This window comes from Olsenella sp. Marseille-QA0557, assembly GCF_965119725.1.
Classification (GTDB): domain Bacteria; phylum Actinomycetota; class Coriobacteriia; order Coriobacteriales; family Atopobiaceae; genus Coprovicinus; species Coprovicinus avistercoris.
The window spans coordinates 1,613,847-1,671,517 of sequence record NZ_CBCPMI010000001.1; the positions used below are offsets into that span (position 1 = coordinate 1,613,847).

At 49.0% G+C, this 57,671-nt stretch carries 49 protein-coding genes, 1 tRNA gene and 3 rRNA genes (2 of these 53 cut by a window edge); 45 read left to right on the forward strand and 8 right to left on the reverse strand.

All coding sequences use genetic code 11. The features are described 5' to 3' along the window. The 6 genes from ACQY6Y_RS07320 to ACQY6Y_RS07345 all read left to right on the forward strand — a co-directional run. Nucleotides 1-711, forward strand: the 3' portion of a protein-coding gene (locus tag ACQY6Y_RS07320) for a DHH family phosphoesterase (protein WP_428379661.1). The gene continues 321 nt to the left of window position 1, outside the view; only the last 711 of its 1,032 coding nucleotides appear in the window; its start codon lies beyond the left edge, outside the window; the stop codon is at nt 709-711. Further along, nucleotides 708-1,637 (forward strand): tRNA pseudouridine(55) synthase TruB, encoded by a 930-nt coding sequence (gene truB, locus ACQY6Y_RS07325; protein WP_428379662.1) that lies wholly within the window; start codon nt 708-710, stop codon nt 1,635-1,637. Before ACQY6Y_RS07320 ends, truB begins: the two co-directional genes overlap by 4 nt. Further along, nucleotides 1,634-2,758 carry a riboflavin biosynthesis protein RibF gene (ribF, locus tag ACQY6Y_RS07330; RefSeq protein WP_428379663.1) on the forward strand — a complete coding sequence of 375 codons (1,125 nt, stop codon included), beginning with the start codon at nt 1,634-1,636 and terminating at the stop codon, nt 2,756-2,758. The genes truB and ribF overlap by 4 nt, the downstream gene beginning before the upstream one ends. Then, nucleotides 2,748-4,559: a DNA primase gene (gene dnaG / locus ACQY6Y_RS07335; protein WP_428379664.1), complete on the forward strand. Its 1,812-nt coding sequence runs from the start codon at nt 2,748-2,750 to the stop codon at nt 4,557-4,559. Before ribF ends, dnaG begins: the two co-directional genes overlap by 11 nt. A 44-nt stretch (nt 4,560-4,603) precedes the next feature. Beyond that, entirely contained in the window at nt 4,604-5,950 is a 1,347-nt protein-coding gene (gene rpoD / locus ACQY6Y_RS07340) for an RNA polymerase sigma factor RpoD (RefSeq protein ID WP_428379665.1), read from the forward strand. Nucleotides 5,951-6,216: 266 nt separating this feature from the next. Further along, nucleotides 6,217-7,038 carry a hypothetical protein gene (locus ACQY6Y_RS07345; protein ID WP_428379666.1) on the forward strand — a complete coding sequence of 274 codons (822 nt, stop codon included), beginning with the start codon at nt 6,217-6,219 and terminating at the stop codon, nt 7,036-7,038. 85 nt (nt 7,039-7,123) lie between these two features. Here the strand turns inward: ACQY6Y_RS07345 and ACQY6Y_RS07350 are convergent. Together ACQY6Y_RS07350 and ACQY6Y_RS07355 are read right to left on the reverse strand one after the other, a co-directional pair. Next, a tRNA-Asn gene (locus tag ACQY6Y_RS07350) sits at nt 7,124-7,198 on the reverse strand. A gap of 141 nt (nt 7,199-7,339) precedes the next feature. Continuing rightward, nucleotides 7,340-8,263, reverse strand: coding sequence for a zinc dependent phospholipase C family protein (locus ACQY6Y_RS07355; RefSeq protein WP_428379667.1), 924 nt, complete (start codon nt 8,261-8,263; stop codon nt 7,340-7,342). A 202-nt stretch (nt 8,264-8,465) separates the two neighbouring features. Here ACQY6Y_RS07355 and ACQY6Y_RS07360 point away from each other — a divergent pair, with 202 nt between their 5' ends. The 23 genes from ACQY6Y_RS07360 (at nt 8,466) to holA (ending at nt 33,671) form a co-directional block, all read left to right on the forward strand. After that, nucleotides 8,466-9,722: an MFS transporter gene (locus ACQY6Y_RS07360; protein WP_428379668.1), complete on the forward strand. Its 1,257-nt coding sequence runs from the start codon at nt 8,466-8,468 to the stop codon at nt 9,720-9,722. 458 nt (nt 9,723-10,180) lie between these two features. After that, nucleotides 10,181-11,695 (forward strand): 16S ribosomal RNA (locus tag ACQY6Y_RS07365). 215 nt (nt 11,696-11,910) lie between these two features. Further along, nucleotides 11,911-14,846: ribosomal RNA gene (locus ACQY6Y_RS07370) — 23S ribosomal RNA — on the forward strand. Between the two features lie 87 nt (nt 14,847-14,933). Continuing rightward, a 5S ribosomal RNA gene (gene rrf, locus ACQY6Y_RS07375) occupies nt 14,934-15,048 on the forward strand. Together the 16S, 23S and 5S rRNA genes form the textbook arrangement of a ribosomal RNA operon. Before the next feature lie 197 nt (nt 15,049-15,245). Continuing rightward, nucleotides 15,246-16,097, forward strand: a complete 852-nt coding sequence (locus tag ACQY6Y_RS07380) for an ABC transporter permease (RefSeq protein ID WP_428379669.1) — start codon at nt 15,246-15,248, stop codon at nt 16,095-16,097. 9 nt (nt 16,098-16,106) lie between these two features. Further along, complete coding sequence (locus ACQY6Y_RS07385; RefSeq protein WP_428379670.1) at nt 16,107-16,910, forward strand: ABC transporter ATP-binding protein; 804 nt, start codon at nt 16,107-16,109, stop codon at nt 16,908-16,910. A gap of 4 nt (nt 16,911-16,914) precedes the next feature. Continuing rightward, on the forward strand, nt 16,915-18,072 hold the full coding sequence (locus ACQY6Y_RS07390) for a glycosyltransferase (RefSeq protein ID WP_428379671.1): 1,158 nt from the start codon (nt 16,915-16,917) through the stop codon (nt 18,070-18,072). Between the two features lie 2 nt (nt 18,073-18,074). After that, nucleotides 18,075-19,142, forward strand: a complete 1,068-nt coding sequence (locus ACQY6Y_RS07395) for a glycosyltransferase family 2 protein (protein ID WP_428379672.1) — start codon at nt 18,075-18,077, stop codon at nt 19,140-19,142. A 37-nt stretch (nt 19,143-19,179) separates the two neighbouring features. After that, entirely contained in the window at nt 19,180-20,292 is a 1,113-nt protein-coding gene (locus ACQY6Y_RS07400; RefSeq protein WP_428379673.1) for a glycosyltransferase family 2 protein, read from the forward strand. Nucleotides 20,293-20,295: 3 nt separating this feature from the next. Then, a complete protein-coding gene (locus ACQY6Y_RS07405; RefSeq protein ID WP_428379674.1) occupies nt 20,296-21,354 on the forward strand; it encodes a glycosyltransferase family 2 protein in 1,059 nt (352 codons plus the stop codon). 201 nt (nt 21,355-21,555) lie between these two features. Then, nucleotides 21,556-22,125: a bifunctional pyr operon transcriptional regulator/uracil phosphoribosyltransferase PyrR gene (pyrR, locus tag ACQY6Y_RS07410; protein ID WP_428379675.1), complete on the forward strand. Its 570-nt coding sequence runs from the start codon at nt 21,556-21,558 to the stop codon at nt 22,123-22,125. Then, nucleotides 22,125-23,060 (forward strand): aspartate carbamoyltransferase catalytic subunit, encoded by a 936-nt coding sequence (locus ACQY6Y_RS07415; protein WP_428379676.1) that lies wholly within the window; start codon nt 22,125-22,127, stop codon nt 23,058-23,060. Before pyrR ends, ACQY6Y_RS07415 begins: the two co-directional genes overlap by 1 nt. Continuing rightward, nucleotides 23,044-24,351, forward strand: coding sequence for a dihydroorotase (locus ACQY6Y_RS07420; RefSeq protein WP_428379677.1), 1,308 nt, complete (start codon nt 23,044-23,046; stop codon nt 24,349-24,351). Before ACQY6Y_RS07415 ends, ACQY6Y_RS07420 begins: the two co-directional genes overlap by 17 nt. 52 nt (nt 24,352-24,403) lie before the next feature. Then, entirely contained in the window at nt 24,404-25,198 is a 795-nt protein-coding gene (locus tag ACQY6Y_RS07425; protein ID WP_428379678.1) for a dihydroorotate dehydrogenase electron transfer subunit, read from the forward strand. After that, nucleotides 25,192-26,118, forward strand: coding sequence for a dihydroorotate dehydrogenase (locus ACQY6Y_RS07430; protein ID WP_428379679.1), 927 nt, complete (start codon nt 25,192-25,194; stop codon nt 26,116-26,118). Before ACQY6Y_RS07425 ends, ACQY6Y_RS07430 begins: the two co-directional genes overlap by 7 nt. Further along, on the forward strand, nt 26,112-26,819 hold the full coding sequence (gene pyrF / locus ACQY6Y_RS07435) for an orotidine-5'-phosphate decarboxylase (RefSeq protein ID WP_428379680.1): 708 nt from the start codon (nt 26,112-26,114) through the stop codon (nt 26,817-26,819). Before ACQY6Y_RS07430 ends, pyrF begins: the two co-directional genes overlap by 7 nt. A 194-nt stretch (nt 26,820-27,013) precedes the next feature. Next, on the forward strand, nt 27,014-27,322 hold the full coding sequence (gene mihF, locus ACQY6Y_RS07440; protein WP_428379681.1) for an integration host factor, actinobacterial type: 309 nt from the start codon (nt 27,014-27,016) through the stop codon (nt 27,320-27,322). After that, a complete protein-coding gene (gmk, locus tag ACQY6Y_RS07445) occupies nt 27,323-27,895 on the forward strand; it encodes a guanylate kinase (RefSeq protein ID WP_428379682.1) in 573 nt (190 codons plus the stop codon). A gap of 11 nt (nt 27,896-27,906) precedes the next feature. Beyond that, nucleotides 27,907-28,188 carry a DNA-directed RNA polymerase subunit omega gene (locus tag ACQY6Y_RS07450; protein WP_428379683.1) on the forward strand — a complete coding sequence of 94 codons (282 nt, stop codon included), beginning with the start codon at nt 27,907-27,909 and terminating at the stop codon, nt 28,186-28,188. A gap of 3 nt (nt 28,189-28,191) precedes the next feature. Continuing rightward, nucleotides 28,192-29,421, forward strand: a complete 1,230-nt coding sequence (thiI, locus tag ACQY6Y_RS07455) for a tRNA uracil 4-sulfurtransferase ThiI (protein ID WP_428379684.1) — start codon at nt 28,192-28,194, stop codon at nt 29,419-29,421. A gap of 152 nt (nt 29,422-29,573) precedes the next feature. Further along, on the forward strand, nt 29,574-30,290 hold the full coding sequence (locus ACQY6Y_RS07460; protein ID WP_428379685.1) for a helix-hairpin-helix domain-containing protein: 717 nt from the start codon (nt 29,574-29,576) through the stop codon (nt 30,288-30,290). Next, the gene (locus ACQY6Y_RS07465; RefSeq protein ID WP_428379686.1) at nt 30,283-32,661 is read left to right on the forward strand and encodes a DNA internalization-related competence protein ComEC/Rec2; all 2,379 of its coding nucleotides are present in this window, start codon (nt 30,283-30,285) and stop codon (nt 32,659-32,661) included. Before ACQY6Y_RS07460 ends, ACQY6Y_RS07465 begins: the two co-directional genes overlap by 8 nt. Nucleotides 32,662-32,684: 23 nt before the next feature. Further along, nucleotides 32,685-33,671: a DNA polymerase III subunit delta gene (holA, locus tag ACQY6Y_RS07470; protein WP_428379687.1), complete on the forward strand. Its 987-nt coding sequence runs from the start codon at nt 32,685-32,687 to the stop codon at nt 33,669-33,671. A gap of 75 nt (nt 33,672-33,746) precedes the next feature. On the opposite strand, the gene rpsT is transcribed toward holA, so the two are convergent. Further along, nucleotides 33,747-34,010 (reverse strand): 30S ribosomal protein S20, encoded by a 264-nt coding sequence (rpsT, locus tag ACQY6Y_RS07475; RefSeq protein WP_428379688.1) that lies wholly within the window; start codon nt 34,008-34,010, stop codon nt 33,747-33,749. Between the two features lie 109 nt (nt 34,011-34,119). Between rpsT and lepA the strand changes: the two genes are divergently transcribed. From lepA to recO, 11 genes are all read left to right on the forward strand, one after another. Further along, a complete protein-coding gene (gene lepA / locus ACQY6Y_RS07480; RefSeq protein WP_428379689.1) occupies nt 34,120-35,931 on the forward strand; it encodes a translation elongation factor 4 in 1,812 nt (603 codons plus the stop codon). Next, the gene (locus ACQY6Y_RS07485; protein WP_428379690.1) at nt 35,928-37,007 is read left to right on the forward strand and encodes a tRNA dihydrouridine synthase; all 1,080 of its coding nucleotides are present in this window, start codon (nt 35,928-35,930) and stop codon (nt 37,005-37,007) included. Before lepA ends, ACQY6Y_RS07485 begins: the two co-directional genes overlap by 4 nt. After that, a complete protein-coding gene (hemW, locus tag ACQY6Y_RS07490) occupies nt 37,004-38,266 on the forward strand; it encodes a radical SAM family heme chaperone HemW (protein ID WP_428379691.1) in 1,263 nt (420 codons plus the stop codon). The genes ACQY6Y_RS07485 and hemW overlap by 4 nt, the downstream gene beginning before the upstream one ends. Before the next feature lie 28 nt (nt 38,267-38,294). Beyond that, the gene (locus ACQY6Y_RS07495; protein WP_428379692.1) at nt 38,295-39,395 is read left to right on the forward strand and encodes a DnaJ domain-containing protein; all 1,101 of its coding nucleotides are present in this window, start codon (nt 38,295-38,297) and stop codon (nt 39,393-39,395) included. Between the two features lie 68 nt (nt 39,396-39,463). Next, nucleotides 39,464-40,633, forward strand: coding sequence for a molecular chaperone DnaJ (dnaJ, locus tag ACQY6Y_RS07500; protein WP_428379694.1), 1,170 nt, complete (start codon nt 39,464-39,466; stop codon nt 40,631-40,633). After that, a complete protein-coding gene (locus ACQY6Y_RS07505; RefSeq protein ID WP_428379696.1) occupies nt 40,630-41,907 on the forward strand; it encodes a MiaB/RimO family radical SAM methylthiotransferase in 1,278 nt (425 codons plus the stop codon). The genes dnaJ and ACQY6Y_RS07505 overlap by 4 nt, the downstream gene beginning before the upstream one ends. Nucleotides 41,908-41,960: 53 nt before the next feature. Continuing rightward, nucleotides 41,961-42,914 carry a PhoH family protein gene (locus tag ACQY6Y_RS07510; RefSeq protein ID WP_428379963.1) on the forward strand — a complete coding sequence of 318 codons (954 nt, stop codon included), beginning with the start codon at nt 41,961-41,963 and terminating at the stop codon, nt 42,912-42,914. Nucleotide 42,915: 1 nt separating this feature from the next. After that, nucleotides 42,916-43,422 carry an rRNA maturation RNase YbeY gene (gene ybeY / locus ACQY6Y_RS07515; protein ID WP_428379698.1) on the forward strand — a complete coding sequence of 169 codons (507 nt, stop codon included), beginning with the start codon at nt 42,916-42,918 and terminating at the stop codon, nt 43,420-43,422. Continuing rightward, nucleotides 43,419-43,793 carry a diacylglycerol kinase family protein gene (locus ACQY6Y_RS07520; RefSeq protein WP_428379701.1) on the forward strand — a complete coding sequence of 125 codons (375 nt, stop codon included), beginning with the start codon at nt 43,419-43,421 and terminating at the stop codon, nt 43,791-43,793. The genes ybeY and ACQY6Y_RS07520 overlap by 4 nt, the downstream gene beginning before the upstream one ends. Before the next feature lie 13 nt (nt 43,794-43,806). Beyond that, nucleotides 43,807-44,733: a GTPase Era gene (gene era, locus ACQY6Y_RS07525; protein ID WP_428379703.1), complete on the forward strand. Its 927-nt coding sequence runs from the start codon at nt 43,807-43,809 to the stop codon at nt 44,731-44,733. Between the two features lies 1 nt (nt 44,734). Then, nucleotides 44,735-45,484, forward strand: a complete 750-nt coding sequence (gene recO, locus ACQY6Y_RS07530) for a DNA repair protein RecO (RefSeq protein WP_428379705.1) — start codon at nt 44,735-44,737, stop codon at nt 45,482-45,484. Here the strand turns inward: recO and ACQY6Y_RS07535 are convergent. From ACQY6Y_RS07535 to ACQY6Y_RS07555, 5 genes are all read right to left on the reverse strand, one after another. Beyond that, nucleotides 45,481-46,254, reverse strand: a complete 774-nt coding sequence (locus ACQY6Y_RS07535; RefSeq protein ID WP_428379707.1) for a gamma-glutamyl-gamma-aminobutyrate hydrolase family protein — start codon at nt 46,252-46,254, stop codon at nt 45,481-45,483. The two genes, recO and ACQY6Y_RS07535, sit on opposite strands and share 4 nt — an antisense overlap. A 65-nt stretch (nt 46,255-46,319) precedes the next feature. Further along, nucleotides 46,320-47,090 (reverse strand): amino acid ABC transporter ATP-binding protein, encoded by a 771-nt coding sequence (locus ACQY6Y_RS07540; protein ID WP_428379709.1) that lies wholly within the window; start codon nt 47,088-47,090, stop codon nt 46,320-46,322. An 18-nt stretch (nt 47,091-47,108) separates the two neighbouring features. Continuing rightward, nucleotides 47,109-47,942, reverse strand: a complete 834-nt coding sequence (locus ACQY6Y_RS07545) for an amino acid ABC transporter permease (RefSeq protein ID WP_428379711.1) — start codon at nt 47,940-47,942, stop codon at nt 47,109-47,111. Beyond that, on the reverse strand, nt 47,939-48,598 hold the full coding sequence (locus tag ACQY6Y_RS07550) for an amino acid ABC transporter permease (protein WP_428379713.1): 660 nt from the start codon (nt 48,596-48,598) through the stop codon (nt 47,939-47,941). The genes ACQY6Y_RS07545 and ACQY6Y_RS07550 overlap by 4 nt, the downstream gene beginning before the upstream one ends. Before the next feature lie 94 nt (nt 48,599-48,692). Beyond that, entirely contained in the window at nt 48,693-49,658 is a 966-nt protein-coding gene (locus tag ACQY6Y_RS07555) for a glutamate ABC transporter substrate-binding protein (RefSeq protein WP_428379715.1), read from the reverse strand. A gap of 291 nt (nt 49,659-49,949) precedes the next feature. Between ACQY6Y_RS07555 and rpsO the strand changes: the two genes are divergently transcribed. The 5 genes from rpsO to ACQY6Y_RS07580 form a co-directional block, all read left to right on the forward strand. Further along, complete coding sequence (gene rpsO, locus ACQY6Y_RS07560) at nt 49,950-50,228, forward strand: 30S ribosomal protein S15 (protein WP_428379717.1); 279 nt, start codon at nt 49,950-49,952, stop codon at nt 50,226-50,228. Between the two features lie 125 nt (nt 50,229-50,353). Continuing rightward, nucleotides 50,354-52,552 carry a polyribonucleotide nucleotidyltransferase gene (locus ACQY6Y_RS07565; RefSeq protein ID WP_428379719.1) on the forward strand — a complete coding sequence of 733 codons (2,199 nt, stop codon included), beginning with the start codon at nt 50,354-50,356 and terminating at the stop codon, nt 52,550-52,552. Nucleotides 52,553-52,787: 235 nt separating this feature from the next. Then, complete coding sequence (locus ACQY6Y_RS07570; RefSeq protein ID WP_428379721.1) at nt 52,788-54,449, forward strand: ribonuclease J; 1,662 nt, start codon at nt 52,788-52,790, stop codon at nt 54,447-54,449. Nucleotides 54,450-54,453: 4 nt separating this feature from the next. Next, nucleotides 54,454-56,961 carry a DNA translocase FtsK 4TM domain-containing protein gene (locus tag ACQY6Y_RS07575; RefSeq protein WP_428379723.1) on the forward strand — a complete coding sequence of 836 codons (2,508 nt, stop codon included), beginning with the start codon at nt 54,454-54,456 and terminating at the stop codon, nt 56,959-56,961. Nucleotide 56,962: 1 nt separating this feature from the next. Beyond that, nucleotides 56,963-57,671, forward strand: partial view of a helix-turn-helix domain-containing protein gene (locus tag ACQY6Y_RS07580; protein WP_428379725.1) — the 5' end (the start) only. 728 nt of this gene lie beyond the right edge of the window; the window shows 709 of its 1,437 coding nt (coding positions 1-709); its start codon is at nt 56,963-56,965; its stop codon lies beyond the right edge, outside the window.

Consider the following 57,671-nt stretch of genomic DNA (forward strand, 5'->3'; position numbering starts at 1 on the left):
CCATCTCGTCTTAATGAAGCTCGTAGTCTTGCTGAACAGGCACATCATCTTGCTGTAATCGACCATCATCCTCAGGTTGATAAGGTGGCAGAAGTTTCTGTCATTCGTCCAGAGGCTGCTGCTACCGGTGTTATCGTTGCCGAATTTGCACTTCATCTTGGGCTTGAGCTTGATGAAGATCTTTCTCAGTGTTTGATGTGCGCTATTGTTACCGATACCGGTCGTTTCCAATATCAAAATGCCGATGCAGAAGCATTTGAGATTGCAAGTGTGTTGGTAGATGCTGGGGCTGATCCGAGTGAAATATCTCTGCATGTATATCAGAGTTTCCGCTTGGAATACCTTCATCTTCAGTCGATAGTAATGGGCAGGATCATCACGTTTGATGAAGGGCGCGTTGCCTATAGCTATGCTACACACGCCGATCTTGAGCGTACTGGAGCCCATCCTGATGAATGCGATGGTCTTATCGATATAGTTCGTTCTGTTGAGGGCTCTGAGGTTGCTCTCTTTCTCAAAGAAGCGGGGGATGGCACGGTTCGTGGCAATCTCCGTTCAAAGGCGGACTGGGATGTTTCCCGAGTGGCTCGAGCGCTCGGCGGGGGAGGTCATAAGGCTGCTGCTGGTTTTACTGCGCGGGGAAGCATTGATGAGGTTCTTGCTACCGCTTTACCATTGCTGCGCAGTTTGCTCGATGGGAGTTTGTCGTGAGGCGTGGTCCTTCTCCGATCAATGCACTCTTTGCTCTTGATAAACCTACAGGTATGACAAGTCACGATGTAGTGTCGCGTGTTAGGCGCGTGTTGGGCACCTCTCGAGTTGGCCATGCTGGAACTTTGGATCCTGCTGCTTCAGGTGTACTTGTCATTGGTGTTGGACAGGCGACCAAACTTTTGGGTCTGCTGACGCTTGATCGCAAACAGTATAGAGCTACGTTTTCTCTTGGCGTGCAAACAACGACCGATGACGCTGAGGGAGATAGCATACAAACCGCTCCAGTTTCACCTGAACTACTTTCATATCCTAAAGCCTTAGAAGAGGTGAAGGGTCTGATTGGAGAACAAGATCAGGTTCCACCGGCGTATTCAGCTGTTTCGGTTGGTGGGAAACGCGCATATGCTGTGGCGCGGGCGGGACAACAGATAGAACTTCCTTCTCGTCATATTCAGATTTTTGATGCCAAGCTTGTAGATATCGATCCAGAACAAGCTACATGGACACTCGATTTGGATGTTTCCAAGGGAACTTACATTCGAAGCATTGCACGTGATTTAGGTCAAAAGCTTGGTTGCTTTGCTCATGTAACTAACTTGCGTAGGTTGACCTCGGGTTCTATCAGTCTGAAAGATTGCCTCACACTCGCAGAACTTGAGGCCGATGGCCTTGCGGCTATTCGTGCCCATTTACTTGATCCAGTGGAAGCACTTGAGCTTTTCTCGTATGAGCTTGCTGATAATGAGTGCAAACCCGTTATGCATGGGCGTCCATTTGTGCCGCAGTTTCAGCAAAGTTATTCAAATAACACCAAGATTGCCCTAACGTATAAGGGCGGACTAGCTGGCATTTGGCGTTATGACGGTACGTATGTGCGCTGCGATGTAAACTTTCCTCAGGCAATTGAAGGAGTGTGCGTTTGACCACCTTTCTAGAATGTAGCCTTTTACAAATGAGTCCCGAAGCGCCACTTAAACCCGCACAAACTATTTCGCTTCTGAGCGACGCACTTCAGGGGAGAGATTCTTCTCACAACCACGTGCTTGATGTGAATCTTGACGGCTTTTCTGCAAAAGCTTTCATACCTCATGGAAAAAAGATTCCATCTTCAGCAGCGCCTATTGCCTGTGCAATTGGAGCTTTTGATGGCGTACACAGGGGTCATCAAGCACTTATCGATCGTTTACTGACAAGAGCACAAGAGCTCAAAGCAGCTCCTCTTATCGTGACCTTTTCTCCTGATCCAGCTGAAGTTCTGTCTTCTGTAACAGATGGCATCGAGTTACTTTCTGTATCTGAGCGCATTCAGCTCCTGAGTACTTGCGCTTCAGTGCCAATTATTGCCCTTCATTTCACTCCTGAACTCGCGCAGGTTTCCTACGATGTTTTTGTACGTGATGTTTTGCAGCGGTTAGGGACGCTGCGCCTTCTAGTTGTAGGCGAGAATTTCCAAATGGGTGCGAAAGGAGCCGGAACAGTTTCTGCTCTCTCTGAACTGGGAGCTCAAGATGGATTTGAAGTTATTGGTCTCCATCTTGTTGATGATAATGGCTCCGCTGTGAGTGCAACGCGTATCCGCAGCCTTATCCATGTCGGGCGTGTTGAACAGGCAGCAGGCATGCTTGGCCGTTGCTACTGCGTAGAAGGAAAAATAATTCATGGGAGGGGAGAGGGAAAAACCTTTGGATTTCCTACTGCTAATGTTTCTCTGTCCGCTCGTTCATGTTTGCCAAAGCAGGGTGTTTTTGCTGGATTTGTTGTTTGCGGAAGCCACGCATGGCCTGCTGCACTCAACGTAGGTTTGCCACCTACTTTTACTGATACGCCAGCTACATCCCAAGCTTTTCTTGAAGCGAATCTTCTGGGTTTTTCTGGAGATCTTTATAATCGAGATGTAACGGTTGTTTTTGTTCGATGGCTTCGGGATTCTCGTCCTTTTTCTTCAGTAGAAGAGCTAAAAAAAGTGGTTCTCTCAAATATTGACTGGGTACGAATGACCTTAGGTGAACACGAAGTTAATCTAGGGGGCACCAATGATCTCTGATGAAGACAAGGAGCGTGTACGCAAAGAAACAGACTTTGTTGCACTTGTGTCAGAGACCGTGCCGCTCAAGCAGCGTGGTGGTGAGTTTTGGGGATGCTGTCCTTTCCACCATGAGAAAAGCCCGTCATTCAAGATCAATCCCTCAACAGGCTTATGGCATTGTTTTGGCTGCGGTAAAGGCGGAGACGTTTTTGATTATATTTGCGAACGAGAAAATCTTTCCTTTCCCGACGCCATTCGTTATTTAGCCGATAGATCTGGTATAGAACTTACCGAGGAGCATGGCTCTACGCACCATGGTCCAAAGCGCAATCGCCTTATCGATTGCTTAACAGAGGCACAGGCGTTTTATGCTTTATTGCTTCTGCGTGGAAAAGGCAAAGATTGTGCTGCGGGTCGCTCGTATTTGGCGGGTCGTGGATTTGGCTCTTCGGTGTGTCGCCGATGGGGGCTGGGATTTGCTCCAGGCCATGCGCAGCTCGTTTCCCACCTCTCTCAAAAGGGTTTTTCTGCTGCCGAGATGATTGCGGCAGATTTGGCTGTAGAGCGAAATAACCATCTTCAGGATAGATTCTACGATCGGGTAATGTTCCCAATTCGTGATGAAGGTGGTCGTGTTATCGCATTTGGTGGGCGTGTTCTAACCGACGCGAAACCCAAATACCTCAATACTAAAGAGACAGCTGTCTTTCACAAATCAAAGCATATGTTTGCCTTTGATCGTGCAAAAGAGACAATTACTGCGCAAAGAACCGCAATTGTTTCCGAGGGATATACCGATGTTATTGCCATGCATGAGGCTGGTTTTACCAATGCGGTTGCCGCTCTGGGAACATCGTTTTCACTCGATCATGTTCGCACCTTATCTCGGTTTGCGCATACCATTATTTGCCTGTTTGATGGTGATGCAGCGGGACAGCGAGCTGCAGAGCGTGCAGTTCGCTACGTTACCCAGACCGATGCTGATCTGCGCTGTGTTGTCTTACCTAACAATTTAGATCCAGCAGAGTTTCTTGATACCTATGGTCCTGATGCGCTTCGTGAGGAATTGGGAAAATCTCGACCACTTATCGACTTCGTTTTTGAACACCGTCTTGCAGGCTACGACTTAACTGTTCCGGGACAGCGCGTGAAAGCGCTGCATGAATTGGCGTCTATCTTGGCGCCACTTAAAAACTCAGTTTTGTTGGATGGCTATGCGACACGTTTAGCAGATGCGCTAGGCACAAATGTTGCAGAGACGCGCCGTGCAATTCAGCAAGCAAAACCTGCTGAGCTTGAGACTGAAACAACTCCTCGTGATCAACCGGTTCATGCACAACAACCGTCTTCTGAGATGCGTACTTTTTCTCTGGATGAGCGTCGGCAAATTTTAGTTGAACGTGAACTGTTAGCTTCTATGGCAGAAAACCTTGATGCATTTAGAACATATGCCGATCGACTAGGGTCTTTTTCTTGGACAGATCCTGTTCATGAGACGATTGCATGGGCGATGTTGGCGACCCCCGCAGGAACTACGCCACGCGAAATTATTACGACCGTTGAAGCTGTTGTGCCCAAAGCTCGGCAAATCTTGGCGGAAAGCCAGTTCCCGGCTTCTTCTGATGATGTGGAAAAGCGTGCAGCATTTCTCATTGATCAAGTAGATCTATTCTCTACCAAACGACGTATTCGTGGGATAAAAGCGCGTTTGCAGACCTCCGATCAGTCTCAGGATGCAGAAAAACTCTTTCGAGAGGCAACTCAGTTGCAGCGATATGTCAATGAATTAAGTGAAAGGCTCTCTGAGGGTTATGAATAGGCCGGAATAGGGTAGAATTTAGCGGCTATGTCGAAAGGAGCCACGTGGCCAAGAAGAAGAACGATATCAAGCTCCCTAAAGAGCTGAGCATTGTCGTAGACAACATCGTAAAAAGTTCAGATGGAAAAAGCGTCACTGAAGATGATATCCAGATCGCGCTGCGTGAGGTGGATATCAACGATGAGGAGCTTTCCGATATTTACGATGCCTTAAGAGCAAAAGGTGTCGATATCGAAGCTGATGGTGACGGGACGCTTTCACCGGATCTTTTAGCCACAATGGGTGGCGTCGCTGATGATGACGATGATGATCCTTTTGGCGATGATGTCGACGATGACCGCAAGGCAGCTCTCGAGGAAACAAAAGTTGCCGATGAGGAGCTTCGTGCTGCAGCAAAAGTTCGTCAACCTCAACGCCGCTCTGCGCGCAGCAAAGCACGTCGCCGTGTTGATTCAAGTACGGTTATGCTCACGGGCGATCCGGTACGTATGTACTTGAAAGAAATTGGTAAGGTTGACCTTCTTACCGCCGCTGAAGAAGTTAATCTCGCCATGAAGATTGAGGCTGGCACCGATGCTGCTCAGCATCTTGAAGCTGCTGACATGGGAGAAGAGGAACTCACACGTGCGGAGCGTCGTCGTCTTACACGTGTTGAACAGGTGGGTCTTGAGGCAAAGCAGGCGCTTATTTCTGCAAACTTGCGTCTCGTTGTCTCTATCGCTAAACGCTATGTGGGACGCGGTATGCTCTTCCTGGATCTTATCCAGGAAGGTAATTTGGGTCTCATTCGCGCAGTTGAGAAGTTCGACTATACCAAAGGCTTCAAATTCTCGACGTATGCTACCTGGTGGATTCGCCAGGCAATTACGCGTGCTATTGCCGATCAGGCTCGTACTATTCGTATCCCAGTGCACATGGTAGAGACCATTAACAAACTCGTACGTGTGCAGCGCCAGCTCCTTCAGGATTTAGGTCGTGACCCAACTCCCGAAGAGATTGGCGAGGAGATGGGTATGAGTGCCGATCGCGTGCGCGAGATTCAGAAGATCAGTCAGGAGCCTGTGTCCCTTGAGACGCCTATTGGCGAAGAAGAGGATTCACAACTGGGCGACTTCATTGAGGATTCTCAGGCAGTGGCTCCTCCAGATGCTGCAACGGATTCAATGCTTCATGAGCAACTCGATCAAGTGCTTGATGGCCTTGCCGATCGTGAGCGCAAAGTAATTAAGCTTCGCTTTGGATTGGAAGATGGTCACCCCAGAACGCTTGAAGAGGTTGGTCGCGAGTTTGGTGTTACGCGTGAGCGTATTCGTCAGATCGAGAGCAAGACGCTTGCCAAACTGCGCCATCCCAGCCGTTCAGGCCGACTGAAAGACTATATGCAGGAGTAGAGAAGTTTCTTTCTCTTGAATTATTGAATTTGAGTGCCGGCTTCATGCCGGCACTTTTTGTTTATAGCCTCTCTTGCAATCTGTGGCTCAGGTGCAACAATCTCTCTGCTGGATTCAGAAATGCTGTACGGCTATTCCAGCAGATAGTGTTTTGTATAAAACAGGTTACTTCCTGACTAGAGAGCTAGCATTGGGGCAAATTATGTAGGGACAAACAATAGCTAAAGAATAGAGCGTTCCACAATCTCAAAAAGGCTGATATCTCTATGTATGAAGTTGGTAGAGCAAAAATAGAATGCTGGGATACAGACGGTTTTCGTCGAGGTTCAAAAGTTGATTTTGAACAGAATGGATCGCAAATCATAGCCACTTCAAATGGCTATACAATTGGCGAAGTTCCGCTGGAATGTGTCAACATCATTGAGGATCTTGGTATTGAAAATATCCAAGCTGAAATTAAGGTTATTGGCTTCGGTTATGTAGAAATAGCACTCTATGATTCTTCGAGAATTGACGATATTTCGGGAGTTGAATATCCCGAAGCTGTGCTGCGCGGAGTAGATGGAGAGATCCGTCTCTATTCCAATTTTGCAATCTATCTGAAAGATTCTGGCGAGTCAGAACGAAAAGAGTTAAACAGTGTAGTTGCTCGAGTTGAGTCTGGAGAAGAGGCGAGTAGTCGCATTACGGTTACTCGCATGCTTTTGGTTGGAATTTTTTCGTTAGCCATAAAAAAGAACCGAGGTGGAGAGAAGTTTTTAACACTTGAGGGTCCTGATTTCCTGTGGGCTCTTGAATGTAGCAAAACCCAGACCAACGATGCTGTTCGTTTTGCCGTTAAAGTCAATGACAAAGTTAAACAATTAGGCACAATTACTACGCATCATATGGAAGGACTTGCTTCCAAGGACGGCAGGCTACATGCGGCAGTGTTTGAGCGAGATAGTTCTGGAGAATCTGAATCTCTAGCTCTTATGAAATCTAAGACTTCTGAGGTCGAATCATTGTTTGAAAAGATTCAAAGCAGCGGTTATGAGATTGTTGAAGCAAGCTATGATGGCACGCAGCTCTTTGTGACCTATAAATAGTCAAGGCTCTATAACACTTCATAGATATTGTCAGATCTGAGAAATCATAATAAAAAAGCCCTCTGAAAAGAGGGCTTGAAAATTCTGGCTCCCCGGGTAGGGTTCGAACCTACGACACACTGATTAACAGTCAGTTGCGCTACCGCTGCGCCACCGGGGAATATGTCGTGCGCTTTGCACAAGAAGTAAGTATACCGAATACTATTTTAGGTGCAACCATTTTTTTCAAATTCTTATGCGTTTGAGCTTCCATAATTTGGCAAGCTACTTAATAAAGGCACTTTACCTGGCGAAATAGCAATCATTGAGATCTTTGACCAGAATAATTGATGCCAGTTATTTCATTTGCAAGCACGCTTCCACCATGGATAAACGCCTCTGCAAGCTTTTCCCAATCTGCGAGCGCTTCTTTTAGACGATCATTAAAAGAGTCATTCGATTGTTGGCCCGTAAATGGATTTGTCCAAAGGAAATGCTCAATATTTGCTGCAGCGTCTGCAGAAAGATCTTGTGTTGGGTGAGCAAGCGACGAAAGCATTGAATGCCTTCTGAATAAGCGTTCGAGTTTTCCAATTTTTTGATTACGATTCGAGCCAGCTGGTTCAATGAGTTGGTACACCTGCCTCATATTGTTAACTGCATGCGGGTACTCATCGACATCAAGGTCAATCCCGAATGTTGTGAGAGCAACATGACTCATGAGTGCTCCTGCAACGCGACCGATTCTCTCTGTACAAATGAGAATCTCGGCAGGCGGATATTCCTGAACCGTTACTTTTCTTGTTTGCCAAAGAAGCCAACAATCCAGATCGCTTTCGATAATGGCATGTACTTCATTTTCTGCGTCATTTAAATCTACATTCGCGGAAATAAGATCATTTTGCTGAGCATAGACATACGGATGAACTGTTCGATCTAAGGCGTAATGAGAGAGCATGCCCAATGCGAATGCGCGTCCAATACGACTATCAGCAACCGGAAGTCTTTCTACACCCGTGTGCATAGCTTGGAAAGCTTCATAGATATGTTCATTGTGCATACGATGGGCAAGCTCATGTGATGCATGCAGTTTTCTCGGTATTCCTGAGAAGCGGAAGAAGAACGGATCAGGACCTTGGTTTCCCAAAAGAAAAGCTAAGAGTTGTTCCTCACCGTCAATAAGGCCTTCCGGTAATTCTTTCTGAGCTCTCTCACCAAATAGACGGTGTGTAATAATCGCGGGCATTTTGCCTCCCATCGCATAGGTTATGTCTATTCGTACCCCTTAAAGCTGTTATCAATAGCTCAGATTGCGGCTGAAAAGCGAGAATGTTTTACGTCTGGCTTACCTATTTGTGTCATAGACGGAATTAGCATGCATTAAGCAGCGTATGATCTTTTTAATCGATGTAGAACAAAGCTGCGCTCAGAGGAAGGACGTAGCAACCATGAAATTTACGAAGTTAGAGCGAAACTGGGTGCTCTACGATGTGGGTAATTCTGCGCTTGTCTTATTTAATACGTCTGTTGTTCCTATCTATTTTAATGCAATAAACCAGGGGGCTTCGGCAGCAGAGCTTGTTACTGCTTGGGCTAATGCTCAGACGGTTGCTTCGCTTGTTGTGGCGCTTCTCATGCCGATTTTGGGTTCTTTGGCTGATTTCGCCGGCAACAAAATTAAATTCTTTTTAGGTGCCTTTCTTACAGGGTTTGTTTTGTGTCTTGCACAGGCAATCCCTATGAGTGCGTTGCCATTTCTCGTGGTCTATGTGCTTTGTACTATCGGGCTTAACTCGTCGATGACATTCTACGATGCCATGCTCACCGATGTAACAACCGACGATCGTATGGATAGTGTGAGCTCATCGGGTTATGCATGGGGCTACATAGGTTCTTGCATTCCATTTATCGTCTGCATTGGACTCATCTTGGGTGGACCAGCCGTTTTGGGCTTGGATATGCTCTGGTGTGTACGTGTCTCATTTATCATTATTGCTTTATGGTGGCTTGTTTTTACGTTGCCGCTTGTGCGTACGTATCGACAGCGTTTTGGCAAAACACTTGGTGAAGGAGCCACGCTGGGCACCGAGATTGCAAAAACGTTTAAGGGCTTAGGAACAACATTAAAAAGTATTGCAAAAGACCGCCAGCTCTTTATCTACATGATCGCGTTCTTCTTCTACATCGATGGTGTTCATACTGTTATTTCGATGGCAACCACATACGGATCATCACTGGACATTGATTCCACACAACTCATTTTGGCGTTGCTTGTGACTCAATTCGTTGCATTTCCCTCTGCGATTGCTTATGGGCGTCTGGCAGGGAAGTATGGCACCTTGCGCATGATATTGATTGCTGTATTTGCGTACGTGTGTATCGTGCTGTTTGCAGCGTTTTTCCTTCAAAGCGCTTTTGAGTTCTGGATTTTGGCTATCGCAGTGGGGATGTTCCAAGGTGGCATACAAGCTCTTTCAAGAAGCTACTTTGGAAAGCTTGTTCCGAAAGAACGTGCCAACGAGTATTACGGTTTCTTCGATATTTTTGGACGCTATGCAAGTGTGATGGGTACGTTTTTAGTAGCCACAGTGACATCCCTTACAGGATCAGCAAGCTATGGAGTGCTCTCGATCGGGGTTCTTCTCATCATTGGATTTGTATTGCTTCTCAAGCTTCCAGATGCTCGACATGAGATATCAAAATAAGGGTCAGACAAAATTTTTCGAAAAATAGCTTCAAAAGGTCTTGGTCATATGGTGAGAAATACCGTTGACCGAGACCTTTTGACCATCTGCAAGGATTTAAGGGCAAAAGAGCAGATAAATGAGGGATTATGACACCTGCCGAACGCGAGAATCACTATCCCAATTATGTAGGAAATGTGTAGACAAGCGCTAAATCCTCGTTCTCACTTGCAGCCGAGGCTTGGCGTGCGTATAGTCATTTCTCGCGCCGCGGGGCAAGCCCGACGGCCGCGAACCTTGAGAACCGGATACTGCAACTGAGAAGTTGTTAAAGACAGCTAAGAGTTCAAGCAGATAAGAAGGGTTTTTACCCTGTCTTATTTCTTTTGAATCCGAAGAATCGACAGCGTATAAGCTGGAGCCTGACGATTAACTTATTTTAAAACGTTTTTTATTCCGTTCTTGTAAGAACGGTATTTTGAACGGAGAGTTCGATCCTGGCTCAGGATGAACGCTGGCGGCGCGCCTAACACATGCAAGTCGAACGATTAAAGCACTTTCGGGTGTGTATAAAGTGGCGAACGGCTGAGTAACACGTGGGCAACCTGCCCCTCGCTCAGGGATAGCCTCGGGAAACCGGGGGTAATACCTGATAATCCGTACTTCCCGCATGGGTTGTACGGCAAAGCCCAGACGGCGAGGGATGGGCCCGCGGCCTGTTAGCTTGTTGGTGGGGTAACGGCCTACCAAGGCGACGATGGGTAGCCGGGTTGAGAGACCGACCGGCCAGATTGGGACTGAGACACGGCCCAGACTCCTACGGGAGGCAGCAGTGGGGAATCTTGCGCAATGGGCGAAAGCCTGACGCAGCGACGCCGCGTGCGGGATGAAGGCCTTCGGGTCGTAAACCGCTTTCAGCAGGGACGAGGCGAAAGTGACGGTACCTGCAGAAGAAGCCCCGGCTAACTACGTGCCAGCAGCCGCGGTAATACGTAGGGGGCGAGCGTTATCCGGATTCATTGGGCGTAAAGCGCTCGTAGGCGGTCCATTAGGTCGGAGGTCAAATCCCGGGGCTCAACCCCGGTCCGCCCCCGATACCGGTGGACTTGAGTGTGGTAGGGGAAAGCGGAATTCCCGGTGTAGCGGTGGAATGCGCAGATATCGGGAAGAACACCGGTGGCGAAGGCGGCTTTCTGGGCCATCACTGACGCTGAGGAGCGAAAGCTGGGGGAGCGAACAGGATTAGATACCCTGGTAGTCCCAGCCGTAAACGATGGACGCTAGGTATGGGGGGGACGATCCCTCCGTGCCGCAGCTAACGCATTAAGCGTCCCGCCTGGGGAGTACGGCCGCAAGGCTAAAACTCAAAGGAATTGACGGGGGCCCGCACAAGCAGCGGAGCATGTGGCTTAATTCGAAGCAACGCGAAGAACCTTACCAGGGCTTGACATGTGCGTGAAGCCGGGGAGACCCGGTGGCCGAGAGGAGCGCACACAGGTGGTGCATGGCTGTCGTCAGCTCGTGTCGTGAGATGTTGGGTTAAGTCCCGCAACGAGCGCAACCCCTGCCGTATGTTGCCAGCACTTCGGGTGGGCACCCGTACGGGACCGCCGGCGTCAAGCCGGAGGAAGGTGGGGACGACGTCAAGTCATCATGCCCCTTATGCCCTGGGCTGCACACGTGCTACAATGGCCGGCACAACGGGCTGCGAACCAGCGATGGTAAGCGAATCCCTTAAAGCCGGTCCCAGTTCGGACTGGGGGCTGCAACCCGCCCCCACGAAGTCGGAGTTGCTAGTAATCGCGGATCAGCACGCCGCGGTGAATGTGTTCCCGGGCCTTGTACACACCGCCCGTCACACCACCCGAGTCGTCTGCACCCGAAGTCGCCGGCCCAACCCGCAAGGGAGGGAGGCGCCGAAGGTGTGGAGGGTAAGGGGGGTGAAGTCGTAACAAGGTAGCCGTACCGGAAGGTGCGGCTGGATCACCTCCTTTCTAGAGAGCATCTTTAGAAACATCAGATCCAGTATTGTCGATGTCTTTAATCAATTTTTCGGAAGCAGTGTTCGGTCCCGAGGGTTCGCCCTCGCGCACCTTGAGAGCCGCATAGCGTGATAGTTAAGAGAATTATTTCTCTGCGAAGATCGCATCTATTTGTTGATAAATCAACAAAACAATAGTGTGTATACCCAAGATCATCAGATCTTGTAAGAGAAGATGATAAGGGCGCACGGTGGATGCCTTGGCACTGGGAGCCGATGAAGGACGTGACAAGCTGCGATAATCCTCGGGGAGGGGCACATACCTTTTGATCCGAGGGTCTCCGAATGGGTAAACCCCACAGGATTCATTTCCTGTGATTCTCTGGCCGAACACATAAGCCAGAGAAAGGTAACCCGGGGAACTGAAACATCTAAGTACCCGGAGGAAGAGAAATCAACCGAGACTCCCCGAGTAGTGGCGAGCGAAAGGGGATGAGGCCAAACCGGTAGTAGCGTAAGCGCTGCCGGGGTTGTGGGGCCTGCTATCGCGCATTGTTTCACAGGAGCAGAACGGTATGGGAAGGCCGGCGAAACAGGGTTACAGCCCCGTATGCGAACTGTCAAACAATGTCAGCAGGTACCCGAGTACCGCCGGACACGTGAAACCCGGTGGGAATCAGGGGGGACCACCCTCCAAGCCTAAGTACTACCCAGTGACCGATAGCGAACAAGTACCGTGAGGGAAAGGTGAAAAGCACCCCGGGAGGGGAGTGAAATAGTACCTGAAACCGTGCGCCTACAAGCAGTCGGAGCACCTTCTAAGGTGTGACGGCGTGCCTTTTGTAGAATGAGCCAGCGAGTCACGGTCCGTGGCGAGGTTAAGCCACGAAGCGAGCCGTAGCGACAGCGAGTCCTAACTGGGCGTTTTAGTCGCGGGCCGTGGACGCGAAGCCGGGTGAGCTATCCATGGGCAGGCTGAAGCGGGGGTAAGACCCCGTGGAGGGCCGAACCCACCTAGGTTGAAAACTGGGGGGATGACCTGTGGATAGGGGTGAAAGGCCAATCAAACCCGGAGATATCTCGTTCTCCCCGAAATAGCTTTAGGGCTAGCCCCGGGCAACTTACCTGCGGAGGTAGAGCACCGGATGGACGCGGGGGCCTCACCGCCTACCAACTCCAACCGAACTCCGAATGCCGTAGGTCTTTACCCCGGGAGTCAGAACATGTGGGCTAAGCCGTGTGTTCGAAAGGGAAACAGCCCAGACCGCCCGCTAAGGCCCCTAAGTCCATGTTAAGTGGCAAAGGATGTGCGTCTGCTCAGACAACCAGGATGTTGGCTTAGAAGCAGCCACCCATTTAAAGAGTGCGTAATAGCTCACTGGTCGAGTGGACATGCGCCGACAATACACGGGGCTAAACATGGCGCCGAAGCGGCGGAATGGATAGCAATATCCATTGGTAGGGGAGCTTTCCGTCTGGAGTGAAGCGTATGGGGTGACCCTGCGTGGACCGGCCGGAAGTGAGAATGCTGGCATGAGTAACGAGAGAGATGTGAGAAACATCTCCGCCGTAAATCCAAGGTTTCCTGGGCGAGGCTAATCCCCCCAGGGTCAGTCGGGAGCTAAGGCGAGGCCGGAAGGCGTAGTCGATGCACAGCAGGTAGACATTCCTGCACCTCCGACGAGACGCTATGACCGAAGGGATAACGGAGGAGGGTAGCCGAGCGGGGTTCTGGACGTCCCCGTGATGGCGCGTAGGCTGTGGAGTTGTGAAATGCGCTCCACGTGACGGCTGAGGCGCTGGACGAAGCACTTAAGCGAAGTCGGTAAGCCCATGCTCCCAAGAAAAGTCTCTAGGCAGTCTCTAGGAGCCCGTACCGCAAACCGACACAGGTGGATGGGTAGAACATACCAAGGCGATCGGGAAAACCATGGTTAAGGAACTCGGCAAAATTACCCCGTAACTTCGGGAGAAGGGGAGCCGGGCTTGGTGGAGGGGCGTGCCCCCCGAGCTAGGTCTGGCCGCAGTGAAGAGGTCCAAACGACTGTTTATCAAAAACACAGGACTCTGCTAAGCCGTAAGGCGACGCATAGGGTCTGACGCCTGCCCGGTGCCGGAAGGTCACGGGGAGTTGTTATCCTTTGGGAGAAGCAGCGAACCTAAGCCCCGGTAAACGGCGGCCGTAACTATAACGGTCCTAAGGTAGCGAAATTCCTTGTCGGGTAAGTTCCGACCTGCACGAAAGGCGCAACGATTTGGACACTGTCTCAACCATGGACCCGGTGAAATTGCACTAGTCGTGAAGATGCGACTTACCCGCGGAAGGACGGAAAGACCCCGTGAACCTTTACTGCAGCTAGACATTGGCTGCTGGGGCGTCGTGTAGAGGATAGGTGGGAGACTGTGATGCAGGGGCGCCAGCCCCTGCGGAGTCGCCCTTGGAATACCACCCTCGGCGCCTTGGCATCCTAACCCGCGGCCCTAATCGGGCGTGGGGACCGTGTCTGGTGGGTAGTTTGACTGGGGCGGTCGCCTCCTAAAGAGTAACGGAGGCGCGCGTAAGGTCTGCTCAGGACGGTCGGCAACCGTCCCTTTGAGTGCAAGAGCACAAGCAGGCTTGACTGCGAGACGTACAGGTCGAGCAGATGGGAAACCAGGCTCTAGTGATCCGGCGGCCCGGCGTGGAACGGCCGTCGCTCAACGGATAAAAGGTACTCCGGGGATAACAGGCTGATCTTCCCCAAGAGTCCACATCGACGGGAAGGTTTGGCACCTCGATGTCGGCTCATCGCATCCTGGGGCTGGAGCACGTCCCAAGGGTATGGCTGTTCGCCATTTAAAGCGGTACGCGAGCTGGGTTCAGAACGTCGTGAGACAGTTCGGTCCCTATCCTCCGTGGGCGTAGGAGAATTGCGGGAGGCTGCCCCTAGTACGAGAGGACCGGGGTGGACGGACCTCCGGTGTACGGGTTGTTGACCAACAGCATTGCCCGGTAGCTGCGTCCGGTCTGGATAACCGCTGAAGGCATCTAAGCGGGAAGCCAGTCCCAAGATGAGTTCTCCTTTTGGTAAGGCCACTCGTAGACTACGAGTTTGATAGGCTGCAGGTGTAAGGTAGGCAACTGCCTCAGCCGAGCGGTACTAATCGGCCGAGCTCTTCTCTTAAGCTTTCTTCTCAAGAACCTCTTAGCTACGCGCTGTGCGGCCCTCAGGGTGCGGTTTAAAACAGCATATGCCGAATGTCCCTTGCGGGTCGGCGGTTTTGGCGGGTGGGGTACACCCGGTCCCATACCGAACCCGGAAGTTAAGCCACCCCGCGCCGATGGTACTGCGGTTTAGATCGTGGGAGAGCAGGGCGCCGCCGACCCGCAAGCGACATTCGAAAATATGAACACCCTCGACATCGAGGGTGTTTTTGTATAGAGAGAGGGCGTGAGGGAGAGGCAGTTTAAAGCGTATCTCTGTTCATGCTGTGAGACTTCTCCAGTAGCTCGTTTGCTTTGTTAGGATATGTACCGTTCATGCGTTAATTGGTTGCCTTATCCCCGAGTTGCTGGAGGTATTTTGGACTCCAAAGATACGAACCTTTCTCACGCTGTAGATGCTAAAGGTTCTTCAGCTGAATTACGTGAGCGTACGTGGTATCCACCGCATAGGCGCGATCTTTTTATTCTTAAGCAGTTAGTCTCAAAAGACTTTAAGCTTAAATATCGTCGAAGTGCGCTCGGTGTAATTTGGAGTGTTTTAAACCCGCTCCTTATGATGATTGTTATGGCTGCTGTTTTTTCGTCGTTTATGCGTTATAGCGATCCTACGCTTGGCAATTATCCCCTCTATCTCATTTTGGGTAATACTGCCTGGTCGCTTATGAATGATTCGACAACGCAAGGTATGCAGTCGATACTTGGAGCTTCAGCACTGCTTAAAAAGGTAAAAATCAATCGGTTTGTTTTTCCCGTCCAAAAAGTACTTTTTGGTCTTGTTAACTATGCCTTCTCACTTATTGCGGTAGCAGTTGTTATGCTCTTCTTCCAAATTCCACTCACACCTTATGCACTGCTGCTTCCAGTGATTGTTCTTTTGCTTGGTCTTTTCTGTATTGGTATTTCGCTTTTCCTTTCTGCTGCTGCAGTTTTCTTTAGAGATGTTATTCATCTCTGGGGTGTTTTCCTTACTGCTTGGATGTATGCCACTCCTCTGTTCTATCCGTTCTCGATTCTTCCTGGATGGATGCAGACTTTTGAGGCGTTTAATCCCATGTATTGCTATATCACCTGCATTCGAGATGTCCTTCTGTATCAGCAGCTGCCAACAGTCAGTTTGTTAATTCGTTGTGTAGCTTTTGCTGTCTTTGCACTGGTCGTTGGTTGGTGCGTATTTAAACGTCATCAGCATAAGTTCATTCTTTACATCTAAGGGGAGATCGTGGGCGAATCTGTCACTTCTCAACAGGCTATCGAGACCCCTCATACTTCTTGTTCTCACCACTCCGGTGAGACCATCATTGATGTGCATGATGTCTCGATGATTTTTAATATTGCTTCAGAACAATTCAACTCTTTGAAAGAGTATTTTCTCGCTCTTACACGAGGTGAATTGAAATTTAAAGAATTCCGAGCGCTCAATCATATTAACTTTCAAGTTAAACGCGGTGAGTCGTTTGGTTTGGTAGGCACTAACGGTTCTGGCAAATCTACCATGCTAAAGATTATTGCTGGCGTTTTGGAAGCCTCGGAGGGAACCTGCACCGTTACAGGCTCTATCGCTCCGCTTATTGAGCTTGGTGCTGGCTTTGATATGGAGCTTACGGCAAAAGAGAATATCTATCTCAATGGAGCTTTGCTCGGTTATCGCAAAGATTTTATCGACGAACATTTTGATGAAATTGTTGCCTTTGCTGAGCTTCAGGATTTTATGGATATGCCACTTAAGAATTATTCGAGTGGTATGGTTGCTCGTATTGCATTTGCTATCGCAACAATCACAGAACCCGATATTCTTATTGTCGATGAGACGCTTTCTGTTGGCGACTTTTTGTTCCAACAAAAATGCGAGCGACGTATCAATGAGCTTATTGAGGCTGACGGGGTTACTGTTTTGCTGGTAAGCCATAGCATCGACTTGGTCGAGCGCATGTGTGATCGCGTGTGCTGGATTGAGAAGGGCGAACAGCGGATGATTGGTCCAACCGAAGAGGTATGTGCTGCCTATCGTAACTTGGGAGCGTGATCGCATGGCTGAGGATGTGCTCGAGCTGGATACCACACCAGAAGAATCTGAGCCTGCGGTTGAGCTCGATTATGAAGATGTTGACTATATCGAAGCTCCTGCCGTCACCATTCTTGTGCCAATCTATAACGTCGAGCGATTCTTGCACCAATGTCTGTCGTCATTACAGAATCAAAGCTATGTAGACTTTGAAGCACTGCTGCTCAATGATGGCTCCACTGATAGCTCCTCTGAAATTGCTCATGAGTTTGAGGCTAAAGACCCTCGTTTTCGTGTCATAGATAAGCCAAATTCTGGCTATGGTGCCACTCTCAACATTGGTCTCTCTCAGGCAAAGGGAACCTATGTAGGCTTCCTTGAATCCGATGACATTATGTTTCCCGGTGCACTTGAGCGCCTTATGACAGTAGTAGAGGCATATGATGCCGACATAGCTCGTGGCACATATTCCTTGTACTGGTCAAAGGGACCACGCGATATTGTTCAGCATCCTTATGCTGAAGATATCATCAATAGATCGATCGATCCGCGCGATGAACCGCGTGTTTTTCTGTATAAATCTGCTATTTGGTGTGGCGTATTCAAGCGTGAAATGCTGGTCAATAATGCGATTTCGTTCTTGGAAACGCCGGGTGCTTCCTATCAGGACACCTCGTTCGCCTTTAAGACATATGCTTCAGCAAAGAGTGCTGTCTTTTTCGACGAGCCGATCATCCATTATCGTCAGGATAATGAGGCGTCTTCCGTGCGCTCACGTGGAAAAGTGTATGCGGTGCGTAAGGAGTTTGACGAGATAGATCGTTGGCTTGCTCGTCGGGATGACCAAACACACGCTCGCACCCTTCGACGTGCCTCTGTTGTTGCACGTCTCAACGCGTATCTTTGGAATGTTGATCGTATTGCTCCTGAGTATCGAAAGGAATTTATACGTTCAATTTCACTTGAGTTTTCGAAGATGGATGATGCCGGACGCATTGATTGGGATGCGCTTGATTCATGGCGTGCACTCAATATTCGCAAAATAATTGACGATCCAGATCATTACTTGCGTTTGCGTGAAAGTGTCCATGGAGAGTCTGCTCTTTCAAAGGCGGCCTTCTCGCTTGAACTTGGTGGCGTTGGAGCTCTCATGGGTGCTCTGCGTGAACGAAGGGCGCGTTAGCTGTGCCACGCATCTCTATTATTGTTCCTGTCTTTAATGCTGAGCGCTATCTCGATGCGTGTTTGGACTCTCTTTTTGCCCAGACACTCAGAGAAATTGAGGTAATTTGCGTTGATGATGGGTCTTGCGATCGCTCGCTTCACATTCTTAAGCAGCGCGCCTTGTCAGATCGACGCCTGAAGGTTTTATCACAGCAAAATGCTGGTCCAGGTTCGGCCCGTAATGCCGGTATGGAGAGTGCAACGGGCGATATTGTCATGTTCTGCGATGCTGACGACTGTCTTGAGCCTTACGCATGTAGTGTGATCTCAAACACGTTTATGCGCGACGCTTGTGATGTCATGGTATTTGGCATGAAGATATTCCCAGAAGATGAACTGCACCCTTCTTTGGAAGGCCAACAATATCCTTCTGATGCTGTATTAGGAAATTCCGCTGCTGATCATAGGCGTCTTCTTTTTGCGTCCAAAGCACGGCCGTTTGCTTGTCGCGTGGCACTGTCACGCGAGTTTGCAAACAGAGAGCATGTCCGATGGCATCCCGATCTTACGCTTGCTGATGATCAATATTTTTGTTTCTACACCTATCCGCGTTCTTCGAAAACGACACTCTGCTCTCAACAGCTGTATCTGTACCGTATGAACACCTCTTCGCTTACACATGCCTCGCAACAGAGTACAGAGGCTCTTTTGAGCAAGATGGATAAGCATATGGCTTGTGAGACAGCAATCTTAAAAGACTGGGAAGGAAACGGGTTTATGAGTCTCGCGCCTGCCGAACTTCTTAGTTGGTGTCTCGAATTTGTACTCTTTGATGCGAGCAAGCTTCCCATAAAAGATCAACGGGCTTTTTGGATTCGATGGTGGGATTCTGTCGGAAGCCATTTTGATAAGCAGATTCAGGCCCGGCTTGCCTTGCCTACGCGTATGTGCCTTAAAGATGCTGAGCTTTGCGCTCAAGGCACTCGTAAGGGGGTTGCCCCGGTACATTTAGCTTTTCACTTTATTCGTCAACGCGGCATTATTGCTTCGGCCAAGAGGCTTCTTTATGCTTTGAGACGAGGCAGATAAGTGCTCGTAGTATGCATGTTTGCAAAGAAGGTGGCTTGTGAGTAGTGCCGATAGGGTAACAACACCAGACATTTCTGTTCTTATCCCTGTTTACAACGTTGAGCGTTATGTAGGAGCTTGTCTCGACTCACTCCTAGCACAAGACTTCACCAATTTTGAGGCCCTTGTCATTAACGATGGCTCTACTGATGGCTCTCGTGCCATTCTCGAGCAATATGCAGCACGGGATAAGCGGATACGTATTATTGACAAGCCAAATTCTGGTTATGGCATCTCCATGAATCGTGGTCTTGCTGAAGCACGGGGTACTTATATCGCCATTCTTGAATCAGACGATGTAATGGCGCAAGGAGCTTTGCGTTTACTCTACGAAACTGCCTGTGAGCACAATGCAGAGGTGGTTAAAGGTAATTTTTGGCTGTGGTGGTCCGGAAATGAGGATACTGCCGAGAGAACTGAACTCTTTCATGTTGTGCCAGAAAGTCTTGTCGGCAAAGTTGTTACTCCGACAGTGAATGGTTTAGATATTTTTTATCAGAAACCTTCAATTTGGAGTGCGCTTTATCGAGCGGATTTTCTTAGGCAGGAGCGCATACAGTTTCTTGAGACCCCGGGGGCTTCGTACCAAGACGCTGGATTTAACTTTAAAGTTTGGGCTGCAGCTCAGCGAGCGGTCTTTATTGATGAACCACTTTTGAAATATCGTCAGGATAACGAAACTTCTTCTGTACGTTCTCCTGGAAAAGTCTTTTGCGTTATGGATGAGCACGCTGAGATGCGTCGCTGGCTCGAAGCGCGTCCTGGAGATCATCGCATGCTGCTCAAAGTGCTTGGACGCATGAAGTTTAATAACTATCTGTGGAACTACGATAGGCTGTCTGATGAGCTGAGAACAACTTTCCTTGAGCGAGCATGTCCAGACCTTGCTGCCGATAGGGACGAAGGTCTTTTAGATGAGCAGATTATGGGGCCGGTTAAATTCACCGAATTACAATGCTTGCTCACGTCTCCGGAACGCTTTAGGCGCGTGCGTGAGAAGTTGCCACAGGATGCATCCGGAGGCCTTGCTTCAGTGCGCCAAATTCTGGCTTATGGTGGTATAGGAGCACTTTGGCATGTGTTAGCTGAGCGTTTAGGTGGGAGGCGATAAGTAATGCCTCGTCTTTCTGTAGTAGTTCCTGTCTATAACGTTGAACAATATCTGCCGGAGTGCTTAGATTCCCTGCTTATACAAGATTTTGATGATTTTGAAGTTGTGCTGGTCAATGACGGTTCTCCCGATGGTTCCAAGGCAATTTGTGAGCACTACTGCAATCTTGATGCCAGATTCTGTTTGATCTCTAAAGAAAATGGCGGTCTTTCGAGCGCTCGGAATAAAGGTATTGATGCAGCAAGAGGGGATTACATAAGTTTTCTCGATGCTGATGATAGATATACACCTCAAGCCTGTGGACGCATTGTTCAAGCGCTTGATGAGTCTGGTGCTGATGTTCTTACCTTTGGTGGAAGTGCTTGGCCTGCGGAAGAATCCTACCCATGGTTAGAAGAAGTGCTCAGTCCTCGAGATTGCATCTACAGCAAATTTTCTGAAGATCTGCTCATGAAAGAGGCATCAAAGCCTTTTGCATGGCGTTTGGCGCTCCGTCGTTCGTTTGTAGAAGCTTGTAAGATTCGTTTTGACGAATCTGTAAGCTATGGAGAAGACCAAGTATTTGCATTTGCGGTATACCCACGTTCCAGTCGTACCTGTCTTATCCATGACAAGCTTTACGACTATCGCATCGTGCGCGGCGACTCAATGCTTAATCGTATGCTCGCTGATAAACCAGCCATGCTTTCGTGTCACATTGAGCTTGAGCGAAAAATTATGGATGACTGGGCTTCTCTCGGGATTCTTGACGATCATTGCGCCATGCAGCTGACCTGGATCTGTGAATTCATCCTTTTTGATGCTTTGCGCCTCTCCGATGATGCTTGTGCTGAGATATGGCAGAAAACATCGCGCAATATCCTTTCCCAATGGTCAAGAGATCGAATCGCAAAAGAAAGGTTGACGCCCGGAGTTCGTGCGCTTGTTCTTGCGGCAAAAGACAATCGAAGGCCTACGCGCATACGACGAGCTCTTCTCATGTGTGCTTGTTATTACGATTGGCATGGCATTGATGGCGTAATGCGTCGCCTCTTGCATGGACCTCGAAAGACCCACTCATAAATTTTTCGGACAACTGTCCGTTTTCTCTTGTAACTTGTAAAAAAGAGCGTATAGTAAAGCCCGACCTTTAAGCGCGGTACGAGATACCCGCAAGGCCCAAAAGACTTTGAGTGAAATATGCTCAAGGTGCTGTTCTGCGCCTTTCCGGATGCCTCGTGCCGCATGTCGGCAGGGGCGTCTTTTTTTAAGGAAGGGAGATCCATGACAGGTGAGCCGAAGGCTGTCATCATGGATGAAGCCGCAATCTCGCGTGCAATTACCCGTATTGCTCACGAGATTCTTGAGCACAATGAGGGCGCAGACCATATTGCTCTTGTAGGTGTTGTAAGAAGGGGCGTGCCACTTGCACAGCGCATAGCTGAGCAAATTTACAAGATCGAGGGGGTGAAAGTTCCCTTCGGTTCTCTTGATATCAGTTTTTATCGAGACGATGTAACCCGTGCGATTGCGCCGGTCCTTCACGGTACCAATATTCCTTTCTCGGTGGATGCAGAAAACATCGTTCTTGTTGATGACGTGCTTTATACCGGTCGTACCGTTCGTGCAGCTTTAGATACGCTTATGGACTATGGACGTCCGAAGACTGTCCAGCTTGCTGTCATGGTGGATCGCGGGCATCGCGAGCTTCCTATCAGGGCAGATTATGTTGGAAAAAATGTGCCCTCTTCTCGCGAAGAAGACGTGCGGGTGAACGTTTCTTCGCTTGATGGAACTGATTCAGTTGAGATTTGGGACTCCCAGAACAATGCAGAAGGGAAGGGCACGCGATAATGCTCTCTGTTAAACACCTGATCGATACCAACAGTCTTACGGCAGATGATATTACCCAGATTCTTGATACGGCCCGTGCTTTTTCTGAGGTAAACAAACGCGCCATCAAAAAGGTTCCGGCACTTCGTGGCCGTACGATTGTCAACCTCTTTCTTGAACCTTCCACTCGTACACGTAGCTCCTTTGAGCTAGCAGAAAAGCGTCTTTCCGCCGATGCGCTCAATATGGGTGGCTCCACCTCTTCAGTTGTAAAAGGGGAGAGCCTGGCAGACACTATCCAAACAATCGATGCTATGAACGTTGATATGTTCATTGTTCGTGCTCGTCTTGCGGGAACCCCTCAAAAAATTACTGAGAACACCGATGCGGTGGTGATTAATGCGGGCGACGGAAAACATCAGCATCCGACGCAAGCAATGCTCGACCTCTATACTATTCGCGAAAACTTTGGTCATCTCGATGGACTCAAGGTTGCAATCGTGGGTGACCTTGCTCACAGCCGCGTGTGTGGTTCACTTGCTCCAGCGCTGAAGACTATGGGTGCTGAGGTTACCTTAGTTGCTCCTCCTACATTTCAAGTGGATGATCCCTCTTGGTATGGGTGCGAACAGACCGCAGCTCTCGACGATGTTATTGGCGACATGGATGTTGTGTACATGCTTCGCGTTCAGCTTGAACGCATGGAGGGTGCTGCAATTCCTTCTCGTCGTGAATATAACCGCTTGTATGGTCTGGATGAGCGCCGTGAGCGCATGATGAAGCCAGGGGCAATTGTGTGTCACCCAGGGCCTATGAATCGTGGTATGGAAATCAATACTGAGGTAGCCGATTGTGCTCGCTCCAGGATTCTTGATCAGGTAAACGCTGGTGTACTTACTCGTATGGCAGAGATGTATCTGCTGCTGGGAGGAGAGTCTGATGTCATTTCTGCTTAAGGGAGCTCATGTCGTAGATCCTCAGGTATCCCTTGATGGTGTGTGCGATGTTCTTATTGATAAAGATTGCATTGTCCAGGTTGGCGAGCACATTGAGCCTGATGAGGTCACTGAGGTAATAGATGCTCAGGGTAAGTATTTGCTTCCAGGTCTCGTTGATATGCATGTCCATTTCCGCGATCCGGGCTTTGAATACAAAGAAACTATCGAAACGGGTACGCGCGCTGCGGTGCATGGTGGATTCACCGATGTTGCAACCATGCCCAATACCAGCCCGGTTATAGATAATGGTGCCGAGATTCGTTATGAATATGAGCGCGCACGCGACGCTGATATGTGTCATGTACGTCCCATTGGAGCGCTTACACATGGCGAAAAAGGCGAGGCTCTTGCTGAAATCGGCGATATGGTTATGGAAGGTGCGTGCGCCTTCTCAGACGATGGACATGGTGTTCAGAGTGCCGGTATGATGCGTACCTGCATGGAATATGTTTCCCAATTTGACCGTGTAGCAATTGCCCATTGTGAGGATGAATCTCTTACCGCTAACGGTGTTATCAATGAAGGACGCGCCTCTACACGTTTAGGCATGTTTGGTTGGCCGGCACTTGGAGAAGAGCTTGAGATTTATCGTGACATTGAGCTGTGTCGTCTTACGGGCTGCCCGCTCCATATCGCTCACATTTCCACTGCAAAAGGTCTTGAGCTGGTACGTGCTGCTAAAGCTGAGGGTCTTCCTGTTACCTGCGAGGTAACACCTCATCACCTCTTCTTAAACGAAGAAGATATAACCGATGAATACAATACAAACCTCAAGATGAACCCGCCTCTGCGCACGCCGGCCGATGCCTTGGCCTTGCAGGAGGGCCTCTTGGATGGTTCTATTGATTGTCTTGTAACCGATCATGCTCCCCATGCTGCCCATGAAAAAGACTGTGAGTGGGAGATTGCTTATTTTGGCACCGTTGGTCTTGAGACCTCTCTGCCGCTTATGCTCACCAATCTGGTGCTGTCGGGAAAGATGAGCTGGTCGAAGCTGGCTGAGGTAATGTCGATCAATCCACGTCGCATTCTTAGGTTGGAACCTGTAACGATTGCCGCGGGTTCTCAGGCAGACCTTACGCTCATTGATCCTTCAACCACTTTTGAAGTAACAAAAGATTATCTTGTAGGACGTTCCAAGAATTCGGCGTTTTTAGGCTATACGCTTTCAGGCAGTGCAAGTGATGTGTTTGTTTCAGGTGTACAAAAACTTGCTTCTGGAAAATTAGTCACCAAACTTTCCGAATAGATAAACAAGTCAGGCGCACTCTATGTGCGCCTGATGCATGAAAGGAGAAGGCGTGCCAGTTCCTTCTGCTGCACGGCTCCATGAGTTTATTGTCGTGACAAATGAGCCTGTTGCTTGTGATATGTGGCGCCTTGTCATTCGCGCTCCTAAGCTTGCTCAAACAATAAAGCCCGGTCAATTTGAAAGTTTTTATGTTCCAGGCGACCCATCCCAGATTGTGAGAATCCCGCTCTCGTTTAGCGCAGTAGATAAGCGCGAAGGAACACTTGAAACAATCTATGCAGTTGTGGGTGATGGAACACGCCGTCTTTCTCATATGAAACCAGGGGATACATCAAATGTACTCGGTCCCTGTGGTCATGGGTGGCGTGTAGAAAATGGGGCTTCACCCATACTTTTAGTAGCAGGCGGTGTGGGCGTTACACCTATTTTGGGACTTGCACGCGAATTGGGTAGTCAAAATATTGCCTTTGATGTGGTTTTGGGTGCTCGCGATAAAGCGAGATGCTGGGGAGAAGCAGAGTTCATAGCTGCTGGAGCTCGGAATGTAGTAGTTACCACTGACGATGGATCATACGGTATAGCGGGCTATGCTTCCGATGGAGTTAAAAAGCTTTTGGCTGACACTTCATACAGATGTTTGTATGTTTGCGGACCAGAGCCCATGATGGCATCGGTTGCTCAGATTTCTCATGAAAAAGAATTGGATTGTCAGGTCTCTCTCGAACGGATGATGACCTGTGGGTTTGGCGTGTGTGCAACATGCAATGTCGCCTTAGCTCAGGGTGGCTATGCGAGCGCTTGTATGGATGGTCCCGTTTTTTCGGCTGAGGAGGTGCTGTGGTGAGCAGTGTGTCCATGGCCGTAGAGCTGGCAGGTATGAGATGTCAAAATCCCGTAGGAACAGCCTCTGGCACCTTTGGTGCGGGATGGCAGTTTGAAGGCTTTTACGATGTATCTCAATTGGGGTTTATAACTGCAAAGGGTTGTTCGTTTGAACCATGGGAGGGAAATCCAGCACCTCGCATGTGTGAGATTCCTTCTGGCATTATGAACTCTGTCGGACTTGCTAATCCGGGTATTCCCCAGTTTGTGCAGCAGAGCGGAGCCTATCTGAGCGATCTGTCAAACAAAGGTTGTCGTGTCATTTGCCAGGCAGCTGGTCATACGCTTGATGAATATATTCAAGCAGTGGAAGCCTATGAGGAGATGGCACCCTTTGCCGATGCCTTAGAACTCAATATAAGCTGTCCAAATATAGCCTCAGGCGGCGCTGCAATGGGGGCAACACCCGAGGGTGCTGCCAGTGTTGTGAAAGCAGTGCGTGGGCGAACAACACGGCCTCTTATAGTCAAGATGGCTCCTGAACGTGTGGGAGAAGTCGCTGCTGCTCTTGAAGATGCTGGAGCTGACATATTGTCTCTCATCAACACGATTCCCGGTATGGCTATTGATGTGAAGACTCGTAAAAGTAGGCTCTCACGTCCAACAGCAGGTGTGTCTGGACCAGCAATTCATGCCATAGCAGTGAGAATGATATGGGAGGCACATAAAGCCTCATCTTTGCCAATTATTGGAATGGGCGGCATTTTTTCTGGAGAAGATGCTGCAGAGTGTATTTTGGCTGGCGCTACTGCTGTTGCGGTGGGCACTGCAAATTTGGTTGACCCACTTGCTGCCCCACGTATTTTAGATGAACTTACCACGTGGGTAGAGTCTCAGGGTGTTTCGGATATTAACGAATTGATTGGAGCAGTTGCATGTTAGACGGCGCTGATAAAGTCATTGTTGCTCTCGACTGCGATCGAGAAAAAGCATTGCATATTGGCAAACTTCTTGCTGGTCAAGCTCAGTGGGTAAAAGTGGGCATGACCCTTTATTACGCCTATGGTCCGTCTATCGTGAGCGAGATGCATGATATGGGCTTTAAGGTGTTTCTCGACCTCAAACTGCATGATATCCCACATCAGATACGAGGCGCTGCCAAAGCTGCCTCAGAGGCAGGCGCAGACATGCTTACCCTTCATGCTTTAGGTGGCAGCGCTATGATCGAAGCGGCACGTGAAGGCGTTGAGGCGGCTGCCGCCAGCCGTCAGACGAGAACCCAGCTTTTATCAGTAACAGTCCTTACCAGTATGGATTCAGAATCACTGCAACGTGTGGGTATTTCTACGCCTCTGACAGAAGAAGTACGTCTGCTTGCTCAGCTTGCACGTGATGCTGGAAGCGACGGTATTGTATGTTCTCCTCATGAGGTTGGGGCACTGCGCAAGGATTTGGGAAGCGACTCAATTCTGGTAACTCCTGGAATTAGGCCTGCCGGTGCCAATCCTGGTGATCAGAGCCGTATTGCTACACCTGCCCAAGCGCTGGAGGCTGGAGCAAGTCAACTGGTGGTTGGAAGGCCGATTGTTCAGGCAGAGGATCCACTTACTGCATTTCAGGCGGTTGTTTCCGAGGTGAACTAAACGTAGAATTATTCTGTCTGCGCGGATTATGTATCTTCGGGGGATAAAATACGTTTGTTTTGCGTTTCAAATAAACGTGGAATCTGTCGAGGTCTTGCAAAGTCCCTGTTGGATTGGCAGACTATACTTTCATCGACTGGGTTGTAGGTACGGATACCTACCCGAAAAAGAACATATCAATGTTTGGAGGAAACATGGCTCTCCCTGAACTCACAGCTGAGCAGCGCAAGGCGGCTCTCGAGAAGGCAGCTGCCGCACGTCATGCTCGCGCCGAGCTTCGCGAGAAGATCAAGAATGGTGAGATCTCTCTTGAGGAGGTCCTGGACTCCGACGATCCTATCGCTAGCCGTTTGAAGGTCTCTGCTCTTATCGAGTCCCTTCCTGGCTACGGTAAGGCCAAGGCAGCCAAGGTTATGAATGAGCTTGGCATTTCTGCCACTCGTCGTGTTAAGGGTTTGGGCGCTCGTCAGCGCGAGCAGCTCATCGAGGCTCTTTCAAAGTAGGTGGAAGGCAAACCTAGAGCCCGTCTCTTTGTTGTTTCGGGACCGTCAGGTGCAGGAAAAGGAACTGTGCTTTCTAAAGTGAGAGAGCTTCGTCCTGACCTGGGCTTGACGGTTTCAGCGACAACACGTGAACCTCGCGCAGGAGAAGTTGACGGCGTCTCATATCACTTTTTGTCAGAAGCTGAGTTCAGGCAACGCATTGCTCAAGGTGAATTTCTTGAGTGGGCTGATGTGCATGGACACCTTTATGGAACGCTTCGTAAAGATGTTGATACGCTTTTGGCTGCCGGCAGTTCGCTTGTTCTGGAGATTGATGTACAAGGCGCTCTCAATGTTCGTGAGAGCTATCCAGAAGCAGTTCTCGTTTTTATCGCACCGCCTTCGATGGAAGAACTTGAAAGGCGTTTGCGGATGCGGGGTAGTGAGACGAAAGAGTCGATGGCTTTACGTCTCGCTGATGCTGCTCATGAATTTGAGCTCGCTAAGAATTACGATGTTGTTATTACCAACGACGATCTTGATCGTGCAGTTAGTGAGCTTATTAAGACCATTAGATTGTTTGAAATGAAGTGAGGCTTTCTACGATGTCTATCATCAAGCCTGAAATTGATAACTTGCTTGAGAGGACAGAGCACAATCCTTTCCTGCTCTGCTCTATCGCTTCTAAACGCGCGTGTGATATTAACAACATGCTGCGCGGTCAGCATCTTCGTGTTACGGCAATTCAGCCGGTTGATGACATTACAACAATTGTTTCGGGTAAGGATCCCGTTACGATTGCTATGGACGAGATCGAGAACGATACCCTGGGCTTTGTGAAAGAGGACTTTGACGAGGCTATTCGGGGTAACAATAATATCGGCTAGCCCATGGCAAAGCGTGTTTGTTTAATCCATTATCACGAGATAGGTCTCAAGGGTAAGAATCGCTCTACCTTTGAGAACTTTCTTGTGTCGAATCTACGTCGCGCGCTTCGTGATTTACCCGTAAAAGATGTAACACGTACTTCTGGACATCTTCTTATCTCACTTTCTGATGATGAGGCGGCAATTCCCGTTGCTCAGGCGGCATTGCAAGTTCCAGGAGTTGCACGTGTTTCAATTGCATTGCTCTGTCCTCGGGATGAGCAGCAGTTTTGTGATGCTGCAGTAAAGGTATTAGGCGAAGCAGGAGAGTTTAAAACCTTCAAAGTTCATGCTCGTCGCTCTAATACTGACTATCATCTGCATTCACTAGAACTTAATCGTCTGGTTGGCTCAGTTCTTTGTGAAGCATTCCCAGATAAACGTGTGGACGTTCATAATCCCGATGTTACGGTTTACGTGAATGTCGTCCAGGGCGATGTGTATGTTTATGCTGCTTCCCAGCCAGGTGTTGGAGGACTGCCCGTTGGCAGCGCCGGAAAAGTAGTCTCGCTGCTTTCGAGTGGTTTTGATTCTCCGGTTGCAACTTGGATGGTTGGTCGACGCGGCGCAATTTGTCTGCCTATTCATTTTTCTGGAAGACCTATGACAGCAGATACGAGTGAGTATTTGTGTCAGGATCTTATGCAGGCACTACGTCCCTCAGGTATTATCGGCAGGCTTTATGTTGTTCCTTTCGGAGAGGTTCAACGACAAATATCTCTTGTTGTTCCCCAGTCGCTGCGCATTATTATGTACCGTCGTATGATGTTTGCCATAGCTGAACGTGTGGCTCGTCTTGAGGGTGCTAAAGCGCTTGTCACCGGAGAATCTTTGGGTCAGGTTGCTTCACAGACGTTGGAAAATATAGCGGCGGTTGATGAAGTTGTTTCTATGCCGGTGTTTCGCCCGTTAATTGGCTCTGATAAACAAGAGATTATTGAACGTGCAAAGGCGTTGGGAACATATGATATTTGCTGTGAAACTGCTCCGGATTGCTGCACGCTCTTTATGCCACGCCGTCCTGAAACTCATGCACGGATTGATCAGGTTCACGCGGCGTGGGATCTCTTTGACCACGATGCGATGATAGAAGAGCTTCTTGCTTCGATTGAGTATGTCGATGCAGAAGGATGTCCTTCGTATCGTCCGCCAAAAGAATTAAAGACGTTCCATAAGACATTGGGACCGCGGTAGTATTTTCAAAGTCTCACAAGGCTTTTAGCCTTTGTTTGCTGGCTGTCTGATTTGTGACGGTTGAAAATACTATTTCTCTTTTTATCGCTTCTCTCTTCTTTTTGCGATGTGCACTATGAGGTGCATCCGTTAGAAGGGAGGAGTGATTTTTTATGGCACAGACTTCTCGTGTTCACAAACGAAATCATGCTAGCAAGCTGCAATCGATATTCAAACGCTTTGGCGTCTCAAAGCGTTGGGGCGTTGCTTGTGCGTGTATCCTTCTCTTGGTGCTTTTCTGTTGCTTTGGTCTTTTTTGGCAGGGTAGTTCCGGTGTTGTATTGCATCGAAACACCTCTGAAAAGACAACAGACACAAATAATGCCGCTTCTACTCTTTCGGAAGAATCTGCATCAAAATCGGAGGGTGAAACAGAAAGTAATTCACAACAAGCATCAACTTCCAAATTGTTTGTACATGTGGATGGCGCTGTTGTATCACCTGGAGTGTATGAGTTTTCCTCCGGTTCGCGGGTTTGTGATGCATTGGATGCTGCGGGTGGTCTTGCTGAGGATGCTGATACCTCACAGATAAACCTTGCTGCACAGATTACCGATGGCGAGAAAGTATATGTTCCTCACGAAGGGGAGACGGTTACAAACATCACTTCTCCTGAGACAAACGATACTGCTAGTTCTGGTTTGGTAAATATCAATACTGCAACAGTGGAACAGCTGGATACATTGCCAGGTGTTGGTGAGGCAACCGCAACGGCAATAATAGAAGATCGCGAGCAAAACGGGCCCTTTACCTCTCCCGAGGATCTCATGCGCGTCTCTGGGATAGGTGAGAAAAAGTTTGAACGCTTGGAAGGGCTCATCTGTGTTTGAGTGGACCTCCAACACCCCTGCTTTGCCTTCTCGGCCTGTTATACCACCTCTAGCAATATCTTTGGTTGTATGTATTTGCGCTCAGCAATGGATCTTGACTGGTTTGTATGGCAACAGCAGCATTGTGGTACTCGCGGCTCTTTCTTTGGTGATTATCAGCTGTGCACTTTTGCCTGTTGTGCCACTTCCGCCTCTTCCGGCAGCACCAATTGGGATGGCTCTTTTGGTAGGACTCATATCAGCTGGTGCATTTGAGTTGGCCTGTGATCAGAAGGCCTCTCAATTGCTGGATACTCCAGTTTCATCCTTAACATTTGAAATCTCAAGCGATCCTTCCTCATTTGGTGACAGATGGAGAAGCCGAGCACATGCAGTAAAAGATGGCCAAACGCAAGCGGATGTTTGGCTTGTTTCTTCAGATCAATGCTCTTTAGGTGATCGTGTTCAATGCGTGGGGCAAATCTCTCCTTTGAAAGATGATCTCTGGGGAAGACGGGATAAGGCACAAGGCATATGTGGAACCGTGTCTGTCAAACACATTACTCGTATTGATCCGCCAGACGGGATGTTAGGAGAGCTATACCTTCTCAGACAAAATGCACTCGCTGCAATTCAGCCAGAAAAAAGTGACGGCAGAGCGTTACTTGCGGGTTGTGCCTGCGGATACCGTATTGATCTTGTAGCAAATGGGATTGAAGATGTTCTTTCAAAGAGTGGTCTTGTACATCTCGTGGCTGTATCAGGAGGGCATTTAACTACGGTTGCTGCTTTGTTGGACATGATTCTCGAGAAGACACGGTTTTCCGGAAAGATTCGACTTGCTGTTGTGTTGCTTGCAACAGCTATCTTTACGACGTTTTGTGGGGCTCCTACATCTGCTGTGCGTGCCTGGGTGATGACGGGTTCTGCTATGGTGGCGCCTCTGATGGGTAGAAGATCGCACGGATTATCTGCAGCAAGTTTTTCCGGACTAACGCTCTGTTTAATAGACCCTGCTACCTCATCTGATATGGGATTTCAACTTTCAGCACTCTCTGTAGCGGGTCTGTATATTTTTTCTCCGTATGCTGAATATGTCTTAGCGAAGCTCATGCCCTTTCAATTGAACGTTAGCTTTTTACCACAATTCATTCGCTTTCGATTCATGCGCCTAACACAGGGGTTGCTCAAACAAATTGCAGCTTCTGTTGTTGCACAGCTGATAACAATGCCCATTACTGTTTTGGCCTTCGGTACCATCTCGGCAATTGGACCTTTTGCAAATGCGCTGCTCGGCCCTGCATTCTCATGGTTTGTTTCTCTTGGTTGTATTTCGGTAGCTCTCTTATGGATACCGTTTATTGGCGAGCTTCTTCTATCGATTTGTGAGTTTTGTGCCTCGAGCATTCTGCTCTTTTCTTTTATGCTTTCGAGCATTCCTGGCGCCTGTATTGCGGTGGGGAATTATGCACTACCGATAATTGTGTGCACGCTTGTTATGGGGCTTTTATTGCTCGTGTTTTGGCCTGCTGTCTCACCATTTGCTGTTCGTAGTACTTGTGCGCTTCTCATGCTGGCAATGATCGGCTCGCGTCTTGTGACAGGGATTATAGTTGGTGGACGTCTTGTTGTTCTCGATGTGGGACAGGGTGACGCAATACTTATTCAGGACGGAAATCATAGTGTTTTGGTTGATACAGGCCCTGATGATGCCGTAGTTCAAGCACTTGCGAGAAATCATATTTCGGGTCTCGATGCGGTTGTGATTACTCATCTTCATGATGATCATTACGGTGGTTTAGACGAGCTTGTTGGGTTCGTGCAGGTGAGGTGTGTGTATGTAGGACAGGGTGTTTCAGACAATATGCCCGATGAGATGCGGGATGCTTTGCATCAGCTGGGTCTCTCTGAAGTTGCTGAATTATCAGATGGAGATAAGCTATCAATTGGACAGTTTGAACTTGAGGTTATTTCTCCTGACGGCGCAACGGATGGCCTTGAGAACGAAGATTCGCTCGTGATAAAGGTCCAATTTGTAGATAGCACCTCAAGGTTGTCAGCATTGCTCTGTGGAGATGCTGAGGCAGATGTTATAGATCCTCTCATACAGAGCGGGCGTATAGACACTATTGATGTGCTTAAGCTTGGTCACCATGGATCTGAAGCGTCGGTTACCGAACCGATGTTGGCATGTCTTCAGCCTGAATTGTGTGTGGCAAGTGCTGGTGAGGGGAACAGGTATGGCCATCCAGCGCAGGCTACCATGGAGATGGTAGGGGCCTCAGGTGCTTACGGTATGTGTACTATGGATACGGGCGATATTTGTATAGAGCCACTGAGCGATGGTATCTCGGTATCATGTGCTGTGCCCTATGATGGGGCGGCTGCGTAAGAATGCGAGATAAGGATGGATATATGACGAGTAAAAAAGCACAGGCGAAAACAGACGTGCTTTTGCCAGCGTATCTCGCTGTTGGATCAGACGAGCTAAAGCGTCGTAGAATTATCGAGCGACTTAAAACACATCTTGATGAAAACTTGCGCGATTTTAATTTAGACGAGCGTGAGGCTTCAGGTGATATGGAGCCAGAGAGTCTCCTTGCTTCGCTTATGGCATTGCCGTTCGGTCCTGGCCCACGGCTTGTCATTATCACGCGTGCAGAGCATTTGCCTAAGGCTGTATCAGAAATGATCGTTTCATACCTGTCTCAGCCAAATCCATCGACTGTGCTTCTGCTGGTGGCGGAAGCCCTTGCTAAAAATACCCGTCTCTATAAGACGATTGCAAAATGTGGTGCCAAAGCCATAATGGATTGCTCACCAAAGCGTCGTTCGGAACTGCCTGCTATGGTTTCAAAAATGGCTGCTTCACATGGTAAGCGCATGGATCATGCAGCAGCGTCAGAGCTTATCTCACGTGTAGGAGAGTCGACTCTTCTTCTTGATACTCAGGTACATACACTCTGTGAAATAGTGGATCCTCGAGAAGATATTCTTGTAGAAGATGTAAGAGAGCATATAAAGCGCGTGGCGGAAGTGAAGCCTTGGGATTTTCTTGATGCTGTGAGTGCTCAAGATTTGTCACAAGCGCTGTCTCTTTATTCGATGATGGAAAAACCATCGCAGATATTTTTACTTACGCTCATTACTGGACGTATGAGAGAGCTTATGTGTGCGCGCTCTTTGGAGGCTCGAGGTGAGATTGCTAATCTCGCACAGGTGTTAAAACGAGCGCCTTGGCAAGTAAGAAATCTTCCGGGGTGGGCGCGAAAGTTTTCTTATGCGCAACTCTCACAAGCTTTTAGGCTTTGCGCAAATGCGGAGAGAGATCTCAAAAATGGAGCTGATCCAGACGCTACATTTGTGCAACTTGTTAGCAAATTATGTAGGAAAAATGTATAACGACACAATAAAAAGGGCCGCTTAGTAAGCAGCCCTTCGTGCAGCAATTCTGCAGCAAACTTCTAAGGAGTCTTTTTACTTCATTGAGTTAACAAGAAGCTGGACGCCACTCTTGCGCTGTGCAGCCTGGTTCTTGTGAATAATGCCCTTAGCAGCAGCCTTGTCGAGCAAACGGCAAGCCTTATTGCAGGCAAGCTGTGCAGCGTCGGCATCGTTGGACTCGACAGCTGCATGAACACGCTTGACGGCGGTCTTAAGCTCAGAGCGGACCGCCCTGTTGCGCACACGCGCCTTTTCGGCGGTCTTGATGCGCTTCTTCTGGGACTTAATGTTAGCCACGTGCAGATCCTTTCAAACACAAGTTTTGTGAGCCCTCTTTTGCCGAGACACGGTGAGGTCAACTTTGTGAGTGTAGCACACAAGGCAAGGACAAGCTATCATCATATACATGACTGACTTCAACACATCACACATTCGGAACTTCTCCATCGTGGCTCATATCGACCACGGGAAGTCCACCATATCCGATCGTATTCTCGAGCTCACTCATACCGTGGAGGAGCGCGATCTCTCTTCACAGATGCTTGATTCCATGGACATTGAGCGTGAGCGAGGAATCACCATCAAATCAAACGCTGTGCGCGTTATGTATGAAGCCGACGATGGGCAGCTATATCAATTTAATCTTATTGATACGCCTGGCCATGTTGACTTCACGTATGAGGTTTCTCGTTCTTTAGCAGCTTGTGAGGGTGCCGTTCTCGTTGTAGATGCAACGCAGGGTGTAGAGGCACAAACGGTATCTAATGCAAATCTTGCTATGAATGCAAACCTCGACATTGTTCCTGCGATTAACAAAATTGACTTACCAAGCGCTCGACCTGATGAGGTAAAGCTTCAGATTGAAGACGAGCTTGCTATTCCAGCTGATGATGCGGTTTGCGTTTCGGGAAAAACAGGCGAAGGTATTCATGAGCTCTTAGAGGCGATTGTCTATCTCGTCTCTCCTCCAACAGGTGATGCTGAGGCACCGCTCAAAGCACTTATTCTCGATTCATACTTCGATGAGTATCGAGGAGTTGTAGCTACGGTACGCGTCTTTGATGGGCGTGTGCAAAAGGGCGATAACCTTCTCATGATGCAAAATGGCGAGGAGTTTCTTGCTGACGGCGTGGGAGTAAAACGTCCAGCCGAACAGCTTGTAGATGAGCTGAGTGTTGGTGAGGTTGGTTTCGTCGTAACTGGCCTTAAGGATCCGGCGAAAGTGCGTGTGGGCGATACGCTCACCTTGCGCGATAGGCCTTGCAAAGCAGCGCTGCCGGGCTACCGCGAGGCAAAACCTATGGTTTATACAGGTCTTTTCCCGGTTGATAATAAAGAGTATGAAAACCTTCGGGATGCCTTAGAGAAGCTTCGAGTAAATGATCCTTCTCTGGTATGGGATCCTGAGACATCGGTTGCTTTAGGCTTTGGCTTTCGGGTTGGTTTTCTTGGACTGCTCCATATGGAGGTCGTGAAAGAGCGTCTTGAGCGCGAGTTCAATTTAGATCTCATTGCTACCAGCCCAAGCGTGGATTATCACGTCTATAAAACAGACGGCACAATGGTGCAAGTGCGTAGTCCTCAGGATTTACCTGAGGTCACACGAATTGATCGTATTGAAGAGCCCTATCTCAATGCAAAAATAATTGTGCCGCCCGAGTACACCGGTGCGGTTATGCAGCTTGCCATAGATCACCGAGCAGAGATGCGTGACATGATTCACCTCTCTTCAAAGTCGGTGGAAATGCATTTTGAAATGCCGCTTGCCGAGCTCATTTTGGACTTCTTTGATCAACTTAAGAGTCGAACAAAAGGCTATGCAAGTCTTGACTATGACTTCAGCTGCTATCGTGCAAGCGATTTGGTAAAGCTCGACATTTTGCTTTCGGGTGATGAGGTAGATGCCCTGAGCTTCATCGTTCACCGCGATAAAGCATATTCACTTGCGAGAGGTTTGTGTGACAGACTCAAAGAGATCATTCCGCGCCAACAGTTTGAAGTTCCTATTCAAGGAGCAATTGGCAATAAGATTATCTCTCGCAGCACTGTAAAAGCTGTCCGCAAAGACGTGTTAGCAAAGTGCTACGGCGGCGATATTTCTCGTAAGCGTAAATTGCTGGAAAAGCAAAAAGAAGGAAAGAAGCGCATGAAAGCCATTGGAACGGTGGAAGTTCCACAGGAGGCATTCCTTGCCGTTCTGAAAGTAGGAGACGAGTGAGCTTAGAGACAGAGACAAAGGGCCGGGAGCATTCTGTTGCTACGCTGCTTGCAACCTATGGCCAAAAGGCTGGTCTTTCTCAGGAGCTTCAACCTTTTTCAGAGGGCGCTACCTTCGCAGAGCGTCTTGCCAGAAATCCATATCTTATGGCACCAATGGCTGGTGTGTCTGATGCAGCGTGGCGCATTATGGCTCGAGCCGGAGGCGCAGGTCTTGCCTACACCGAAATGGTGTCAGTAGCAGGCATTCATTATGGGGGAGAAAAAACCTGGTCGTTAGTTTTACCTGATGAGGTTGAGCCCGATATTGCTGTCCAATTGTTTGGTAGCAAACCAGAGCAGTTTAGCGAAGCTGCAACTCTTATTAGTGAGCGGCTGGGCGAGCGTCTGGCGCTTATCGATATTAATATGGCCTGTCCCGTTCCTAAGGTGACGCGAAAAGGGGAAGGGTCAGCACTTTTAGATGACCCTGAGCGGGCTTGTGAGATTGTCCGCGCTGTAGCTCATCATACGAACGTGCCGGTAACAGCAAAAATTCGTATAGGTCGCACAAGCCAACGAATGGTGGGACCGGAGTTTGCAAAGCACCTGGAAAATGCAGGAGTGGCAGCCCTTGCGGTTCATGGTCGCTATGCCTCCCAGCTCTATCGTGGCACTTCCGATTTGATACTTGTAGATAAGGTTGCACGAGCAGTAGAGATTCCTGTCATTGGATCGGGAGATGTCTTTACCCCTCAAGACGCGGTTCGTATGGTCAAAGAAACCGCTTGTACAGCTGCTTTTATAGCGCGAGGAACCTACGGAAATCCTTGGATTTTTGCAGACGCACAGAACCTTGCCTGTACAGGGCAGTCAACACTTCATACGCCGGCTCAGCGTGTATATGCACTTGAATTACATCTTCGTTTGCTTGCGGCAACTAACGCACATCTTGTTCGCGGGCGTTCGATCGCTGCGTGGTATCTCAAAGGCATGGAGGGTGCTCGGCATTGGCGAGAAAAAGCTATGGCGTGTGTGAGCCTTGATGATTTTCTCGAACTCCTTGCGAGTATTCGAAAGCAATTGGGGCTTGCATGAGTTGCATCTGTTGGAATGCGCGCTATGAAATGCGGTCGACCCGTGCCCTCTATATTCATATTCCGTTCTGCTCATCAAAGTGCTTCTATTGCGATTTTCCTTCTTGGGCAACAGACAAAGATGACCCACTTATAGCCACCTACATCGCATCGTTAATTCAACAGATCGAAGTAGTGCAGTCATTAGGGCTTCTTGATGAGATGACTACGATATACGTTGGCGGTGGTACTCCAAGCGTGGCAGGACCACTTCTAAAAGATCTTCTCCGTGCTGCAATTGGCTCTTCTGGTGTGTGCGAAGTGAGCTGTGAGGCAAACCCCGAATCTCTTGATGAACAGGTTGTTCAGGCGTTGGTAGACGGCGGAGCAACGCGTGTTTCTCTTGGTATTCAGTCGCTCAATAACCATGAACTTGCCCTTTTAGGACGCAAACATACAGCAGAACAGGCGCAGCAAGCACTCAAAAAGGCGCAGGAAGCTGGCCTTATATGTTCATGTGATCTGATGTGTGGCATTCCTGCTCAAACAACCTACAGTTGGCAAAGCACACTTGAAAGGGTTATTGAACTTGGACCTAAACATGTGAGCGTCTATCCTCTCACCATTGAAGAAGGCACTGCATTTGGCGTGCGCGTGGCGAGAGGCACCATGGATGAGCCTGATGAAGACAAGCAGGCCGATTTTATGCTGATGGCTGCCGACATGCTGGCTCAGGCGGGGTTTAATCGCTACGAGGTGGCTAGCTATGCGGTTCCTGGAGCGCAGTGTAAGCACAATATGGCTTATTGGACTGGGGAGCCGTATATAGGGCTGGGCACAGGAGCTGCCTCGTTACTGACGCCAGCCGCCTATGAATGTTTGCGCAAACGTGCACCACAGCTTCCTGAAATGCCTTCTTCAGCTAAGCGTGTTCGTCTAGAGGTGCGAAGTGGCCGTAAGGAGCTCGCAAAAGAAGCAGATTTCTCTTCAATGCATTTCTCAGTAGAATTTCTTGATCTACAACAAGCTGTTGCAGAAGACCTCATGCTTGCTATGAGGAAAACTGAAGGCGCTTCGAAACAACTTCTCTCTTTTGCTGATGAAGCTTTAGATTCTTCTGCGCTTGCACAGACGATTGAGCGAGTTGAGAATAACGGATTAGCAAAGATGTGCCCCGACGGATCATTAGTGCCCACTTCACGTGGATGGCTTCTTGGAAATGCCCTTTATGGAGCAATGTGGGAGCTTTCCACGGGTACAATCGAAGATCGGAAATGTTAAAAACAGGCATGCGACTTGGAGTTGCCACATGGCTTCTATGAATGAAAAGGATTATTACAAGATCTTAGGTGTCGATTCCGATGCTGATGAGACAACGATTCGTAAAGCTTTTCAGCAAAAAGCACGCAAGCTGCATCCTGATGTGAACAAAGAACCTGATGCAGAAGAGCGCTTCAAAGAAGTTTCTGAGGCATATGCAGTTCTTTCTGATCCTGATAAACGCAAGCGGTATGACGCGATGCGTCGCGGTGGGACGGCTTTTAACAGCTGGCAGCCTGTAAACAGCGATCATCAACCTTCAGGATGGCCCTTTGGTGGTTGGGGTTCGCCGTTCCCCAATAGATCGAGCTCTTCGAACAGCCATGCTCGTTCTTATAATCCTAAAGTTGGTGCTGACGTCGTTTATCAGCTTGATCTCGATAAAGAGACAGCTGCGGCAGGTTGCCGCCGCGGCATAACATATAACCATTATGCAACTTGTAAAGCGTGCTCTGGTAAGGGCTCCGTGCACGCCGAGCAGCCTGAGACCTGTCCTACCTGTGGTGGGTCTGGTCGTATAACAGTTGATCTTTCCGACCTTTTAGGGTTTGGCGTTATGACCATGGTGTGTCCTGAGTGTGAGGGCACCGGCCGTGTAGTAGTTGATCCCTGTGCTGAATGTGGAGGATCAGGTCGTGTACTTACGGCAAGCGAGGTGGTCATCGATATTCCGGCCGGATCTCATGATGGCGATGAAATACGGCTCCCTGGTAAAGGTAATGCTGGCACCAATGGTTCGGAAGCAGGCGATTTTGTCTGTCGCGTTGGCGTGCCATCAGAGCGCCTGGTGCCGCTACAAGCACAGGGATTTCAGTTGGTTGGGTTCTGTATTCCCTTTTTAGTTGTAGGTGGTATCGCTGGCGTCCTTTCTTCCATGTTGTTTACAGTGCTTATTCCGTTAGCGATTGGCCTCTTTATGGCTTTTGGAAGAGGTATTGGAGGCCATGGGCTTATTTGGTGGCGAAACGCACTGAGATATGTTCTTTCAGGCATGTTGAACGGTGTCGTCTTTGCCCTGTTCTTGGTTGCCATGGTTTCATGTGTTCAGACTGCTGGAACAGCTGGCATGCGCGGCATGTATGTCTGGTAATAAACACTGCTAATTAATTGATAGATGGTTGAACGTCTTGAGTTTGAGATGTGTTTGGACTGGTGAGTGTGAGCGAAAAAAGAGATTACTACGAAGTGTTGGGTGTTTCACGCGATGCGGATGCACGTACCATTAAGCGCGCTTTTCTTAAAAAAGCACGTGAATTGCATCCCGATGTAAACAAAGCACCCGATGCGGAAGAGCGATTTAAAGAGGTAAACGAAGCTTACTCGGTGCTTTCTGACGAGCAACGTCGTTCCAATTATGATCGTTATGGTGATCCCAATGGTCCTGCTGGATTTGGCGGCGACTATGTAGACATGTCCGATATCTTCGGCGGCTTTGGTATGGACGACATTTTTTCGTCCTTCTTCGGCGGTTCAGCGGCAGGTGGACGTGGAGCACGCCAAGCGCGTACGCGCGGACGTGATATGGGAATCAGTCTCAAGATTTCGCTTGCTGAGGCTGCCTCTGGCTGCCGGAAGCGCATTGCTTACGACCGTCTTGCTCCTTGTGATGATTGTGGAGGCAGTGGCGTTGCCGAAGGGGGCAGCGTGGAAACCTGCCCGCGGTGCCATGGTACCGGTACGGTTGTAACGGTTCAGCGTACGATTCTTGGCCAAATGCAATCGAGAACCACGTGTCCAGAGTGCGGTGGTACCGGCCATGTTGTCACTCATCCATGCGAGACATGCTCAGGGCAGGGACGCACCCCTTCTCGCGAGACTATTGAGGTTGAGGTGCCCGCTGGCATTCATACTGGTCAAACTATTACGATTGCCGGTCGTGGTGAAGCCGGTGTGCGCGGTGAACGCTCAGGCGATCTTGTCGTAAGCATCATAGTTGAAGAGGATGAACGCTTTAAACGCCAAGGCGACGATCTTTTCTGTACGGCACGCATTGATGCTTTAGAAGCAATGATTGGAACAAGTATTGAAATAGAAGGCATTCTTAAGGACGAACGCGTTGAAGTCGATATTCCAGCAGGATGTCAGTATGGGCAGGAAATTAGAGTAGAGCGCTATGGTATGCCGCGGCAGAATAGCTCGGCTCGTGGCTCCCTTCATGTTGTGGTTGATGTTGTGATTCCGACTGACCTTACTGTCGCCCAACGTGAACTTGTGCAGGACCTTGTGAGAGAGCGCGCCGATGTTGCCTCACTTGTGGACGATGATCATCGTTCAAGCAAACGGCGTCCCCGCCGCAAGCCTCGCCCTCGTAAAGGTGGACGTAAGTGACTGAGCAGATAAGACCAAAAGTAGCCTTTATCAATCTTGGATGTCGTGTAAATCGCGTTGAGATCGACGGTATTGCTCAAGAGTTGGAGTCTGCTGGGTGTGAGCCGGTTGATGCTTCTGAGGCGGATCTTGTCGTCATTAATACCTGCGCTGTTACCGGTGAAGCGGAGGCAAAAGCTCGTAAGGCTGTTCGGCGCGCGGCATCACTTGCGAAGAAGCCTGTAGTTATTGCCACCGGTTGCGTTGTTACTCTTTTTGCTGATGAGCTTTCACGTCTTGCTGACAACGTGATTGTTGAGCCAAATAAGGCCAAGGTTGCCTCACGCGCTCTTGAGCTTTTGGGTTGGAATTGCACCTCTCAGGTTGCCTGGGAGTCGGGCGTCCTCACTCCAACCGGTAGAGTGAGACCAGGTATCAAAATCCAAGATGGTTGTGATAACCGTTGCACGTATTGCATTGTTTGGCGAGCACGTGGTGCTTCTCGGTCTGTTGCAGCTTCCGAAGTGGTGAGGCAGGTACAAAAAGAAATAGAGCACGGTGTGCAGGAAGTTGTACTTACCGGTATTAACCTTGGACGCTATGAAGACACCTCTGAGAAGTCCACAATACAATTGCCGGAGTTGCTCAAGATTCTGCTTGAAGACACCAGTATTGGTCGTATTCGACTTTCTTCAATTGAGCCACAGGATATAACCCCTGCGCTTCTCGATTGCATAGCAACATCTGAAGATCGTATCGCGCCTTTCCTGCATATTCCTCTTCAGTCCGGTTGTGAAGCTACTCTTCGTCGAATGGGGCGCGCTTGTTCAGCTGAACGTTATGAGCGAGTCGTTATGGATGCATATGAACGTATAGACGGATTGGCACTGGGTTGCGATCTCATCGTTGGTTTTCCTCAGGAATCCGATGAGGAATTCGAGGAGAGCATTTCGTTTTGTGAGCGTATGAGATTCAGCCGTATGCATGTATTTCGTTATTCGAAGCGCCCAGGCACTATTGCCGCCTCTATGTCAGGACAAATTGATCCCAAAATTTCGGCTGAGCGAGCACGTCGTGCACGTGAGCTTGCTGTACGACTTCGCCATGAAGCAGCTTTGGCGCGCGTTGGTCATGATGAACTGGTTTGCATTCAAACTCCTGGCCAAGGAGTTTCCGGTGGTCTTTTTGATGTTCAAGTATCACATGGAAAGGTTGGCCAACTTGTTTACGCCCACGTTAAGGGCTGTGCCGGCGATCTTCTCGATGCGCGTGAAGAGAAGGAAGACGGGGTATGATAGACAATAATGTCTCAGGGACGCCTGGTATGGAACAGCATGAGCGGGGGACTATGGAGCCTACACAAGTTCGCCTTACCATTCCTGATTCTGTGGATCTTACTGCGCTGATGGGTCCTGCAGATGCTTTGTTGCGGCGTATTGAGGCATCGTTTGACGCTATTGTTACGGTGCGAGGCAATCAGATTTCTTTGGTGGGCTCTGCTGATGAAGTTGATGCGTTAACGCAGGTATTTTCCCGTTTGGTGAGATTGGTTTCTGCAGGTGAGATGCCTACGGTGTCCGATGTGGATCTTCTTGTGGAGCAGGCAAGAGCAGGTGCTGCTCCTTCAGTGAGTCTGACCGATGATATTTTACTTACGTATCGCGGGCGCGCGGTGAGACCAAAAACCTCAGGACAAAAGCGCTATGTAGATGCAATTCGGCAAAACACCATTACTTTTGGAGTGGGTCCAGCTGGAACTGGTAAAACCTACTTGGCCATGGCTATGGCAGTTGCTGCGCTCAAACGGCGTGATGTTGGCCGTATTGTGCTCGCTCGTCCGGTGGTAGAGGCTGGTGAATCACTGGGCTTTTTACCGGGAACGCTTGAAGAGAAGCTCGATCCTTATGTTCGTCCTCTGTATGACGCCTTGTTTGATATGACGGATATGGAGCGTGCTAACGAACTGATTGAGCAGGGCGTTATTGAAATAGCTCCCCTTGCTTTTATGCGAGGGCGAACCTTTAACGATGCCTTTGTTATTCTTGACGAAGCGCAGAACACTACGCCTGAACAAATGAAGATGTTTTTGACTCGCTTGGGATTCTCTTCAAAATTTGTGGTTACTGGCGATGTTTCTCAACGCGATTTAAAGGGTACGAGTGGTTTAACACATGCTCGTGAAGTGCTTGAAGGAGTGAATGACATTGCGTTTGTCGACCTCGGTCGTACTGACGTGGTGCGTCACACACTCGTTGGCCGCATCGTAGACGCTTATGATGCGGCTGAGAAGCGAGGAGTTTGAAATGGACGTTGAGCTTGATTTCTTTTGCGCCGATGGTGTAACACCTGCTATAGATAACGAGGAAGCACAGCGTCTCATTCGCTTGGTTTTGGAAGACCGTAACGTAGAAAGAGACTGCATGGTTTCTCTTTCTTTTGTTTCGGATGACAGTATTGCTGAACTTAATGGAACGTGGCGCAATAATCCGCATCCGACTGACGTGCTTTCTTTTGAGATGGAGCATCCTTGGGATGAGGATTTAGCTCAAGATGAACCCTGTGAGCTTGGCGATATTGTTATTGCTCCTGACTTTGTTGCACATCAGGCCACTGAATTTGGAACAACAGAGGCGGATGAGACACGCCTCATGCTTGTTCATGGCATGTTGCATTTGCTTGGATTCGATCATATGAATGAATCTGATGCCTGTAAGATGCAGCAAATTGAAGATGCCATTCTTGCACGTATGGGTGGCGACGGAACGCTCACAGAAGCAATCCTTACGCGCCATCGGGGTGAAGAAGCATGATTCCTGGTTCCGATAAAGATCATCCTTCGTTCAGGCATAGCTTTGGATTTGCTATACAAGGCTTTCTTACGGCGCTGCGCACCGAACGCAATATACGAGTAATGCTTGGTGGGGGCGTTTTTGCGCTTGTCATGGGCTTTATTTTGCAGCTTGATCTTTTGAGCTGGGCTATCGTTCTCATTTGCTGCGGCATGGTTATTGCCGGTGAACTCATGAATACTGCTTTAGAAACAGTGGTAGACCTTGTGTCTCCAGAGTTTCATCCCTTGGCAGGCAGGGCGAAAGATATCGCTGCAGCTGCGGTGTGGACGCTTTCTATTGTCGCAGCTATTGTCGGCATTTTTGTGTTAATAAATGCAGTAATTAATTAAAAGGAATAGAACCATGGTTGCTCAAGATCAAGACGGCACATCAGGCACATTCAGAAGTGGCTTTGTGGCTTTGGTAGGAAGGCCCAATGTAGGGAAATCAACCTTACTCAATGCGTGTGCAGGTACAAAAATTGCTATTACAAGTTCTGTTGCTCAAACCACACGCCGTCGTATGAGAGCTGTTATCAATTCACAAAATGCTCAGCTCATCATTGTGGATACCCCTGGCTTGCATAAGCCAAAGGACGCTCTTGGTAAAGAACTGAATCGTGCCGCTTTAGGGGAACTGGCTGATGTGGATGTCGCCGCCATGTTGGTAGATGCTACAAAACCTGTTGGTCGTGGCGATGCGTGGGTAGCACAACATGTGGCGGCAAGCTCTGCGCCATATAAGCTTTTAGTTATTACGAAAGCGGACATTGCATCTCCTGAGGTGATAACAGAACAACTTGAAGCTGCGCGAAAACTTGCTCCCTTTGATGATGCGCTGGTTGTATCGGCCCAGGAGCGTTTCAATGTAGATACCTTTATTTCCATGGTGAGCGCTCATTTGCCAGAAGGACCGAAATGGTTCCCTGATGACATGGGCACTGATGCCACTGATGAAGACCTTGTTGCCGAGTTCATTCGCGAAAAGGCTTTTCGTAACCTTCGAGAGGAGATTCCGCATTCACTTGCAGTGAGATGCGATTCTATTTCTTGGGCTCGAGATGGACATGCTTCTATTTCAGCAACCATTCTTGTGGAGCGTGAAGGACAGCGTGGCATAGTTATTGGTCGCGGTGGATCGATGATTCGTCGCATTGGGACTGAAGCTCGTAAAGACCTCGAGCTTCTCTTCGATTGCTCCGTCTACCTGGATCTTGTTGTTCGTGTTCAACCTCAGTGGCGTCGTGATGCCAACGAAATCGCTCGCTTAGGATACGACGCGGGAGAGTAATGTGGCAGGAAGGCGTACTTGGCGTACGCGCGCAACGGTTTTGTCTCGCACGAAGCTCTCTGAGCAAGATCTCATTTTGACGCTTCTGTCCGAAGATGGCTGCGAAGTGCGTGCCGTAGCAAAAGGTGCACGCAAGCCTTCCGGAAAGTTAGCAGGTCGAGTTGAGTTATTTTGTGAGATAGACGTACTTCTTGCGCGCGGTCGCAATCTCGATATTGTTTCTGAAGCATCACTTCTGGATGCACGTTTGTTTCTTCGCCGTGATCCAGAGTATCTCTCTGCTGCTGAAACCATCTGTGAAATTGCTCGTTTAACGTGCTTTGCAGACACTCCTGATTCGTATTTATATCCCATCCTTACGCGAGCTCTTGCTGCGCTGGGGGAGGCTGGCGATGCCGCACATGTAATGCTCGTTGTATCAGCGTATGCGTTTAAAGTGCTTGCTCATGCAGGATGGTACCCTGAATTATCGGGATGTGTGATGTGCGGAGATGAACAAACAGAGCTCTTTTCTCCAGAGTCTGGTGGCGTTCTCTGCACGAGTTGTGGCCAAGAAATCGAAGGTGCTTTCAGCGTCTCTGACAACGAGATTCAATGGCTACAAGGGCTTATTAAGCTCACCTTTGATGATCTTTTGAGAGCAGAGATTGATGAAGCTTTAGCATATAGACTGGCTGTGCTGGTACACAGGTGGTCTGCTGTTCACCTTGAAGCCCGTTTGCGTGCTTTTGAGTTTTTGCTCGGCCTTTAATCCTCATGAGCTGTTCGGCATGCATCAACAAATGAGGTCCAAAGAGCAAAGTCTGTAGGAATAGTTTTCCACGTGTATTCTGGATGCCATTGCACACCCAAACAGAAACGTTCGGCGCCAACCTCAATAGCTTCTGGAATACCATCGGTAGCAACCGCTGTTATCTGTACGCCTTCTCCAAGCTCTGCTATGCAGCAGTGATGGCTTGAATTGGTTTGAATGAGATCTGCATTCCCTATGCAACGTGAGAGCAGAGTGTGAGGGGAGACTTCAACGGGATGTGCGGCGTCATGGAGAATCATCTGGTGGCGCCACAGGGCTGCATGAGGACGAGGTTTTAAGCTGGTCACATCCATGCAGAGCGTTCCCCCAAGAGCTACGTTGAGGATTTGGGCTCCTCGGCACGTAGCAAAAAGAGGCTTATGAGCGGCAAGCGTCCGCTTCACCAGTTCAATTTCAAAAACATCGCGTTTGGGGCATAGAAGCTCTTCATCATATGGTGTCGTATCGCCCCATATTGCAGGGTTAACATCTTGACCACCTGGAATTGCTACACCATCACAGAGCTCAATATATTCATCAAGCAAGCTCGTATCTTCATGGAGAGCCGCCATAATCGGGAGAGCGCCAGCGGCTATAAGTGCCTCAGAAAATGCTGAAGACATAGTTTCTTCATCAGCAAGTTGTTCGGGTATGGCAATGGTGGGTTTGAATGTTTGCCAACGCGGAGCAACAAGAATTTTTGGGCGATAATCGTCAAAATGAGGCATAACAATCCTTTAGATACTTCAGTGATGAATAGAAAAGGACATTTGAGTAGTGTGAAACTGCGTGGTTAATGCTCGTGACCTTTAATTGAATCAAGAAATTCACGCGCACGCTCACTGGAGGGATGTGAGAAAAACTCCTCTGGTTTACCAGTTTCTATAATGGCGCCGTCCGCCATGAAGACTACTCTGTCGGCAACGCGACGAGCGAAGTTCATCTCATGCGTTACTACGAGCATAGTCATACCGCCGCGCGCAAGCTCGACCATGACATCGAGCACTTCGTTAATCATCTCGGGATCCAAAGCACTGGTTGGCTCATCAAACATCATGGCTTTAGGATGCATAGCAAGTGATCGTGCGATAGCTGCGCGCTGCTGCTGGCCACCCGAAAGCTGTGCAGGCACTTTTTCCGCTTGTTCAGCAACACCAACGCGTGCAAGCAAGTCCATGGCGCGATCGCGTGCCTCTTGCTTTGGTACATGCAGTACCTCAACAGGGCCAAGCATGACATTTTCAACAATGCTCATGTGAGAGAACAGATTGAACTGCTGAAATACCATGCCCAATTCAGAACGCATATGGGCTAGTTCAGCACCCTCCTGAGGAAGAGGGGTTCCTTCAATAAGTATCTCGCCCGAGTCGATGGTCTCGAGACGGTTTACTGTACGACAAAGAGTTGATTTGCCTGAGCCAGACGGGCCAATGATAACGACTACCTCGCCCTTATCTATTGAGAGATTAATATCTTTGAGTACGTGTAAATCCCCAAAGTACTTATCGACATGACGGAGTTCGATAACGGGGGTCTTTTCGACCTTCTCGTTCTTTTCAGACATAGCTCCTCCGAGTCCCTGTTAACGAATAATTTTTGCGCCGGTCCGCTCAGATATATAGACGGCTGCTTTATTGATTGCAAAGTTAAGCAAAATATAGATAACCGCAGCAACAAGATAGACTGAAACGAGCGCATCATAGCTTGTTATAAGAACGCGTGCATTTTGCATAAGGTCGGGATAGCTCACAACATAGGCGACCGTTGTATCTTTTACTACTACCACAAGCTGTGCGATAAGTGAGGGGATGACATATCGAATAGCCTGCGGAAGTATGACCTTCATCATGGTCTTATGGCGTGAAAGGCCAAGCGAGACAGCGGCTTCGGTTTGACCTTTAGGTACTGCATTTACTCCAGCGCGAAATACCTCGGCAAGAACACCTGAGGCTGCGAGCGACACTGGAAGCGTCAGCATCCAAAATGCGGACAACTTAATACCATATTGAGGTACCACAAGGAAGAAAAAGTAAATAAGCAGAAGGCTCGGAACTCCGCGGAAAAAGTCGGTAATAATTCGACAAAGCATCGAGAGAGGCTTTATTTGACTCACTCTACCGAGCATGAGTAGCAAACCTAATACTAAAGCGATTGCTCCAGCGGTGAGTGCTGCTCTAGCTGTTCCAGCAAAGCCCTGAAGCAAGAAACGCCACGTAGGCCATCTCAAAAAAAGCGACCAATATTTGGGGGAGAGTTGTCCGGTGATATAGAACTGTCGAATAACAAGTGCAAAGAGGATAACAATTGCTATTGCAGAGAGGATAGTTCCAATAATTACCTTTTTACGAGTTTTAGGGCCAGGAGCTTCATATAGTGCATCGCGCATCGAGAGGCTTGCCCGAGATTTTGTACTCATCGGAGGATCCTCACCTTCTTGTCAAGACGGTTGCCGATAACGCTGATCACAAGAGCAGTGCCTACATAGCCGAGAGCTGCGATTAAAAAGGCAAGAATTCCGCCGGTTGCTCGCGTATTGACATATGAAACAACACCAGTGAGCTCCTGAGGGGAAAGTGGTACCTGTGAGCCAAGAGCTGTTGTAAGCATGACTGCAATAAGCAGGTTGGTCATAGGAAGAACGGTTGTGCGCAGTGCTTGTGGGATAACAATCTTACGAAGGATGCCGGTAAAGGTAAGTCCCAGGGAGCGCGCAGCCTCTATTTGACCAACACTGATGGTGTTAATGCCACTCATAAAGTTTTCTGATCCAAAGGCGGAGCCTAAGAGAACAGTTGTCACAATTACGCACATGCGCCAATCAAGCACGACGCGTAAGTATGGCAAGGCATATGCAATCAAAATGAGCAAAGCAACGCCAGGAATATTACGGAAAATTTGGACGTAAATATCTCCTGCTAAGCGCAATGGCTTAAAGGGAGAGACACGCATAATCGTAATACCTACTGCTAGCAACATCACAAACACAAAAGAAATGGCTGTGAGTTGCCAGGTGGTGAGAAGTCCTTCCAGATATTTCTCACCGTATGTGGAAAGAAGTTCAGAAAGTCCCATTGCACCTCCCTTTACATGAAAGAACCCATCCAGAGCCTTTTGAGCCACGCGACTCCGGATGGGCTAACTATAACGCTGTTTGTTGTGTTACAGGTTACGCGCCAATGGTTGGAGGCTCTGGAACATCTTCGATTCCTGCACGGTTGCCAATGCAGATCTCCCAAAGCTCTGCCCAAGTGCCATCATCTTCAATGCTTTGAAGCCATGTATTAACAAAAGCAACACCATCAGAGTTAAGCTGCATCCCGATGCCATAATTATCAACGGGGCCAAATTGGTCACCAGCAATACGATAGCGTCCAGGGTTGCGCGCCATGTTGCTTAACTGCATGGCAGTATCAATTACGTAAGCCTCTACGCGTCCTTGGGAAAGTGCACTGCGGGCTTCTTCGTCTGTTGCAAATTCCTGAACAATTGCATCAGGAGCATACTCTTCAAGAATGCCGGGGCCAGTAGATCCAGACTGTGCAGCTACTGTCTTGCCAGCAAGATCGTCTACCGAGTTGATATCGGTATTGTCGGCCATAACAAGGATCGATTGCTGGGAAGTGTAGTAAGGACCAGCAAAGGAGATAACCTTTTTACGGTCATCATTGATTGAATATGTTGCAAAAACACAATCTACCTGGTCGTTTTGCAAGACAGATTCACGTGTATTTGATGTTACCTGCGTAATTTCCTGTGCATTCTCATCGCCTAAAATATAACGAGTTAATAGCTGGGAAAGGCCTGCGTCAAACCCGCGAGTCTTGCCGTCCCCCTCATTGAGCAGTGAGAAAAGCATGGAAGTTTGTACGCCGCCAACGCGAAGCTTACCTGCCTCACGCACAGCGTTTGCCCATGTATTAGCCTGAATAGTGGCATCGTCGGCAACAGCGCCTTGGGAAATAAGGTCGTCATAAGCTTGGGTATCAAGGGCTACTTCCTCCGAAGCTTCAGTTTCTGCGCCATCGGTAGGGGCGCTTTCATCGCAGCCTGCCAAGCCCAAAGCAAGAGCGCTGGCTGCAACACCTAAAAAGCCTCGCCTGCTCATGGTGGGGAAGGTATGTACAGTACTCATTCAGTACTCCTTTCGTTCGTGCCAACGACAAGCACGGCTCTAAGATGCATTGTACGAAGATAAGCATCGTTATGATTTGCTTATTTTACCCTGAAAGGAATCTCCTATACGATTTCTATGATTTCATGAGGGACAGTAAAAAAACACGTGTGTCTCATGGATTTTTTGCGACAGTACAGAGATGGCGAGCTCTGTGGTAAACTTCATCGGGTTGGTACCTCGTACTTGGAGGCTTGCCGTCTGCCCGACGGTCTCCCAGTTTGAGGCGAATTTGAATGAAAGGTGGTTATCATGGCAGTTTCTAAGGAGCGTAAGGCTGAGCTTGTTGCCCAGTATGGTAAGGATGCTCAGGACTCCGGTTCTGCAAATGTCCAGGTTGCTCTTCTTACTGAGCGTATCAAAGGCCTCACCGAGCATATGAAGCTTCATCCAAAGGACTTCCACACCCGTCGTGGCCTGCTTATGCTCGTTGGTAAGCGTCGTCGTCTGCTCTCCTACATTAAGGCACGTAACATCGAGGAGTATCGTGCCCTTATTAAGAGCCTGAGCATTCGCGATAACATTCAGTAAATGGTTCTTTTGGAAGGGCGCCTGCGGGCGCCCTTCTTTGGTTTGCTCACCTGTTGTGTGAGTGGCGATTTCATTCGCCAAGACGGCCCGTCTGCAATGGGGCAGACGGAGATAAGGGAAAAGAAATGGCAAAAGTTACACACGAGTTCGACCTCTACGGAAAGCACTATGTCCTTGAAACAGGTGAACTCGCCAAGCAAGCAACCGGTGCTTGTCTTGTAAAATGCGGCGATTCTACTGTTCTTCTTACCGCAGTAGTTTCCAAGGAGCGTAAGGATTACGACTTCTTTCCTCTGACGGTAGATTTTATTGAGAAGATGTATGCCGTAGGGCGCATCCCGGGCGGCTATCTCAAGCGTGAGGCTCGTCCGTCTGAGAAGGCTACGCTCACAGCACGTATGATTGACCGTCCTCTGCGTCCGAGCTTCCCCGATGGTTTCCGCAATGAGGTTCAGGTTGTTGCAACCTCTCTCGTTGCTGATCAGGTCAATCCTGTCGATACTATCTGTGTAATGGCCGCTTCTGCTGCCCTTACCGTTGGCGGCGTTCCTTTTGAGGGCCCGCTTGCATGCGTGCGCATTGGTCGTAATAAGCAAACCGGCGAGTTTGTGGTCAACCCTACCTACGATGAGCGTGAAAACTCTGATCTTGATCTTGAGCTTGCAGGTTCCGCTGATTTTATTTCCATGTTAGAGGCGGGCGCAGAAGAAATTTCTGAGGAAGACATGCTTGCTGCCATGGCCTTTGGTCAGGAAGCAATTGCTGCTTTCTGCGAAGAGCAGAAGCATTTCTTCGCAAAAGTTGAAGAGGTAAATGGTCCTATTCAACAGCGTGAATATGTACTCGATGAGCCAATTGCTGAGGTACATGACCGTATTTTTGCTCACTATGATGAGATGTCTGCCGCTCTTAAAGATGCCGATAAACAAAGCCGTATTGGTAAGGTAGAGGAGCTCAAAGAAGCCATTCGTGCAGAATTCTCTGAGGAGGAGCAGGCAGAGTGGTCCCGTGCTATCGCAGTTGAACTCAAGGGGCTCGAGAAACACGCTATGCGCCTTATGGTTGTTGAGACTGGTGAGCGTGTGGATGGTCGTACGGCCACTGAGGTTCGTCCACTTATGGTAAAGCCTGATTATCTGCCTCGTGTTCATGGCTCCGGTTTGTTCCAGCGTGGACAGACACAGGTTCTTTCGATTTGTACGCTGGGCATGCTGAATGAATGGCAGCGCCTGGACACTATTGAGCCAGTTGAAGGCAAGCGCTATATCCACCATTACAACTTCCCGCCCTTCTGCACCGGTGAGACCGGTCGTATGGGTTCGCCAAAGCGCCGTGAGATTGGTCATGGCAATTTGGCAGAGCGCGCTCTGTTACCAGTTATTCCTTCCGAGGAAGATTTCCCTTACACCATTCGAGTTGTCTCTGAAGTAATGGAGTCCAACGGTTCTTCTTCTATGGCATCCACCTGCGGTTCTACGCTTGCTCTTATGGATGCTGGTGTTCCTATTAAGCGCCCGGTTTCCGGCGTTGCCATGGGTCTCATTCAGGAAGAAGGCAAGACGGTTGTCTTGACTGACATTCAGGGTCTTGAGGACTTCTTGGGTGATATGGACTTTAAGGTAACGGGCACCGAACGCGGTATTACTGCCATGCAGATGGACAATAAAGCCACTGGTTTGACGCCCGAGATTCTGACCCAGGCTCTGCATCAGGCACATGAGGGCCGTATGTTCATTCTTTCCAAGATGCTCGAAGCAATTCCAGAGTCTCGCTCTACGACGAAAGACTCTGCACCTCAGATTAAGACCATCACTATCCCAACAGATAAGATCAGTGATGTTATTGGCAAGGGTGGCAAGGTTATTCGTGGCATTCAGGAAGAGACTGGCGCTACCGTTGATATCCAAGAGGATGGCGTTGTTTTCGTAGCAGGAAATGCTGCTGCCTGTAAAGAAGCTTGCAACCGTATTAAAGTCATCGTCAAGGGCCCTGAGGTTGGTGAAGAATATACGGGACTTGTTGTCGAGATAAAGCCATTCGGTGCTTTTGTTCGTCTCATGCCGGGTAAAGATGGTTTGATTCACATTTCTCGTGTGGCACAGGGTCGAGTCGATAGAGTTGAGGATGTTCTCAACATTGGTGACGAGGTTAAAGTTCGCGTTATCGATGTCAATGAAGAGGGCAAGATCAGCCTTGATCGTCTCGATAAGCCAGTAGCACCGGAGAGCACACATCATCACGATCATGGTCACACCAAGGACGGACATAATCGCCGTCCTGGAGATCAAGGACGTAGACCTCGTCGCCGTCATCATGAGGCATAACAAGGTTTAGCAACTCCATGTAAGAATTGCTTTTACATGATTTAGTTGAGCCAGAATCCATAAGGGTTCTGGCTCTGTTTATATAAGTCATGCGAATGGGGTGTGTACCCTATGAAGCATCCAACATCTCTCCCGTGCTTGGGTAAAATAGATAAGCTTCTCTTTCTATGAATTGGTCGACGGTATGGTGCCGTCGTGATTTGTATAGATGGCTATCGAGTTTGAAAGGAGACCAATGGCGAGAAAAAAACCACCTCTCAAAATAATTCCGCTTGGCGGTTTGGACGGCATTGGTAAGAACATGACCGCCTTCGAATGCGGAAACGATATGCTGCTTGTTGATGCAGGTTTGATGTTTCCCGATGATGATCAGCCCGGAATCGATCTTGTCCTGCCTGACTACACATATGTCTTAGAGAACGAGGACAAGCTTCGTGGCATTATCATTACGCATGGTCATGAGGATCATACCGGTGCACTTCCGTATCTTCTGCAGGATTTAGTGCACAAAGTGCCAATCTATTCAAGCTCATTGACGCTTGGCTTTATCGAAGGAAAGCTCTCTGAGCATAGAATTCGTTCTCCAAAGCTCTGTGAGGTTAATGATGGCGCTCACCTTGATTTGGGTTGCTTTGGGGTCGATTTCTTCTCTATGACACACTCAATTCCAGGTGCTTTGGGCGTTTTCATTCGCACACCTCAGGGAACGGTATTACATACAGGAGACTTTAAGCTCGACCAGACCCCCATCGATGGGGTAACACCAGATTATCGCGCTATTAATCTCTTTGGTAGTCTGGGCGTAGACCTGCTGATGTCAGACTCAACCAATGCTACGCGTCCTGGGTTTACACAGTCTGAGGCTGCAGTAGGCGCTGCTCTACGTCACATTATTAAAAATGCGCAGGGCCGTGTTTTCGTTGCGTCTTTCTCGAGTCACATTCATCGTTTACAACAGGTGTGCGATTGTGCCACGGCATATGGGCGAAAGGTTGTGGTAACCGGTCGTTCCATGGTTACAAATACCAAAATTGCCCGTGAGCTAGGGTATTTACATGTGTCCAACGAAGACATCGTGGATGCTTTTGAGATTGACGATATTCCTGACGATAAAATCGTGGTTCTCTGTACAGGCAGCCAGGGTGAGCCGCTTTCTGCTCTTGCTCGTATGGCTAATGGAGAACACAAGTCGCTCACTATTACTGCTCGTGATACGGTCATTATTTCTGCAACTCCGGTACCAGGAAATGAAAAGTCAGTACAGGCCATTATCAATTCTCTCTCACGCATTGGATGCGATATCTACGACAAGAGCAATGCACTTGTTCATGTTTCAGGACATGGCAGCCAAGAAGAGCTCAAGCTCATGCTCGCTATGACCAATCCAACGTATTTCATGCCGGTACATGGCGAGGCAGTGCACCTGCGTGCGCACGCCAAGCTTGCGCAAGAAATGGGCATGAAAGAGGACCATATTTTTGTTGTTGATAACGGCGACACTCTTGAAATGCGTGGCGGAAAAGTACGTCGTGGTGAGCCGGTTGAATCAGGCATTGTTTATGTCGATGGCTTGAGAATTGGCGACACTGAACCAGCAGTCTTACGCGACCGTCAAAAGCTTGCACGAGATGGCATCGTTACCTGCGTTGTTACCGTGAGCAGCAGGGCGCGCAAAGTTGGTGAAATTGATATCTCTTGCCGTGGTGTCTCTTTTGCAAACGATGATGCGCTTATCTCTGATGCTTCAGATGCCGTTAAAGAGGCTATTGCGAACGTCTCTGGTTCCGGTGTGAGCGCTGATTCGCTCCGTAAAACAGTTCGCAATTGTCTCTCAAACTTCCTTTGGGGACAAACGCATACAAGACCAATGATTATCCCGGTTGTCATGGAGGTATAACCGGATGGCAGCAAAACGCACTTCAAATGCAGCACGATCAAAACAATCTAAAAACACAGGAGCGAAAGGCAGGGCAGCATCGGCAGGCCGTGCGGCCCGTCAATCGTATGCCACTGGTTTAAGCAACGATATTGCGGGAGTGCTGCTGGCGGTCATTGCTGTTGCAATGGGATTTGCCTTGGCATCGCCTACAGGAGCTCCGGTTACTCATGCGCTTGCACAGGGACTCTCTCTGGGTTTTGGTGCTGGTGCTGTTTTGGTGCCCGTGGCGCTGTTTGTCTTTGCGCTTACCTTCTTTGCCCCAACTGGTGGGTTTGTTTCAAGTAGGGTAGCGCTTGGCCTTGCCATCGTCGTAATGGCGGTGCTTGCTATGCTGTCTTGTCTTGTACCTTCAGCAGAGACGGCACCTAACATAGTGCTTTCTGAGTCAGTTGCCATGCATGCTGGAGGTTTTGTTGGCGGCGGTATCGCTTGGTTGCTTTTAACGTTGTTAGGCCGCCCTGTAACGCTGGTAGTCTTAGTTGGTCTTATCTTAACCGGTATTGTTGTATGCGGTTTTTCAGTGTCTGACGCTGTACTTCATTTCAAGCTTCGGCTGGAGGATGGCCGTGAGCGCAGGGCAGCTCAGCGTGAATTGCGAGAAATGCAGGATGCTGCCGATGAGGAAGAAGTGGTTCGCCAACCAGCTCGTCGTACTCGTCAGACGCAACAAGAGATGCCAACCAGTTTCTTAGGAGCGAGAAAAACTTCTGTTTTGCGGAGACCGTCTGAAACCGACAAGACGCGCGTTTTGGCTCATGACGATCGCCAAGATGAATCTGCTTCTTTGCCAGCTGACATTGAAGCTCAAGAGGAGAGTCAGATCTCTCCAGGAGAACAAATGCCTCTGGATAACGGGGCAGTGGTTCCAGCATTTTTGTCGAATCGAGTAGCTTCGTCAGCTTCTAATACAAAGGCTGAAAGCGCTCCGAAGGCTAAAAGGAAGACGAAGAAACAATCGGCTTCTTCTCAATCTCTGCCTCGGCCTGTACCGGCTAGCGCTCCTGAAGATGATTCTCTTCCGCCGGCTACTATGTTGCAGGTCAACCCTGATTCAGCGTCGAGCGCAGCTACATCAGAGCAACTAACAACAACTGCTCAAAAGCTCCAAGACACCCTTGAAGAATTTGGCCTTACAAGCCGTGTTGTTGGTTGGGTATCTGGTCCTTCAGTTACGACCTTTAAAATTGAAATGGGCGAAGGTGAGCGCGTAAATAAGATCACCAACCTACAGGATGACATTGCTCTTTCTCTTGCTGCTAAGTCGGTCCGAATCTTTGCTCCCATTCCTGGTACGTCTCTTGTAGGTATTGAGATTCCCAATGCTACAACACAGCCGGTATATCTGGGCGATGTCTTGCCATATGTTACGGGTGGACCCTTGGAGGCTGCGTTTGGACGTGACTCAGAAGGCAACCCTGTGGTTGTAGATATTGCAAGTCTGCCGCACTTGTTGGTGGCAGGTACTACTGGCTCAGGTAAATCGGTTCTGCTCAACAGTGTTGTTATGACCATGCTGATGAGGGCAACGCCTGAGGATCTGCGCCTTATTATGGTGGATCCTAAGCGTGTTGAATTTACCTTCTATGCTGGCTTGCCGCATCTTTATGTTCCTGTGGTAACCGAGCCACGACAAGCTGCCTCAGCATTGCAATGGAGCGTTACTGAGATGGAGAGGCGCCTTAAAGTGTTCGAGCACTATAAGGTGCGTGATATCCGGTCGTTTAACCACCAGCTTGAAGATGGCAAACTTGCGGATATGGAAAACCCTCCCAAGCATATGCCTTATTTTGTCATTGTCATCGACGAGTTATCCGACCTCATGATGGTTGCTGGCAAAGATGTTGAGGCTTCAATTGTGCGCATTGCACAGCTTGGACGTGCTGCTGGTATTCATCTTATTGTTGCCACGCAACGTCCTTCAGCAGATGTTGTGACAGGTCTTATCAAGGCAAATATCGACAACCGTGTTGCCCTCTCTGTTGATAACAGCCTCAACTCGCGTATTATTCTCGACCAAACAGGTGCTGAAAGGCTTTTGGGTAAGGGCGACATGCTCTATAAACTTCGTGGACGCCGTCCTCAGCGTGCTCAGGCATGTTATGTCTCTGAACGCGAGGTTGAGTCTGTTGTTGCTTATATAAAAGAGCGCCATGAGGCTGATTATCATGAGGATATCCTTTCTGCTGTAACCCCTGGCCATCCGGGTTCAACACATGAGGCTGCAGAGGATGATGACCCGCTGTTATGGGAGGCTGCACAAATAGTTGTGGACTCTCAGCTAGGTTCTACCTCTGGGCTCCAGCGACGGCTCAAGGTGGGGTACGCTAGAGCGGGCAGAATTATGGATATGCTCGAGCATAAGGGCATCGTGGGTCCTCCAGACGGCTCAAAGCCACGAGAGGTGCTTATCGATGCTGATGGATTGGAAGAACTTCGTGCCGCTGATGCGGCATATCGGGAGGTAGACTAGCGTGCCACGTCCACGCTTTAGCGAAATGCTTATCGAGCGGCGCAGGCAGCTTGGCCTGACCATCGAGCAAGCCTCCTCAGTGCTTAAGCTCAAGGTCCAGGTCCTTGTTGCTTTTGAAGAGGGAGACTTCGGCTCCATTCCCAAGAGCGGCTATGCTCAGGGAATGCTGTCCTCGTATGCTCGTTATCTAGGTCTCAATCCTCGCCAGATTGTTGACCAGTTCCAAGAGGATCTCTATGAATACACCAACGGTGTTTCTTCGCATGACTTAAGACGCCGTGCTCGTGCTAGTAGAGGATCTTCATCGGATCCAACCTACGAAGTGCCTCTGCGCACCCCTTCAAATCTTCCTCAGCCTTCGCATCTGTTGCCAGACAATCCGATTCTTGGAGATACGGGAGAATTTGACACTACTTCTTCGGTTCGTTCTCGCGGACAGATGTTGAGGAGTGCTGCATATGCCTCACGTTCACGTGATGGTTCGTATAATTACGACCGCAGCCGAGAGAGAAGATCGTATACCCACTACGATTCAGGGAATAGGGGAATGCGCGATCAGCTCCCAGAAAGCACCTCTCGTTCATCGCGCAGGATGTATACCGATACCGTAGTCAGGCGCGATGTTGCCACGCGTCAGTATGCTGATGATTTGCGCTATGACGATAACGCTACGCCCTATCAACCTGCTTCGACTCGACAGGGTCGTAGTT

Bases quoted from the DNA above. Each gene is read 5' to 3' on its own strand.
- dnaG (WP_428379664.1), top strand. From the start codon at position 2,748: ATGATCTCTGATGAAGACAAGGAGCGTGTACGCAAAGAAACAGACTTT.
- ACQY6Y_RS07345 (WP_428379666.1), top strand. From the start codon at position 6,217: ATGTATGAAGTTGGTAGAGCAAAAATAGAATGCTGGGATACAGACGGT.
- ACQY6Y_RS07355 (WP_428379667.1), bottom strand. From the start codon at position 8,263: ATGCCCGCGATTATTACACACCGTCTATTTGGTGAGAGAGCTCAGAAA.
- ACQY6Y_RS07360 (WP_428379668.1), top strand. From the start codon at position 8,466: ATGAAATTTACGAAGTTAGAGCGAAACTGGGTGCTCTACGATGTGGGT.
- ACQY6Y_RS07390 (WP_428379671.1), top strand. From the start codon at position 16,915: ATGGCTGAGGATGTGCTCGAGCTGGATACCACACCAGAAGAATCTGAG.
- ACQY6Y_RS07405 (WP_428379674.1), top strand. From the start codon at position 20,296: ATGCCTCGTCTTTCTGTAGTAGTTCCTGTCTATAACGTTGAACAATAT.
- pyrR (WP_428379675.1), top strand. From the start codon at position 21,556: ATGACAGGTGAGCCGAAGGCTGTCATCATGGATGAAGCCGCAATCTCG.
- ACQY6Y_RS07415 (WP_428379676.1), top strand. From the start codon at position 22,125: ATGCTCTCTGTTAAACACCTGATCGATACCAACAGTCTTACGGCAGAT.
- ACQY6Y_RS07420 (WP_428379677.1), top strand. From the start codon at position 23,044: ATGTCATTTCTGCTTAAGGGAGCTCATGTCGTAGATCCTCAGGTATCC.
- pyrF (WP_428379680.1), top strand. From the start codon at position 26,112: ATGTTAGACGGCGCTGATAAAGTCATTGTTGCTCTCGACTGCGATCGA.
- mihF (WP_428379681.1), top strand. From the start codon at position 27,014: ATGGCTCTCCCTGAACTCACAGCTGAGCAGCGCAAGGCGGCTCTCGAG.
- ACQY6Y_RS07450 (WP_428379683.1), top strand. From the start codon at position 27,907: ATGTCTATCATCAAGCCTGAAATTGATAACTTGCTTGAGAGGACAGAG.
- thiI (WP_428379684.1), top strand. From the start codon at position 28,192: ATGGCAAAGCGTGTTTGTTTAATCCATTATCACGAGATAGGTCTCAAG.
- ACQY6Y_RS07460 (WP_428379685.1), top strand. From the start codon at position 29,574: ATGGCACAGACTTCTCGTGTTCACAAACGAAATCATGCTAGCAAGCTG.
- holA (WP_428379687.1), top strand. From the start codon at position 32,685: ATGACGAGTAAAAAAGCACAGGCGAAAACAGACGTGCTTTTGCCAGCG.
- lepA (WP_428379689.1), top strand. From the start codon at position 34,120: ATGACTGACTTCAACACATCACACATTCGGAACTTCTCCATCGTGGCT.
- hemW (WP_428379691.1), top strand. From the start codon at position 37,004: ATGAGTTGCATCTGTTGGAATGCGCGCTATGAAATGCGGTCGACCCGT.
- ACQY6Y_RS07495 (WP_428379692.1), top strand. From the start codon at position 38,295: ATGGCTTCTATGAATGAAAAGGATTATTACAAGATCTTAGGTGTCGAT.
- ACQY6Y_RS07510 (WP_428379963.1), top strand. From the start codon at position 41,961: ATGGAGCCTACACAAGTTCGCCTTACCATTCCTGATTCTGTGGATCTT.
- ybeY (WP_428379698.1), top strand. From the start codon at position 42,916: ATGGACGTTGAGCTTGATTTCTTTTGCGCCGATGGTGTAACACCTGCT.
- ACQY6Y_RS07520 (WP_428379701.1), top strand. From the start codon at position 43,419: ATGATTCCTGGTTCCGATAAAGATCATCCTTCGTTCAGGCATAGCTTT.
- era (WP_428379703.1), top strand. From the start codon at position 43,807: ATGGTTGCTCAAGATCAAGACGGCACATCAGGCACATTCAGAAGTGGC.
- ACQY6Y_RS07535 (WP_428379707.1), bottom strand. From the start codon at position 46,254: ATGCCTCATTTTGACGATTATCGCCCAAAAATTCTTGTTGCTCCGCGT.
- ACQY6Y_RS07540 (WP_428379709.1), bottom strand. From the start codon at position 47,090: ATGTCTGAAAAGAACGAGAAGGTCGAAAAGACCCCCGTTATCGAACTC.
- ACQY6Y_RS07545 (WP_428379711.1), bottom strand. From the start codon at position 47,942: ATGAGTACAAAATCTCGGGCAAGCCTCTCGATGCGCGATGCACTATAT.
- ACQY6Y_RS07550 (WP_428379713.1), bottom strand. From the start codon at position 48,598: ATGGGACTTTCTGAACTTCTTTCCACATACGGTGAGAAATATCTGGAA.
- ACQY6Y_RS07555 (WP_428379715.1), bottom strand. From the start codon at position 49,658: ATGAGTACTGTACATACCTTCCCCACCATGAGCAGGCGAGGCTTTTTA.
- rpsO (WP_428379717.1), top strand. From the start codon at position 49,950: ATGGCAGTTTCTAAGGAGCGTAAGGCTGAGCTTGTTGCCCAGTATGGT.
- ACQY6Y_RS07565 (WP_428379719.1), top strand. From the start codon at position 50,354: ATGGCAAAAGTTACACACGAGTTCGACCTCTACGGAAAGCACTATGTC.
- ACQY6Y_RS07570 (WP_428379721.1), top strand. From the start codon at position 52,788: ATGGCGAGAAAAAAACCACCTCTCAAAATAATTCCGCTTGGCGGTTTG.
- ACQY6Y_RS07575 (WP_428379723.1), top strand. From the start codon at position 54,454: ATGGCAGCAAAACGCACTTCAAATGCAGCACGATCAAAACAATCTAAA.